General features: G+C 64.8%; 46 protein-coding genes and 1 tRNA gene. 15 read left to right on the top strand and 32 right to left on the bottom strand.

The features are described from left to right. Positions 1-505: 505 nt before the first annotated feature. The 3 genes from CKO31_RS08025 to CKO31_RS08015 form a co-directional block, all read right to left on the bottom strand. Positions 506-1,567 carry a recombinase zinc ribbon domain-containing protein gene (locus CKO31_RS08025; RefSeq protein ID WP_200235741.1) on the bottom strand — a complete coding sequence of 354 codons (1,062 nt, stop codon included), beginning with the start codon at positions 1,565-1,567 and terminating at the stop codon, positions 506-508. A gap of 26 nt (positions 1,568-1,593) precedes the next feature. Then, positions 1,594-2,265: a hypothetical protein gene (locus tag CKO31_RS08020; RefSeq protein ID WP_200235739.1), complete on the bottom strand. Its 672-nt coding sequence runs from the start codon at positions 2,263-2,265 to the stop codon at positions 1,594-1,596. 62 nt (positions 2,266-2,327) lie between these two features. Further along, a complete protein-coding gene (locus CKO31_RS08015; RefSeq protein ID WP_200235737.1) occupies positions 2,328-2,978 on the bottom strand; it encodes a hypothetical protein in 651 nt (216 codons plus the stop codon). A gap of 532 nt (positions 2,979-3,510) precedes the next feature. On the opposite strand from CKO31_RS08015, the gene CKO31_RS08010 reads away from it, so the two are divergent. From CKO31_RS08010 to radC, 8 genes are all read left to right on the top strand, one after another. Beyond that, positions 3,511-3,675 carry a hypothetical protein gene (locus tag CKO31_RS08010; RefSeq protein ID WP_200235735.1) on the top strand — a complete coding sequence of 55 codons (165 nt, stop codon included), beginning with the start codon at positions 3,511-3,513 and terminating at the stop codon, positions 3,673-3,675. 24 nt (positions 3,676-3,699) lie between these two features. Then, complete coding sequence (gene bet, locus CKO31_RS08005; protein ID WP_200235733.1) at positions 3,700-4,626, top strand: phage recombination protein Bet; 927 nt, start codon at positions 3,700-3,702, stop codon at positions 4,624-4,626. A gap of 77 nt (positions 4,627-4,703) precedes the next feature. Beyond that, the gene (locus CKO31_RS08000; RefSeq protein WP_200235731.1) at positions 4,704-5,339 is read left to right on the top strand and encodes a lambda-exonuclease family protein; all 636 of its coding nucleotides are present in this window, start codon (positions 4,704-4,706) and stop codon (positions 5,337-5,339) included. Positions 5,340-5,359: 20 nt separating this feature from the next. Continuing rightward, the gene (locus CKO31_RS07995) at positions 5,360-6,310 is read left to right on the top strand and encodes an AAA family ATPase (protein ID WP_200235729.1); all 951 of its coding nucleotides are present in this window, start codon (positions 5,360-5,362) and stop codon (positions 6,308-6,310) included. Further along, on the top strand, positions 6,307-6,636 hold the full coding sequence (locus tag CKO31_RS07990) for a hypothetical protein (protein ID WP_200235727.1): 330 nt from the start codon (positions 6,307-6,309) through the stop codon (positions 6,634-6,636). The genes CKO31_RS07995 and CKO31_RS07990 overlap by 4 nt, the downstream gene beginning before the upstream one ends. Positions 6,637-6,704: 68 nt before the next feature. Beyond that, a complete protein-coding gene (locus tag CKO31_RS07985) occupies positions 6,705-7,709 on the top strand; it encodes a DUF3150 domain-containing protein (protein WP_242475234.1) in 1,005 nt (334 codons plus the stop codon). A 274-nt stretch (positions 7,710-7,983) separates the two neighbouring features. Then, positions 7,984-9,684 carry a cobaltochelatase CobT-related protein gene (locus CKO31_RS07980; RefSeq protein ID WP_200235725.1) on the top strand — a complete coding sequence of 567 codons (1,701 nt, stop codon included), beginning with the start codon at positions 7,984-7,986 and terminating at the stop codon, positions 9,682-9,684. A gap of 104 nt (positions 9,685-9,788) precedes the next feature. Next, positions 9,789-10,310 (top strand): RadC family protein, encoded by a 522-nt coding sequence (radC, locus tag CKO31_RS07975; protein ID WP_200235723.1) that lies wholly within the window; start codon positions 9,789-9,791, stop codon positions 10,308-10,310. A gap of 294 nt (positions 10,311-10,604) precedes the next feature. Here the strand turns inward: radC and CKO31_RS07970 are convergent, their stop codons facing one another. The 10 genes from CKO31_RS07970 to CKO31_RS07925 form a co-directional block, all read right to left on the bottom strand. Then, a complete protein-coding gene (locus tag CKO31_RS07970; protein WP_200235721.1) occupies positions 10,605-13,742 on the bottom strand; it encodes a BPTD_3080 family restriction endonuclease in 3,138 nt (1,045 codons plus the stop codon). 174 nt (positions 13,743-13,916) lie between these two features. After that, positions 13,917-16,652 (bottom strand): site-specific DNA-methyltransferase, encoded by a 2,736-nt coding sequence (locus tag CKO31_RS07965; protein WP_200235719.1) that lies wholly within the window; start codon positions 16,650-16,652, stop codon positions 13,917-13,919. 681 nt (positions 16,653-17,333) lie between these two features. Further along, complete coding sequence (locus CKO31_RS07960; protein ID WP_200235717.1) at positions 17,334-18,338, bottom strand: site-specific integrase; 1,005 nt, start codon at positions 18,336-18,338, stop codon at positions 17,334-17,336. A 78-nt stretch (positions 18,339-18,416) separates the two neighbouring features. Continuing rightward, positions 18,417-18,491, bottom strand: a tRNA-Val gene (locus CKO31_RS07955). A gap of 35 nt (positions 18,492-18,526) precedes the next feature. Beyond that, positions 18,527-19,465, bottom strand: coding sequence for an alpha/beta fold hydrolase (locus tag CKO31_RS07950; RefSeq protein ID WP_200235715.1), 939 nt, complete (start codon positions 19,463-19,465; stop codon positions 18,527-18,529). A 166-nt stretch (positions 19,466-19,631) separates the two neighbouring features. Then, positions 19,632-21,080 carry a pyruvate kinase gene (gene pyk, locus CKO31_RS07945; RefSeq protein WP_200235713.1) on the bottom strand — a complete coding sequence of 483 codons (1,449 nt, stop codon included), beginning with the start codon at positions 21,078-21,080 and terminating at the stop codon, positions 19,632-19,634. Positions 21,081-21,370: 290 nt separating this feature from the next. After that, complete coding sequence (locus CKO31_RS07940) at positions 21,371-22,006, bottom strand: flavin reductase family protein (RefSeq protein WP_200235711.1); 636 nt, start codon at positions 22,004-22,006, stop codon at positions 21,371-21,373. 68 nt (positions 22,007-22,074) lie between these two features. After that, on the bottom strand, positions 22,075-22,500 hold the full coding sequence (locus tag CKO31_RS07935) for a universal stress protein (RefSeq protein WP_200235709.1): 426 nt from the start codon (positions 22,498-22,500) through the stop codon (positions 22,075-22,077). A 37-nt stretch (positions 22,501-22,537) separates the two neighbouring features. Next, the gene (locus tag CKO31_RS07930) at positions 22,538-23,278 is read right to left on the bottom strand and encodes a TerC family protein (RefSeq protein WP_200235708.1); all 741 of its coding nucleotides are present in this window, start codon (positions 23,276-23,278) and stop codon (positions 22,538-22,540) included. Positions 23,279-23,344: 66 nt separating this feature from the next. Next, complete coding sequence (locus tag CKO31_RS07925; protein WP_200235706.1) at positions 23,345-23,959, bottom strand: hypothetical protein; 615 nt, start codon at positions 23,957-23,959, stop codon at positions 23,345-23,347. Between the two features lie 227 nt (positions 23,960-24,186). On the opposite strand from CKO31_RS07925, the gene CKO31_RS07920 reads away from it, so the two are divergent. Beyond that, positions 24,187-25,086, top strand: a complete 900-nt coding sequence (locus tag CKO31_RS07920) for an EcsC family protein (RefSeq protein WP_200235704.1) — start codon at positions 24,187-24,189, stop codon at positions 25,084-25,086. Positions 25,087-25,228: 142 nt separating this feature from the next. Here CKO31_RS07920 and CKO31_RS07915 read toward each other — a convergent pair whose 3' ends face one another. Further along, positions 25,229-25,582, bottom strand: coding sequence for a pentapeptide repeat-containing protein (locus CKO31_RS07915; protein ID WP_200235702.1), 354 nt, complete (start codon positions 25,580-25,582; stop codon positions 25,229-25,231). Positions 25,583-25,875: 293 nt separating this feature from the next. Here CKO31_RS07915 and CKO31_RS07910 point away from each other — a divergent pair, with 293 nt between their 5' ends. The 3 genes from CKO31_RS07910 (at position 25,876) to metK (ending at position 31,925) form a co-directional block, all read left to right on the top strand. Next, positions 25,876-26,829: a zinc metallopeptidase gene (locus CKO31_RS07910; protein WP_200235700.1), complete on the top strand. Its 954-nt coding sequence runs from the start codon at positions 25,876-25,878 to the stop codon at positions 26,827-26,829. Between the two features lie 224 nt (positions 26,830-27,053). Next, entirely contained in the window at positions 27,054-30,203 is a 3,150-nt protein-coding gene (locus CKO31_RS07905) for a cation-translocating P-type ATPase (protein ID WP_200235698.1), read from the top strand. A gap of 534 nt (positions 30,204-30,737) precedes the next feature. After that, positions 30,738-31,925, top strand: coding sequence for a methionine adenosyltransferase (gene metK / locus CKO31_RS07900; RefSeq protein WP_200235696.1), 1,188 nt, complete (start codon positions 30,738-30,740; stop codon positions 31,923-31,925). A gap of 59 nt (positions 31,926-31,984) precedes the next feature. Here the strand turns inward: metK and CKO31_RS07895 are convergent, their stop codons facing one another. Further along, positions 31,985-32,557, bottom strand: coding sequence for a Uma2 family endonuclease (locus CKO31_RS07895; RefSeq protein WP_200235694.1), 573 nt, complete (start codon positions 32,555-32,557; stop codon positions 31,985-31,987). 110 nt (positions 32,558-32,667) lie between these two features. On the opposite strand from CKO31_RS07895, the gene CKO31_RS07890 reads away from it, so the two are divergent. Together CKO31_RS07890 and CKO31_RS07885 are read left to right on the top strand one after the other, a co-directional pair. After that, positions 32,668-32,895, top strand: a complete 228-nt coding sequence (locus tag CKO31_RS07890; RefSeq protein ID WP_200235692.1) for a hypothetical protein — start codon at positions 32,668-32,670, stop codon at positions 32,893-32,895. Then, a complete protein-coding gene (locus CKO31_RS07885) occupies positions 32,892-33,296 on the top strand; it encodes a bacteriohemerythrin (RefSeq protein ID WP_200235690.1) in 405 nt (134 codons plus the stop codon). The genes CKO31_RS07890 and CKO31_RS07885 overlap by 4 nt, the downstream gene beginning before the upstream one ends. 79 nt (positions 33,297-33,375) lie before the next feature. Here CKO31_RS07885 and CKO31_RS07880 read toward each other — a convergent pair whose 3' ends face one another. The 17 genes from CKO31_RS07880 to CKO31_RS07800 form a co-directional block, all read right to left on the bottom strand. Next, on the bottom strand, positions 33,376-36,084 hold the full coding sequence (locus CKO31_RS07880) for a DEAD/DEAH box helicase family protein (protein WP_200235688.1): 2,709 nt from the start codon (positions 36,082-36,084) through the stop codon (positions 33,376-33,378). 132 nt (positions 36,085-36,216) lie between these two features. Then, positions 36,217-36,462 (bottom strand): hypothetical protein, encoded by a 246-nt coding sequence (locus CKO31_RS07875; RefSeq protein ID WP_200235686.1) that lies wholly within the window; start codon positions 36,460-36,462, stop codon positions 36,217-36,219. Continuing rightward, the gene (locus CKO31_RS07870) at positions 36,459-36,980 is read right to left on the bottom strand and encodes an ATPase (protein ID WP_200235684.1); all 522 of its coding nucleotides are present in this window, start codon (positions 36,978-36,980) and stop codon (positions 36,459-36,461) included. The genes CKO31_RS07875 and CKO31_RS07870 overlap by 4 nt, the downstream gene beginning before the upstream one ends. After that, on the bottom strand, positions 36,977-38,629 hold the full coding sequence (locus CKO31_RS07865; RefSeq protein ID WP_200235682.1) for a site-specific DNA-methyltransferase: 1,653 nt from the start codon (positions 38,627-38,629) through the stop codon (positions 36,977-36,979). The genes CKO31_RS07870 and CKO31_RS07865 overlap by 4 nt, the downstream gene beginning before the upstream one ends. A gap of 189 nt (positions 38,630-38,818) precedes the next feature. Then, positions 38,819-39,313: a GNAT family N-acetyltransferase gene (locus CKO31_RS07860; protein ID WP_322789109.1), complete on the bottom strand. Its 495-nt coding sequence runs from the start codon at positions 39,311-39,313 to the stop codon at positions 38,819-38,821. A gap of 14 nt (positions 39,314-39,327) precedes the next feature. Continuing rightward, positions 39,328-39,621, bottom strand: coding sequence for a type II toxin-antitoxin system TacA family antitoxin (locus CKO31_RS07855; RefSeq protein WP_200235678.1), 294 nt, complete (start codon positions 39,619-39,621; stop codon positions 39,328-39,330). An 84-nt stretch (positions 39,622-39,705) separates the two neighbouring features. Continuing rightward, positions 39,706-41,514 carry an AIPR family protein gene (locus tag CKO31_RS07850; RefSeq protein ID WP_200235676.1) on the bottom strand — a complete coding sequence of 603 codons (1,809 nt, stop codon included), beginning with the start codon at positions 41,512-41,514 and terminating at the stop codon, positions 39,706-39,708. Positions 41,515-41,646: 132 nt separating this feature from the next. Next, complete coding sequence (locus tag CKO31_RS07845; protein WP_200235674.1) at positions 41,647-44,523, bottom strand: SNF2-related protein; 2,877 nt, start codon at positions 44,521-44,523, stop codon at positions 41,647-41,649. 899 nt (positions 44,524-45,422) lie between these two features. Next, positions 45,423-45,797 carry an HVO_A0114 family putative DNA-binding protein gene (locus CKO31_RS07840; protein WP_200235672.1) on the bottom strand — a complete coding sequence of 125 codons (375 nt, stop codon included), beginning with the start codon at positions 45,795-45,797 and terminating at the stop codon, positions 45,423-45,425. A gap of 223 nt (positions 45,798-46,020) precedes the next feature. After that, positions 46,021-46,371, bottom strand: coding sequence for a DUF5615 family PIN-like protein (locus tag CKO31_RS07835; protein ID WP_200235670.1), 351 nt, complete (start codon positions 46,369-46,371; stop codon positions 46,021-46,023). Then, complete coding sequence (locus CKO31_RS07830; protein WP_200235668.1) at positions 46,352-46,702, bottom strand: DUF433 domain-containing protein; 351 nt, start codon at positions 46,700-46,702, stop codon at positions 46,352-46,354. The genes CKO31_RS07835 and CKO31_RS07830 overlap by 20 nt, the downstream gene beginning before the upstream one ends. A 149-nt stretch (positions 46,703-46,851) precedes the next feature. Next, entirely contained in the window at positions 46,852-50,010 is a 3,159-nt protein-coding gene (locus tag CKO31_RS07825) for an efflux RND transporter permease subunit (protein WP_200235666.1), read from the bottom strand. Next, positions 50,007-51,098: an efflux RND transporter periplasmic adaptor subunit gene (locus CKO31_RS07820; RefSeq protein ID WP_200235664.1), complete on the bottom strand. Its 1,092-nt coding sequence runs from the start codon at positions 51,096-51,098 to the stop codon at positions 50,007-50,009. Before CKO31_RS07820 ends, CKO31_RS07825 begins: the two co-directional genes overlap by 4 nt. Positions 51,099-51,397: 299 nt before the next feature. After that, positions 51,398-52,363, bottom strand: coding sequence for a serine hydrolase (locus tag CKO31_RS07815; protein ID WP_200235662.1), 966 nt, complete (start codon positions 52,361-52,363; stop codon positions 51,398-51,400). A 455-nt stretch (positions 52,364-52,818) separates the two neighbouring features. Further along, a complete protein-coding gene (locus CKO31_RS07810; protein WP_200235660.1) occupies positions 52,819-54,663 on the bottom strand; it encodes a cyclic-di-GMP receptor FimW-related protein in 1,845 nt (614 codons plus the stop codon). Between the two features lie 352 nt (positions 54,664-55,015). Next, the gene (locus CKO31_RS07805) at positions 55,016-55,327 is read right to left on the bottom strand and encodes a polyhydroxyalkanoic acid system family protein (RefSeq protein WP_200235658.1); all 312 of its coding nucleotides are present in this window, start codon (positions 55,325-55,327) and stop codon (positions 55,016-55,018) included. Between the two features lie 266 nt (positions 55,328-55,593). Beyond that, positions 55,594-56,334: a transposase gene (locus CKO31_RS07800; protein ID WP_200235656.1), complete on the bottom strand. Its 741-nt coding sequence runs from the start codon at positions 56,332-56,334 to the stop codon at positions 55,594-55,596. A gap of 150 nt (positions 56,335-56,484) precedes the next feature. On the opposite strand from CKO31_RS07800, the gene prfB reads away from it, so the two are divergent. After that, a protein-coding gene (prfB, locus tag CKO31_RS07795) for a peptide chain release factor 2 (protein ID WP_200235654.1) occupies positions 56,485-57,583 on the top strand; the annotation gives its coding sequence in 2 pieces (ribosomal slippage) (positions 56,485-56,559 and positions 56,561-57,583; 1,098 coding nt in all). Positions 57,584-57,671: the final 88 nt, after the last annotated feature.

Raw genomic sequence — 57,671 nt, 5'->3', positions numbered from 1 at the left:
GGATCTTGGTGGTGCTGGGCGATTCATTGGCGTGGCGAGTTAATGATGGTCTGTCCCTGATTCCCGATGGACCGCCGAACAATACGATCTGATCTCCGCAGAACCGGCTCCAGAGGGGCGATTCGTGGGGGTACCTCAGAGCCTGGCCCCTTTTCCCTGCGCGCCGCTAGCCTCGGTAACGAGAGCGCAATACTCCAAGGAAAACACTATCTGGACATCATCCTTAGAGAACGAAAAGTCCGCGACATTCATGGCGACACCTGAGTTGTTTTAGCATTTTCAAATCGCCGTCTTGACCTAAAGAGGGACTACATTCCTCGAAATCCGTAGCGCTCACGACGCAGCCCCTACCGGCACGTCGAAGACTCAGGCCATCCTGCGGCTTCTGTTCGGCGGCATACTTCCGATACCAGATCTTCAGCCGCCCGGACCGGATCTCGCGCCGAGTGCCGAATACAACAAGGCACGCCTCTATCCAAACGGACTGGTCGCCGCGGCAAATACTCTAGTAGAAGGCTTCGCCATCAATGATGCCGCGGTTAGTCTTCCTGCGAAGGATCGAAGCAATCTGTGCAAAAGATGTGATGGGAACAACGAATGCGCATGGGCTTCCATTTGCTTCGATCGCCGTGCAAGCATGCTCGTAGCTATCCAGCAAAGTTCCTCCCGCGTTGAGCTTCCTTTGGATCAGTAGCGGAGCCACGTGTATCGGGCACATCAAGTCATCATCGACTTCCCCCACGAAAGTCTCGAACCGCCGTTGTGTTCGCCTAAGCACATCTTGCTGTTTCCAAATACCGCGACGCTCGGTTGGGCTACCATCTAGGTCCGGATTGGCGGCGCGAACGACATCCAAACTCTCCTCCTCAAGCCTAATGCTCAGTGTCCGGCAGTGATAGCCGCGCAGGTTTGAAATGCACTGCCAGTAAAAGCTGTGCTGCTTTCTATTCACGTTGAACTTTCCTTGCCGAATGGTCATCAGCCCGCCACACTCGGGGCATGTCTTCGTAGCAAGCAACCCGGTGTTCGCGGACAGTTCATCAGCTGAAAGCTCGGCTGTAAGAATCTCTCCTTGACGAAGAGCATCGGCTGCAAGACCACTCTTGATATCCCCAATGTCTCTCTGGATTTCTCGCAGTCGTTTGGCCAGTTCCTCGTTACGCTCCGCATCCTCCTCGTTCAAGCCGCCGTCACGCTCCCGCTTCGCCTCGTACTCGCGCTTTTCCTCCCAAGCTTCTTTTGCACCGCGGTAGGCTCCAGCAACCACCCTGCGCGCGTCGTCCCAGCTCTGCCTTGCCGTTGCCTGCACGCGTTCTCCCGCTTCCGTGACTTTATGCGCCATTTCATCTAACGCTGATTCGACCCCGAGTCCAAATTCAGACCGACGGACGGCACCCCAGGCTTGTCGAGCTACTTCGCCAATACGATCGGCGGTCTCTTCGACTACTTGATCAAAACCCTGACCGGCTGGCGACTTGCGTACTTCACCTACTCCTCGCAACACAGTCGTCCGCACAGTTGTGACGAACGCTGACGCGCTTGCGAACAAAGACTTTATCGTTGCCACTGCCCTCGCCTCAAATCACGCGAACATCATGAAAACAGAAACGCGACGAATGCCGTTGTACCAGCCGCGATCGCGGTATCTGCTGTGAACTTCTTGATCGCCTCTCCTGGCGTATCTCTGCCATTGGCCCAGTCCTTTGCGCGGAGGAATCCGCTGACAATCCCGCCTGTTTCCATACCGATTCCCACCTGCCCAATTGCGGAAACCTGTTCGAGCTGATCGCATTGTTGCGTGACGTCGTCTTCGAGTTCTGAGTTCCAGTATCCTGAGGGGGCGACATTTGCAGTTGGGTTAGCAGCCTCATTCGTGACAACACGCTCGATGAGCGGATCACGGTCAGCCCCATGCGCCGCGTAGTAGTCATTGTCTGTGGCTTTTAGCTGTAGACGACGGACGATTTCACTCGTTTCCGAGTCCCGTATAATGATATCCGATCCAGGGTGGCTTGTGCTTTCGTGTAGTTCGGCCTGGGTGTCAATATGTGACGAATTGTACTCGCGAAGAAAAAGGAGCTCGTGGTAGATGCCCTTGATATTGTTCGCCAGGCCGCGCAACTGCTCGTCGCTTAGCCCTCGGACGTAGTTGCCGAGTTCCGTTATGCTTGCGTCACGCAGTTCAGTGTTGGATCGCCGAATTGCTTCAAGGACAAGCTGCTCTTCTACAGTGTTAGCAACCACGTTCTGGTTGCGGAGGTTCATTAGGACCGCAGCGATAGTGGGTAGCGTAGAGCGATACTTCATTACAATGACGTCCTATTTCGTTAAGCGATTTGTGCGAACGGTTCAACGACTTTGCGCTTAAAGCGGGGGTCTGCTTGAACTAGCAAAGCGAATGCGTTCTTGGTGTCAAGGCGCGAGGCAATATCCTCGATATTCCGTTGAAGCTCCTGATAAAAGGGCGTGATTACCAAACTTGACAACTGGGACATCTCGGTGTCGCTTGGTTCTGCGTCCTGAGCCAGTGCGACATCAATTTGCCCGACGTAGGCGACTGCGTTATTGATTATCACTGAATCAATGTCGGTTAGGGTTGCCTCGTCTCGTGGTCTTGATTTCAACAACGGGTACGCGACGACTGCTACGGCGATTCCGATGCCGCTTACGATGGTAGCGCCCCAGGCGACACCTCCGCCGACCCAGGAACCGAACCAGTATAGAGTGGCGGTGGTTTCGGCTGCACCAGATAGCCCAACGATTGCAGTTCCAGTGCTAGCTGTGGCGAAGGTCGACACTAGACCGTATAAACCTGCCGACACGCCAGCGCCGGCCATCTTTGCTACAACTGCGGTACCCGCGCGCGACGTATACTTGGACGCTGTATTGATGTCGACTTGAAGGATGCACGAGACGAGGTAATTGAGTTCTTTCTTTGTCGTCTCTAGGAGCGTTCGGTTAGTTGTTGGCCGAGTCATGCGGTAGCTCTCGGTGTGATATTGATCGGAGGGACTTAGTTGCGATAGCTAGCTCGAACAGTAGAACGAGGTCTGAGACGCCGACTGACCTTTGACTCGCTTGCTGCCGGTAACCCAATTATGTTCACTCTCTCCCCCTCCCCCCTGTGTCGCGACCTACCCCCACTTCGGATTCCATGGGTCCCATCAAACGAAAAGGGACCCACACGCGGTGCGTAAGAGCGTAGCTCACCGCTTGTCCTCTCCGTTGTGACCTGCGTCGCGATCGATCGCATCCCATCTCTCCAACCTATCCAGGGTGGGTTCTAAAACCCACCCAGTAACGCAGGTTTCAACGAATCTGATTTTTCCCCCAAACGGAAGAAACTTGCGCAACCGAGAAGGCGTATAGCCAGGTGGGTTCTGAAACCCACCTAAACCCACCCGCTACCAACGGCTTGGCATCACGCTCCAAGTCCGTGCCGCCTAAGTTCTAGGCGCTTCGCGCCGTGTGAGCTGATTTTGGCTCATCACCAACGCGAGGCACCCCCCGATGAAACCGCTCATCAGCGCCGTTGCTGACCCCAAGGACGAACAGCGCAACCGCGTTCACGCCAACGCTCTGGCGACCATCTCGGCCTTCATGGGCAACCACCCCTGGTCCTACGCCGAGTTCCTATACGGCGAGCTTGTGTCCGGCTGGATGATGCCGTTCTGATCAAGCGTAGCAGGGGAATCCACCATGGCAACACGCAAAGACAACGAAACCCTGCCCAGCGTCAACACGCAGGCACGCTTCCCGATCAGCCAGACCGCCCTCAACGAGCTGGGCCTGGATGCCAACACCTGGCGCGTACTCACCGACAGCATCTTCCCGAGCGCCAAGACCGCTGACGGCATCGCGCTGGCTGTCCGCTACTGCCAAGCACGAGGTCTCGATGTCCTCAAGCGGCCCGTGCACGTTGTGCCGATGTGGAGTAAGGCGCAAGGCCGCGAGATCGAAACCGTTTGGCCTGGGATCAACGAGGTGACCATCACCGCAGCGCGCACCGGGCAGTACGCAGGCATCGATGCGCCTCGGCTCGGTCCGAACATCACCCGCACCTTCAGCGGTCGGGCGAAGACGGACAGCGGCTGGCGCGAACTCAGCGTCCAGTTGACCTATCCCGAGTGGTGCGAGGTCACGGTCTACCGACTAGTCAACGGCCAACGCTGCCCATTCACGGAGATCGTGTTTTGGGAGGAGACCTACAGCCGTGCAGGAGGACAGAACTCGGAAGTGCCGACGGCCATGTGGATCAAGCGGCCACGGGGTCAGCTGATCAAGTGCGCCAAGGCCGCGGCGCTTCGTGCTGCGTTCCCGGAGGAAGGCACCTACGTCGCCGAGGAGATGGAGGGCAAGAGCATCGAGCCCGAGGAGATACCCGCCAAGCAGGAGCAGCCGCAACCGCAGGTGACCACGCCCCAACAGCCTGAGCCCGAACAGGCTGATGCCGTGGACGCTGAGTTCAAAGCCAAGGTCGCCAAGCTCATCAGCCGCGCACAGGAGGCATCCGCTTGGGGGCAAGCGCAGGAGTATCTGCGCGCACGGTGCAAGGACGAGCAACTGAAGTATGCCCTGAACGAGCTGCACAAGGCTGCCGAGGCTGCAACGGCGAAAGCCGCCTAGTCCTCTCACCCACCACCAACCCCTTGGGGCATGGCAGCCCCCAGGGGTTGCTGTGCTCCGCCGTTATGGAGCACAGCATGAAGATCCTCGACATCAGCCAGCGGACATCGCTCTGGCACGCATGGCGGGCGAAGGGGATCACGGCCTCTGAATCGGCTGTGATCCTTGGACGGTCGCCTTACAAGACCCCGCTCCAGCTCTTCAACGAGCGTATCGGCTTCATCAAGCCCGAAGACCCAGCCACCAAGCCCTGCGTGCGGCGTGGCATCGCCTTCGAAGACCACGTCCGCCAAGGGTTCGAAGAACGCCACCACACCATCCTGCTCCCGCTCTGCGTGGAGTCGACTGAGCATCAAGTGCTCCGTTGCTCCCTTGATGGGCTGAGCGACGCCGGCGAACCAGTGGAGCTGAAAGTCCCGACCCAGTCCACCTACAAGCAGCTCATCGCACAGGGTGAGCAGGCCACTGCGTATCAGCTCGCCTGGATGCAGCTCCAGCATCAGCTCTACGTCACCGAAGCCCGCCAAGGCTGGCTGGTCTTCGATCCGTGGCTCAGCGGGCTGGAGCCGTTGGAGTTCTGCGTCCAGCGCTACGACGCCTTCCTTTGTAATGAGCTGATCCCCGCCTGCTTGGCCTTCTGGGAGCAGCTTCAGGCTGGGCAGATGCCTGAGCCCGCATCCGAACCCACCACGGCGACCTCGTTCTACTTCTGACCATTTACCTGGAGACCACCATGACTATGCAACGCTTCGATGTCGCAGCCACCTTCGGTGTGAAGGCACGTCCTGGGTTCGAAGTCCAAGGCTTCGCCGACGACACGCATCCGCAGATTCCGGTGAAGCAGCCCTACGTGTTCCGCAACGAGCTGCTGCGCGACGTGCTGGCGTATCTGCACGATGCCAACGGGGACGGCATGTTCCTGACAGGGCCGACTGGCGGGGGCAAGACCAGCCTGATTAGCCAGATCGCGGCGCGGCTCAACTGGCCCGTCCAGTCCGTGACCTGCCACGGGCGCATGGAGCTGACCTCGTTAGTCGGGCAGTTCGTGCTGGTCAACGGCTCGACGCAGTTCGTGCATGGCCCGTTGTCGGTCGCGGCTCGGGATGGCCACCTGCTGATCCTGAACGAGTCGGATCTCATGGACCCGAGCGAGCTTGCCGGACTCAACGATATTTTGGAAGGCCAGCCCTTGGTGATTGCTGAGAATGGAGGCGAGGTGATCAAGCCGCATCCTCGGTTCAGAGTTTTCGCTACGGGCAACAGTGCTGGTGCTGGCGATGCGTCCGGCGTCTACCAAGGCGTCCTTCGTCAGAACCTCGCGTTCATGGACAGGTTCCGCGTCGTGCACGTTGGCTACCCCGACGCTGAGATCGAGCGTCAGGTGATCCTATCCTCTGTACCCAAGATCCCTGGTGAGATCGCTGACCGAATGATCCGCGTGGCGGACGAAGTGCGGCGGCTGTTCATGGGCAGTGACATCGAGGCGGGAGAACTCACGGTGACGATGAGCACTCGGACGCTGGTGCGTTGGGCAAGCCTCAGCCTCACGTTCAAGGGCGCTCCGAACGTGTTCCACTACGCCCTTCAGCAAGCGCTCACGGCTCGCGCTGAGCCCGAGCAGCGCGAGGCGATTCACAGGATCGCTGCCGACGTGTTCGGTGACTACTGGGAGGCAGCGGCATGAAGACCTTCCAGCTGTACCGCTTCATCCATTCCGATGGCACCGCCAAAGACTGGGCCTATGCCGACCTCGGCAACGGACACGCCGAGATCCGCTGGGGCTCAGCAAACCACCTGAACCGCTCGCAGCTGAAGCCGCTGCAAGAGGCCGAGCAGCGTGCGCAGGCCAAGCTCCGTAAGGGTTACACGTACGTCTGCGACATCACGCTCGATGCCAAAGGCAACACGCCTCGCGGCACATCTGCTGGTGCAACGCCGGCAACCAAGCCTGCCCCGAAGCCCATCGATCTGAAGGCCCTGCTCGGGTCTGGCGACGGCTTCTACTTCTAACCCCCAACCAAGACCGATCGTGCGTTCGTGCTTGCCGCGAGGCTTGCGCGTGCACGCTCGGTGAGAAGATGACCATGCACCACACCATCGAAACCATCACCGACCGCATCGTGCTCGTGATGCTGGGCATCAGCATTTGGAGCGGTCGCAAGAAGCTCAAGCCCGAGGATCTGAACCTGGTGGGCGGAGAGATTCCGCCAGAGGAACTGGTATCGCTGGGCTCCAAGCGCGTCTGCGATCCAGAGCCGCTCAAGCCGTTCCACCGGATCAAGCAGTCCGCGGAGCGCGCCTGTCTGCGGGTTGGGACACGGTTTCTCGGTGGCTATGCAGTGCCGCAGGACTACGCGGAAGAGCTGGCGACCAAGCTCGACGCACTCAGGGCCGAGTTCACCGCTGAGCGCACCACCTTCATCGACGGCTACGACCGTGCATTGGAGGATTGGATCGCCAAGCTGCCGGAGTTCGAGGCGCCCATCAGGCGAGCCGTGGAGCCTGCCAATGTCGTTGGTGGCCGCCTGCGTTTCGGCTACCAGCTGGTGGAGATCAAACCAACAGAGCAGCCTGGCACTCTGATGGAGGAGGTGCAGGAGTTGGGCAACGGCATCTTCGCTGAAGTCGAGCAGATGGCCCGCGACCTAGAAGGCAGCTTCGAGGGCAAGGACAAGCTCCACCGCCGTGCGCTCGGTACCTTCCACCGCATTCGCGAGAAGCTCGCCTGCCTCAGCTTCATCGACCCGCGCATCCAGCCAGTGGTGGACAGCATCGACGATTGGTTCGGCCGCTTGCCTGCTACGGCTCCCATCGAGGGTGCGCTCTTCAACGAGGGGATGGGCCTAGCGCTGCTGCTCTCGGATGCTGAGCGTATGGCTCGGCATGGCGCCGGGCAGATCGCGCGGGCGGAGCAGCCCGACGACACGGACGAGGCTCAGCACGATGAGCTGGATTCGGAGGCTGTCCAGATGCCGATGGTGGACTTCGACTCATTGTTTGAAGGCGAGGACGACGAAGTGGTTGCGCCTTCGGCGACCGAGAGCGAGGCCACCGAGAAGCAGGCCGAGAGCTTCTTCTTCTGAGCGACCCCGTCCAAGGTGACCTTGGACCAAGCGAGCGAGCTTGGACCGGCTGAGCCCAGCAACCATGCGGGTTCGTCCAGGGAGTCCAAGGAGTCCAAGGAAATTTCAGAGAAGTATCTGACAACAGCCTTGTAGCAGAGGCCGCCAGAAAACTTTTTCAAAACGACCCTGGACCTTGGACTCCTTGGACCGCTCTCTCCCTGGCTGTCCGCACTACCCACCAAGGCGCATGACTCCCCGGTCATGCGCCTTTTTTTTTGCCTGGAGGAAAGACATGTCCCTGACCACCATCACCAACGCCCTTCCCATCGTCGCCGCAGCCTACGGCCGCAAGTTCAACGTTCCCGTTCAGGTGGGTGGCAATGACGCCTACACCAACGGCAAGACGATCCAGATCCCCCAGATCGACGACACCCCGACGTCGCGGATCATGGCGTATGGCTATCTGGCACACGAGGCGGCGCACGTCCGCTTCACGGACTTCGACCTGGCCCGCAGCCACACCCCACTGGGGCGCTTTGTCGAAGGCGTGCTGGAGGATGTGCGCATCGAGACCGCCATCATCCGGACTTACCCCGGCACCCGCCGGACATTGGACGCGGTGATCGACCATCTGGTGGATACCGGCAGCATGAACCCCGTCAGCACCACCAACAGCCCGAGCGACATCTTCGGCAACGGGCTCTTGGCAATCAGCCGCCACCGCTACCGGCAACAGCCAGCGCTTCGGAACCACGCCGACCAAGCTGATGGAGCCCTGCGCCAAGTCTTCGGGGATAGCTTCGTCCGTCGGCTGCATGGCCTGCTGGCCGATGTCCCACGCCTCACCAGCACTGCCGACAGCATGGCGCTGGCCCAACGGATTCTTGAGCTGATGGAGGACGAGGCTCAGCAGCCGCAGGATCAACAGGAGAACAGCAGCAAGGAACAGCGCACTCAGCCCAACGACCAAGGCTCAGGGTCAGAAGGCACAGGGCATCAAAGCTCTGAGTCCCAAGCACAAGGCTCTGAGTCCAATGCACCAGGTGCACAGGACGAAGACTCCGGAACTGATGCCGAAGAGCAGAGCGCTGCGAGCCAAGCACCTAGCACCGATGCGGAAGCGCACAGCGCCCTGAACCAAGCTCTCAGTGCAACGGACGAGGACCTACCGACTGATCTCTTTGAGCAGGTCGCAGAGACCCTGCAAGCCAACGCTCAGCCCTCACCGACGTTGTTGCCCACGGTCGAGCACTTCGCTGGCGATCCGGTGCAAGGACAGCAAACGCTGAAGCGGGTGAAGGTCCACTCAGCGAAGCTGACGTCCAGGCTGCAAGGACTCGTGCAGGCTCACACGATGGCTCGGAGCCGCACAGTTCGGCATGGACGCCAGCTGAGTCCGTCACATCTGCACCGCGCCGCTGTCGGTGACCCAAGGATCTTCAGGACGAAGGAGCAGCGGGAGGCCCCCAACACAGCGCTGCACCTGCTGGTGGACCTGTCGGGGTCGATGGCTGGTGGCAAGGACCGTCTGGCACTGGATGCTGCGATGGCGTTAGCGCTTGCACTGGAGCCCATGGGCGGTGTGTCACGAGCAGTGACGGCGTTCCCAGGGATCTACGGACAGGAGGATCAGGTCGCCGCCGTCGTCGGCCACGGACAGCCGGTGTCCCGGCATGCAGGCGCCTTCACTCAAGGCGCCCGCGGAGGAACGCCGATGACCGGCGCGCTCTGGTTCGCTGCTGCTGACCTACTTGCGCGTAGCGAGGAGCGGAGGGTGCTGATCACCCTAACCGACGGTGTTCCCAACCACTTCGTTAGCGCTGTCGATCTGGTGCAACGCGCGGGTTCGTCGGGCATCGAGCTGATCGGCATCGGCATCCAGACCGAGATCAGCGCGCTGTTCCCGACCGCGATCCGCATCGACGACATCGCAGACCTGAAGCGCGAGCTGTTCCGCATCGCTGAGCGCCTCCTGCTCAGCACCCACCGCTAGTTCCCCTCTGCCGGCGCAACGCCGGCCACTCACCCACCCACGCGGAGACGACCGATCCCGCATGGGGTTGGTGCGTCTGCGCGCCTGTTCAACGGAGACGCACCATGACCAACAAGTCCAAGTCCAAACCCCAACAGTTCGCACTTGCGCTGGAGCCCGACGAGACTCGTCGCCCCGAACTCGACACTGACGAGCGCGCGCTGATCCAGCGGGCAATCGCCTGCCTGGAGGCTCACTACCACGTTCGCAAGGAGGCGCTCACCAGTCCCGACGAGACGCGCGACTACCTCAAGCTGCGCCTGGCCGGCGTGCCCTACGAAGTGTTCGCCATCCTGCTGCTCGATAATCGCCACCGTGTGCTCCAGTACCGCGAGCTGTTCCGCGGTACCATCGATGGTGCCAGCGTGCATCCGAGGGAAGTGGTCCGCGAGGCCATGCGCTGGAACGCCGCTGCCGTGATCCTCGCCCACAACCATCCCTCGGGTGTCGCCGAGCCGAGCCAGGCGGACCTGCGCATCACGCAGCAGTTGAAGGATGCCCTGTCCCTGATCGAGGTGCGTGTGCTAGACCACATCGTGATCGGTGAGGGTGCGGGGACCTCGCTTGCGGAACGTGGACTGTTGTAGGATTGCAGCGGCGGCAAGTGCTCGCATTCGGCCAGTGGTACTGGCCACGGAGGGCCACAAGTGGCAGCGGCGGCCACATAGCCTACGCTCGAACGAGCGATCGGGGGCTGTCGCGTGATAGCGAGCGCTGCGGGGAGTCCGCTCTCCTGATTCGGAGCGGCACTTCCGCAACCTCGGCTGTTGAAGGGATGTGAAGCTCCCCGCATTGGCCGACGACAGACATTTCAGCCGATGCTACCCAGCCAGTAGCATCGTAAATCCACCGATCAGTCCCGCCCATTAACACACCACGTCCTAAGCCAACTCCCAAGCTGGCATATTCACCCCACACAGCTCATCCAACGTCTTCCCCAGCGACGGCGGATCGGTGACCACAAGGTACTCCCAGGCCCCATAACTGCCATCGGCGTTGACCGCACGGACCCAACGCTCCGCAGCCTTTGCCTTCAGGTCTGCATCATCGGTGTACTGGCCCTTGATCTCGATGATGAGGTTCAGGCCCGTATCGAGCACCACGATGAAGTCCGGCACATACCGTCGGGCTATGCCTTGCTTACGGTACGGGATCTCGAAGCCGAGATGGTCGTTCTTGACCCATCGCACCACACCAGGGTGGGCATCCAAGGCTGAACCAGCCGACTGCTCCCAGGTCTTCGTGTCGGCCACCATGGCGTTCAGATGGCACTTGTGGGCTACTTGAGTCGGCTTACGGGTGTAGTAGTCCACAAAGGCCGTTGAGCCAGCCCCAGCGGCTCCCTTGGGGGTGCGTGGCAACTCTGTGACCTTGGTCCCGATGCCACTGGAGATCGCAGCGTACAGCGTGTCGACCGCAGCTTGGTAGTACTTGCCAGCGATCAGCACATCCACTGGTTGGCTCGATCCCTTGCACTTGACCTTCTCATCAAGGAACCGCCGGGCCACAGCGGCTACCTTGGGGAACAGGGCATGCACTGGGACTGCTTCACCGTCTCCCTCTGTGTCGCTGTGCCTTTCGTTCCACCGTCTGACGACCTCCCTGGCTAGCCTGAACGCTACCTGTTGCACCCGAAACAACTTGCGCCACTCGTCCAGGTTGAGCACGGGCTTCTCGCCTGGTCCGTACGCAGCAAGGGAGCCATCCGGTGCCGTCATGGCGTTCATCTGTACCTGGTCCGGAATCTCCATCGGATCGATGGTCAGTGTTGAGATCCGATTCCAGTCAACCACCAGATCGACCGCATGGGGCGTGTAGTAGCCCTCGACGACTGGGAATGTGATCTCGTAGTCCTTCTTCTCCGGCACACTGAAGATGTGGTTGGGCTCCGGCGGGGGCGTGCCTCCACCAGTTGTCTCGGAGACCTTGAAGGGAACCAGCTCAAAAGGCACACCGAAGACCTTGGCGGTCTCCTCTTCAAACTGGTCTGTCTCCTCGTTCACCGTGTAGTACTTGCGGCGCAAAGCTCTGCCGACGACCTGCTCGCAGAGCAACTGGGAGCCAAAGGGACGCAGACCGACGATGTGCGTCACCGTGTTTGCATCCCACCCCTCGGAGAGCATGGCGACGGAGACGATGCAGCGGATGTCACGCCCTGGTGGAATCTTCTCGTCAACCCAGCGGTAGGAGCCGTCGTTGTCGTCGCTGGCTGCCTTCTCGTTGTTCTTGCGTACTAGCTCGCTCCAGTCCTCCGGAACATGCCCACCGGGCCAGGTCTTCTTGCCGATGGTGTCCAGGATGAACCGGAGCCGACGTGTCTCGTCCTTGGTGCCACCTTCCTCCAGGTCCTCAACGACCTTCGAGTCGACCCGTACGCTGACCTCTTCGCCTGGCTTGTTCCGAAACCAGTCCGGTGCGGCCCCATAGGCCCCCGTGTCATCCGCCAGCCAGTTGTAGACCTCAGCGGCTACTTTGGTGTCTCGGCACACGACGACGAACACCGGTGGCACCGGGTGCAGCTCACCGACGGCGTCCTTCTGCCACTGCTGGAACCTCACGAACCAGTCCTGTGCCAGGGTCGTGATCGGTGCAGCCGCGTAGGTCATGACGATCTCTGGGGTCAGCTTGTCGCCATACCCATCCTCGGCTGCCAGTGCCTGCACCCAGCGCCAGATGTTGAAGTAGGAAGCCTGTGAGGCACCCGTTGCATCCGTGGTTGGAAGCTGGGGAATCTTGACCAGTCCGGACTCGATGGCGTCGAGCAAGCCAAAGTCGGAGACGATCCAAGGGAAGGGTCTTCCTACCTCGTTCCCTGATCCCTGGATGTAGAAGGGGGTTGCAGACAGGTCTACACAGCGCAGGATGCCCTTCTTCTTGCCGCCGCCGAGCTTGTTGATCCTGTCGAGCCCTTCGATCCAGATGGTTGCCTCCTTGGCGTTCTTCTTGGCCAACGTTGACCGGTCCTCGGTCTCGGCTTCATCCAGGGAGATGGTGCTGTCCCGGTCGCCCCTTCGGTACGCATGGTGGGCCTCGTCGTTGAACACCAACCACTGCGGGCTGCGTCCCTTGCCGGTGCCCAGCTCTTGGCGGATGCGTTTGAACCAGGCCCGGTCAGATTCGTAGTACTTGGTCTCGACGGTCTCGTTCTGCTTGCCGGCATTCTTCACCACGTCCACCGGCTCACCACGCTTGACGACCCTGGCGGACTCCCCGTTGACACTGTTCAGCTCCTTCTTGGCCAGCCGGTGCCAGTTGGCGATCATCACCTCACCCCGGCGCAGCTCCTCCATCCGGTGGGTGGGCACAAGCTGACGGGTCCGGTACAGGCTCAGGTCGCCCAGTGCCGGGTCAAGCTCCTGCAAGCGCTCCCGGATTGTGACGTTAGGGCACACCACCATGATGGTGTCCGTGAAGCGATCATCCGTTGGTGCTGCCACACGGTTCAAGATGGACCAGGCGGACAGCATGCCCATAACGGTCGTCTTGCCGCTGCCTGTAGCCATCTTGCAGGCGTACCGGGTGAAGGCACGAAAGCCGTCCTCCTTGGCACTCTCGCTGGGCTCATCGACGGGCACCGGTGGCATCGACTTCTTCAGGTGCTCTGGTGCCTCCACAATGAAGATGATGGTCTCTGCTGCTTCGACCTGGGCAAAGAACAACCGCTGGGCACGGCGCTCGCTGTCGGCACGCCACAGCTCAAGTAGCTCTTTGGTGACGCGAGAGACACCGGGGTAGCCTTCCTCCCGCCATGCCTTCACACGCTGCCGGAGCCAGTTGACGAGCGGCAGGTCCTCCTCCTGGCCAACCGCTGTGTGGTCGTCCAGGGAAAGCTGTTGCTGCTGTTTTCGACCCCGTGATGCGCTCTCAGGAACCCTGAAGTAGTAGCTGGCTGGCCGACGACCTTCGACCTTCTGCGGGTGCTCCCCCTTCTCGATCTGCCAGTGGAACGCCGGCTCACGGAAAGGCGAGTTGATGATCGGGTTCTCGACCTCGTTCGAGGCAACTGGCAGCTTATCCATAGCTGTTCCGCCACTTGAACACCGGTGGGGCTACTGGGGTGCGACGTGAGCCGGTCCCGTACCAGCAGACGGTAGCTTGGGCACGATTGCGCGGATACTGAAGCCAAAAGGACGGAGCCATTGGCTGCCAGATGTCGCGATAGTCTTCAGGCTTCATGGGGGTACGCTCAGGCATCAGTCGGTCTCCCTCAGTCCTCGGGTCACCATCAACTCGTTGCCACGCTCGTCCATCACCTTCACCGCAATGCGCTGGTGTCCACCCAGGACGAAGGGCTCGCTCACGGTGCCTGCCAAGTGGTCCCACACCGAATCGTCGAAGCGGCCCTTCAGTGCCTTTTGGAGGTTGTCCCAGGCGGATGTCTTGGGGAAGAACACCTGACGGGCGATGAAGACCATGCCGTCGTAGTCGGTGTCGAGCATCCAACAGGGCAGGTTCTCCGCTGCGATGGACTCGGTCTCCAGGTCGCGGGGTCGGAAGATGTCCAGGCCCAGCAGTTCAACGGCGTACAGTGGGTCCCCGTTGGCTGTCTTGGAGCCCGTAGGCTCGAAGCGCACATCAGGCAGCCCTGTCACCGAGAAGACCTCTGAGGACTTGCTAGTCTTCAGCAGGTCCGACATCACCACGTCCGGTGTCACAGTGACGTAGAAGCAGGGGATGCGGAGCTTCTTGCGGTCGTCGATCAGGCTTCGTGCCTTGGCTTGGATGGCAAAGCCGAAAAAGTACAGGGCATCGAAACGCAGGAAGTGGGCCTCTCTGGCTGCGTTGTAGACGACATCCGACGAGATCGCTCCGTCCTCGGGGCCAAACACGATGGCAACACGCTGCTCCTCGCCGTTGTTCTCAATGGCCTCGGCATGGAGGTACTCATGTGTCTCGGCGTCGAGTGGTCGCACCTGGTCAAAGGACAGGGATCGATTGCCGGGAAGCTGTAGCGTGTGGCTCTGGCGTAGCACCTCGATCATGCGATCCAGGTAGACGCTGGGGTTCTCGAAGGCTGAAGACTCGGCGGGGGTGTCCTCTCCGGCCTCTGTGGGCTCCTCGATGCTCTGCGCCGCCTGGATGGTTGCTTCCACAGTGAAGGGGCCAGTCACCCGCGTGACCGTCTTGTTCTCCTCGGGCCGGTCCACCAGCGTCACCATCTCTGGCTCTTCGTTGTTGGCGATGGACTTCAGCGTGATCCGAGGAACCAGTCCGCCGACCTCTTCGCCCTTGCGGTTCTGTTTGCGTTCGTAGCGGAATCCGCCTGCTGGTCCACGGTCGGGCTCTTTCAGGTCGTACCAAGGGAAGGTTGCAGTCAGCAGGCGTTGCCGGGCGAGTGCCAATGGGACGCGGGAGGTGTCGCAGGTGATCCAGCGGCGACCCCATTGCTCAGCGACGTAGGCGGTTGTTCCAGAGCCGCAGGTTGGGTCGAAGACCAGGTCGCCGGGGTCGGTGGTCATGAGCATGCAGCGCTGAATCACTGTAGGTGTTGTTTGCACAACGTACGAACGACCGCCAAACTCGATCGTATCTGTCCACTGATTGATGAGCGACCCATATCCGAAATCCCGCAGATACATCTTGTAGTAGAGCTTCTGGCCAAGAACAAACAGTCTGTTCGCCGCTATCAATCGACTCACTCCGGAAGGAGTTGTGCGCCAGCTTTTTCCCCGCTTCGTGGTGAATACGCGACCGTCGAATTCGATAGGAAAGGTGCAAGACGGCGTATAGCCAGACGAAGCCAGATCTGACCTCTTAAAAACCCTCTTTTCGGCTGCTGTGACAGTGAAGGCATCTAGTTCAGATGTGGTCAGTCTTCGATAGGAGCCATCTGCGCTGTCGGCAAAAACGAACTCTGAACCAGCGCCCACATGTTTGGGCTTCCACAGGTTCTTGTACTTCATGACGACCTTGTCTTTTGCGTACCAACATAAATAGTCCACCACTGCTTCAATTTTCCCAGATTCCAGTGGCATCATGGTCTTGAAGTTTATCAGCGTGACGAAGTTGTCAGTGCCAAATACTTCATCCATTAATTCACGGACGAAATGTAGATTCGTATCAGATATCTGAACGAAGATGCTTCCGCTTTCGTGCAAGAGTTCCCGCGCTAACATAAGTCGGTCGCGAAGGTAAGTGAGGTAGGAGTGAATTCCTAACTCCCAAGTGTCCCGATAAGCCTTCACCATCTCAGGCTCACGAATCATTTCGCCATCCTTTCCATGTTGAACTTTCCGTTGTCGAACGAATGGCTGAAAGTTCGATCCAAACTTCACCCCATACGGGGGGTCCATGTAGATCATCTGCACCTGCCCACCCAGTCCCTCGTATTCGAGCAGGGAGTTCATGACCTGAAGGGAATCGCCAAGGACCAGCCGGTTCGTCCACGGTCCCTTGTGCTCATAAGCGTCGAGCTTGTCCGCGATGTCGAGCTGGGGGTCCCCGAAGAGTTCGAGGTTGGTCCCGGTCCGCCGGTAGGACTCCAGTCCCTTGATGATGGCGTTCGTCGAGTGTCGTTCGTGGACGAAGAGTGGGATGGTCGGCACACTGATCTGCTGGCGTTCGGCCTTGCCAGACCAGTTCAGGAAGGGCTTCGTCAGGCTACGGAGCCGGGCTGCACACTCACGGGTCGAGCGAAACGCCTCACCGGTTCCTTCCCACACCTGTGGGGACTGGAAGACCGAAGCCTCGCCATCCTCTGCCGCCTGGGTGATCAGCTCGATCAACCACTCCGCCAGCGCCCGACTGGCGTTCTCGTCCCATGCCAGCTCTGGGGACAGCGAGGAGTCGTAGCGGTACGTTCGTGGCTTTCGGCGGTCCTGGAAGCTCTCCTGGACGCCAACCTCGGGGCGCTGAACGGCTTGTTCGTCGTGGCTGTAGGAGCCAGAGTCTTGGCCCGTCTGGTTGTTGTTTCGCGCACGCGTCGCCATAGCGATCTCTGTCTCCTGGTTCTGAGCCCCGGACCAAAAGGTACCACTGTGACAAGAGACGCCGCTAGCACGGTGACTTGGTCAGCATGACCAATCAATCTGTGCTCGGCCGAGGGGGTGTCGCAACCAATCACACGGCAGACGGCGGCAAGCCCCGTCCACGCATCTGCAAGATCAAACGTTCCCGACCCGCTCTCCCACTATGAGGCGAGAATTCTGTTCGAGAGGACTGCGAGGGGTGGACGCGCCGCCTGGGGTTCCACAGGCGCGCCGAAAACGGGGGCGGAAGTGTAATTCCGTCATCTGTGCCACGCGGGCAGAGGGGGGCGTGTTTGGTGGTGACGCTGCGCCGACGATCCGATACGCATCCCCTACCCAGGGACAACGCGCGCGAAGATGCTGCCGAGAGATGGTTAGACGCTGAGGACGTTGTGGTGGGACTGGGGGTCCAATGGTTGACGCAAGTCCCACCCTTAGACCTACTGTGATGGAAACGCAGACGAGTCTTCCGCTCTAAGTACCTGATATTATAGAGCTGGCCATTTATTGCATACCTCGAAGGGTAATGTGCTTGAGTTCCATGTTCGTTTGGCTAAGAGGGGACCGAGGCGACTGTCTCAGGACGTCGCTGCGGGCCCCCCCAGCCTTGGTGGACGATACAAGGGTTTTTTGCAGTGTGCGCTAGGGGGACAGGCGACCGACTAGTGCCTCAGCTCGGATGTGGGTGTACCGCTTGAGCATCCGCAGGTCCTTGTGTCCGGTGATCGCACTGACCTCCATGGTGTTCAACCCCTTCTCGAAGAAGCGGGAGGTTGCCTCATGCCGCAGATCGTGGAAGTGCAGGTTGTCGATCCCCGCTCGCTTACAGGCCCGTCTGAACGCCTGGGACACGCTGTGAGGCTCAAGGCCCCACACGAATGTGTTGGGGAAATCCTCATGGTTACCGATGGAGCCCTGCTGACTACGCAAGACCTCTAGCGCTTTGTCAGACAGAGGCACTGTCCTTGGATTGCCGTTCTTCGTCTTCGGGATGCAGAGCGTCTGGAACTTCCATTGGATATGCCCCCAGCGCATGTTGCAGATCTCACTGCGCCGCATCCCGGTCTCCATCGCGAAGACCACCAGGGACTGCATGGTTGGGGTGTGCTTCAGGGCATCCAGCAAGCGCCCTTGCTCATCGTCTGACATCCTCCGCTCTCTGCCTGGAGGACTCAGGGGCATGTTGATCCTGCTGACTGGGTTGCCGTGTGGAAGGTTGATCCCCCAGGTCTTGAAGGCCGCGTTCAGCACTCGACTCAGCAGCCCAAGCTCTTTGGCGACCGATCCCGGACCCACCAGCTTCAATCTGTCGTCACGGTAGCGAGAGACTTGGGCAGGGGACAGGCTGGCCAGGGACAAACGCCCCAGGTGCTCCTTGAGCGTCGTCAGCCGGAAGGGGTCAGAGGTCAGCGCAGTGGCTGCCAGGGTCGGCAGGATCTCTTCCCGGTAGCGTTCCAGGACCTCAGCGACGGTTTGCTGCTGCGCCTGGGTGGTGTCCAGGAACACCCCACGCTCCATCTCGGACTCGACGGTCTTCGCCCAGGTCAGGGCGTCTGCCTTCTTGCTGAAGGACTTCGTGAGGGGGCTCTGGCCTTTCTTGCGGACTTGGACGTGATAGCGGTTTCCGCGCTTGCGGATTGTGGGCATCGGAATCTCCACTGTGCCAACAGTGTGCCAATGGAGATTGCTCGGAGGGAACAAGGAGCCGTAACCCCTTGACTAACCTGGTGGGCGCGGCTGGTTTCGAACCAGCGACCCCTGCCGTGTGAAGACAGTGCTCTCCCACTGAGCTACGCGCCCGAAGCCAGGAAATATAGCCCGGTCGGGCTTATTGGTCAAATCGCGGCGCCGGTCGCGGTGGTGTGGCGCTGCAGCAGGTCGGTGAGAATTTGGCGGGCGTAGCGGATGGGCACGGAGTAGTGGCCTTCGCCGGGGAGCTCGGTGAGCCGGGCCTTGGGAAGTCGGTCGGCGAGCCAGCGGGCGTGGCCGATGGGGACGGTGCCGTCGGCGGTGCCGTGCCAGATGCGGATGGGCTGCTGGATGCTTTGCAGGTCCAGGCCCCAGTCGTGGGTGTAGAGGGTGAGGTCGCGGCGGGCGCCGCGGGCGGCGTTGCGCATGGCATCGGCGATGGTGCGGTTCAGGATGGCGGCGGTATCGCCCTCGCGCAGCACCGCGTAGTCCGCGGGCGGGGCGGCGATGTGGCGGAACTGCTCCACCAGACCCGGCAAGCGGGCCAGCAGGGCCGTGGTGGGGGCGCCGTAGATCAGGTCGGCGAGCCATGCGGGCTGGCGCCCCGGCAGCAGGCTGATGCGCGCGGCGGGGCTCATCTGGGCGAGCAGGTCGTCGCGATGGATGGCGCCGAGGGGACAGACGAGGGTGCAGGCGGTGAGCTGGACGGGCAGGCGCTGCGGCAGGTGTTGTGCGCAGGCCAGCGCATAGGGGCCGCCGCCGGAGACGCCGAGGACCGCGAACTGCTCCAGCGTCAGCGCGTCGGCCAGGGCCGCGCAATCGTTGGCCCAGTCGGCGAGGGTCCTGCCGGGAGCGTCGTCGGAGTCGCCGTAGCCCGGACGGTCCGGGCTGATGATGCGCGCGCCGGCGGCGAGGGCATCGGCATGTATGAGGCGCGCCTCGCGCCGGGAGCTCGGGAAGCCGTGGAAGTAGAGCACCGGGGTGCCGGCGGCGGCGCCGTACTCGGCATAGGCGAGGCGGCGGCCATCGGGCAGTTGGACGAAGGCGGCGCCGTCATCGGGCGTGTCGGCAGTGGCGTCGGCCATCGCAGGGGTCCGGTTGGGCTGGGGCCGGCGCCGCCGGCTGCGGCCCGAGCGCAGGCATCGGGGACAGGCGACGGCAGGGCCGGATGCGGATGCAGAGCCCCCGCATGGTACCCCTTCGCCAGCGTTGCCGGCGTGTTGCGGGCCGTCGCTTGCGGTGCGCTCGGCGTCAGCGGCAGGCCTCGGCGCGCTCGCCGTCCAGCTCGATGATCTCTAGGCGGTGGTTGCCGCAGGGGTGCTCGTCGGAGGGGCCCTGTGTGAGCAGTACCGAGCCGTCGTCGATGGCCTGCTCGGCGAGCCAGCTGCGCACGTATTGGGTCCAGTCCGCGAGGTCCGTGCCAGTCTCCTGCGGGTAGACGCCGTAGCTGAAGCACAGGCGCTGGGCCGTATCCGTGCTCGGCGTGAAGGCCACCACCGGGCAGGGGAGGCGGAAGCGGGCGATGCGCCGGGCGGTGTTGCCGCTGCGGGTGGGCACGGCCACCAGGCGCGGGTGGCTGCGCTCGGCGGTGTGGTAGACGCTGCGGGCGATGAGGTCCAGCGCGCGGCGGCTGCCGTCGCTGTCGTAGGCGCCGACGCGCTCGGCCTGGAGCCTGAGATTGCGCTCCGGCTCGATGGCGGCGGCGATGCCGGCGAGCATCTGCACGGACTCCACCGGGAAGCGGCCCATGGCGGACTCCGCCGAGAGCATGACGCAGTCCGTGCCGCCGAGGATGGCATTGGCGACGTCGGTGGCCTCGGCCCGGGTGGGGCGGCGCATGGTCACCATGGACTCCAGCATTTGCGTGGCGGTGATGACGGGCTTGCCGACGCGGTTGGCGAGCTCGGTGATGCGACGCTGGGCGACGGCGATGGTCTCGATGGGGATCTCCACGCCTAGGTCGCCACGGGCCACCATGAGGCCATCGGCGGTGGCGAGGATGCCCTCCAGGTTCTCGAGCGCGGTGGCGCGCTCGATTTTGGCAATGACGAAGGGGTCGTAGTCGAGCGCGCGAGCGGTGTCGCGCACGGCACCGATGTCCTCGGCGCTGGCGACGAAGGATTGGCTCACGGCGTCGATGCGGTGCTCGGCGGCGAAGGCCAGCCAGGCGCGGTCGTCGTCGGTGAAGGCGCTGATGCCGAGGTCGATGCCCGGCAGGTTGAGGCCTTTGCGCGAGCGCAGCTCGCCGCCGGCGCGCACGCTGCAGACCACCTCGCTGCCGCGCACCTCCACCACTTTCAGCAGGATGAAGCCGTCGTTCAGAAACAGCCGGTCGCCCGGGCGCACCGCCGCCGGCAGGTCCGGAAAGCTGACGCTGACCCGCTCGGCGCTGCCGATGCAGTCCTCGGTGGTGAGCGTGATGGTCTCATCGCGCACCAGCTCGACGGGCTCGTCGGCGATCTCGCCGACGCGCATCTTGGGCCCCGGAAGATCGCCCATGATGGCCACCCGGCGGCCCGTGTCGGCGGCCGCCTGCCGCAGCCGGGCGATGACGCCGGCGTGGTAGTCCGGGTCGCCGTGGGAGAAGTTGAGCCGCGCCACGTCCAGCCCCGCGTCGATGAGGGCGCGCAGGCGCTCGGGCTGGTCGGAGGCCGGCCCGATGGTGGCGACGATCTTGGTCTTGTAGGGGCGGTACTGCATGCGCGTGCTCCCAGGTCCGGTTGGCGGCTTCAGGACTGTCGGTGCGCCCGCGGGCGCGTGTCGGCCTGGGATGTTAGCGGAGGTTGGCCGAGCGGGTGCGTTGCAGTCTCGTGACGGTCGGTGCAGTCGGCTGGCTGGCGAGCTGCGGGCTCTCGTTGCGGCGGGTGACGGCAAGCGCTTTGGCCGCGCTCGGCTGGGCGTTGTGGCGGGGTTGACGATCACATCGGGTGTTGCGGCAAGGATGCCGCTCTCACTGGGTGATCGCGGCAGGGATGCCGCTCCCACGGGGCTCAGCCGAGGTGGGTGGCGCGCCAGGCGTCGATGGCGGCGGCGTCGATGCCGCCGTCGCGGGCGTAGAGGCGGTCCAGCTCGGCACGCTTGTCGGCGGGGGCGAGGGCCATCAGCCGGCCGGCGGTGAGGGGCTGGGCGAACTCGGCCAGCACGCCGCCGCCGGTGACGGCGGCGACATAGAGGCTGCGGTCGCCGGTGTTGATGGCTTGCTCGACCTGGCAGTCGAGCCAGGCGATAGGCCCGTCGACGCTAGGGTTGCCGAGCGGGGTGCGCGTGTCGGGCAGATCGGCGTACTTGTCCACGTGCTTGCCGCTGGCGAGCCCGAAGCGCCAGACCAGACCGAGCGCCTGCTCGGGCAGGAGGTAGACGGCGAAGCGGCCGCTGGCCTCGATCATGCGCCAGGTGTGGTGCTGGCGGGCGATGCCGGCGAGCATGCGCGGGCGGTCGCGCACGATTGAGGCGCGGGCGACGAAGGTGGCGATGCAGCCGCCGCGGGTGCTGCCCGGCTGGGGCGACTCGGCGGCGGTCACCAGCCACAGCGGCGGGTCGTAGAGGTGGTGGACGGCGTTGACCGCGTCGGCGACGGCCTTGTCCAGGGGCTGCGGGTGGCTCGGCTCAGGGGGGATCGCGGTCATTGCTGGGGGGGGCTCCTTGCTGGCCTTCTTGCGCCGCCGCCGACATATTCGGCAGCTGACGCCAGCCCCTACTTGACCAGCGCCACCGGGATTTTCAAGCGCCGGATGACGTTCTGCGCCACCGAGCCCATGAGCAGCTGAGTGAGACCGGATCGCCCGTGGGTGCCCATGACCACCTTGTCAAACTTCTGCTCCTTCGCGAAGCGCGCGATGCTCTGGGCGACATGGCCCACCAGCACGTGCCAGTTGTATGACACGCCGGCGGCATCGAGGCGCTCCATGTAGGGCTTGAGCACGGCCATGCCCTCGTCGCGATGATAGGCGGCGATGTCGTCGTCGGAGACGAACATGCGCGCGTGGCCGGAGTCGATGGGCAACTGCACCGTGAGCAGGTGCACCTGGATCGGCTCCTCTCCCTTGGCCATCTCCAAAACGTAATCGAGGGCGCGCTCGGAGAACGTCGAGCCGTCCACGGGCAGCAATACTTTCGTCATCCGCCCGGCCCTCCGTTTGTCGGCCTTCTTGCGCGATTTAGCCATGTCCGTCGGTGTCCTCGTCATGGTGGCCGCTGGCGACTTCTTCCAGCGGCCGCGGGCGGGCGCGCCGGGCCAGCTTGGTGCCGTAGCCGATGACGAACGCTGCGCCGGCACCGGCCACCAAATAGTGCACCCAATGCGGTAGGAAGTGCAAAGCGTCGGCCCAGACGATGTCCGTGATCAGCATTTCCCCGGCGATCCAGCCCAAGAGCCCGCCGCCCAGGGTGATGATGAACGGGAATCGGTCCATCAGCATCAGCACCAGCTTACTGCCCCAGACGATGATTGGAATACTGACGACGATGCCGAAGGCGACCAGCATGATGTCGCCGTCCGCGGCGCCGGCGACCGCGATGACATTGTCCAGGCTCATGACCGCATCGGCGATGACGATGGTCTTGATGGCGCCGAACAGGTGGCTGGGGGCGTCCACCGCGTCGGCGTGCACTTCGGGCTCGGGCTGTAGCAGCTTGATGCCGATCCACAGCAGCAAAAGCGCGCCGACGATCTTCAGGAAGGGCATCGCCAGCAGCTGCAGCGCAAAGAAGATGAGCACGAGTCGCAGTGCGATGGCCCCGAATACCCCCCAAAGGATGCCCTGGTTGCGCTGCTTCTCCGGCAGCCGCCGGCAGGCGAGTGCGATGACCACGGCGTTATCGCCACCGAGCAGGATGTCGATGGCGATGATCTGGAGCACCGAGATCCAAAAGCCGTCGGCGAGTGCTGCCTCATGCATGGCGCGTCCTCCCGCGGCTGGGACCGAGCACCGCGGCGGCGGCGCTGCTTGCCCGCTGCACAGACATCAGGCGGACTCCGCCGTTTCGCCCGCCGGCGATGCATCGTCGTCCTGCGCCCGTCGCTTCGCATAGAAGCGGGTGGCCGCGAGGCCGATGAGCCGTGTCACCGTCGCCATGGACAGCGCACCCGCACTCACCGAGACCCAGGGTGCCGCTTGGTAGCCGGCGAGCAGCTGTGGTGCCGCGCCGCCCATACCCGTGGCCGCGACGACGGCGATCAGTTCCGGAACCCGAGCGAGGTCGTCGATGTCTTCTCCGTAGACGGTGGCGATCTCGAGGATCAGGTATAAGTGCATGCGCGTCAGCATGGAGGCGGCGCCGACGACACCGGCGAGCTTTAAAGCTTGGCCCGCCGCCGGAAACAGGCCTGGCACGTAGAGCAGCCCGCCACCTAGGGCGGCGAGCCCGGTCTTGGCGTCCACCAGCCGCCGGGCACGCCTGCGCAAGTCTTCGTCGGGGAATTGCTGCTCCAGCTGGCGTACGGTGCGGCGAATCTCGTTCTTGCGCAGCCGCAGAAAGAAATAGAAGAATTCCTCGGCGGCCAGCGATTGGCGCCGGCCGACGGAGCGCGCCGCGCCGTAGGCGTCGTCTTGGGGGGCATCGGCATCGGCGGCATTCATATGGCGGTCGGGACTCTCTGCGTCAGCGCTCTGTTGAGGATAGCGGAACTGTGCTGGAGTGCCGGCAACAGGTAGCCGGCAGAGACCATCTGCTGATTATGGCAGTTTTGTTACAACCTGTCAGCGTGCCCGTTCCGCGCAGAGGAGGCGGCGATCGCGCTGCCCGTAGCGCGCGGCGAATGCCGTTCCAATGAGCGCGCGGGCGCCGTTTCGCCTAAGCTTGCGTTATGAGTAGCGACGACCAGTCCACCACCGCCGCCGTCGACCGCCGCGATCCGGGCGCAGGCCAGCTCGTTGCCGCCGGACTGCCGGCCCTGGCGGCGCGTGAGCTCGCTTGGGCCTACGAGCGCCTGGAGCATCCGTCTTTGGCGGCCCGCCTGAGCGACGTGCTCGCCTCGCCCTTCGAAGAGGCCATGAAGCTCATGCCCAGGCGCTGGAAGAAGCGCATGGACCATGCGGTGGAGACCAACATGTACCGCACGCTCAAGATGGCCATGGGCTCCATGGACCATCGCGAGCCCATGCCCTCCAGCGACCTCCTGCACCGGGCGCTGGTGACGGGCACCGGCGCCGTCGGCGGCTTCTTCGGGCCGGTGACGGTGCTGGCCGAGCTGCCGGTGGCCACGGCGCTGATGCTGCGCTCCATCGCCGATATCGCCCGCAGCGAGGGCGAGGACGTCATGGGCAGTCGGGAGTCACGACTTGCCTGTGTGCAGGTGTTCGCCCTCGGCGGGCGCACCAAGGACGACGACGAGGCCGAGATCGGCTACTACGGCATGCGGATCACCCTGGGCCTGCATTTCGAGAACCTGCTCGAGATCGCCGGCAAAGTGGACGGTCCGCACATCCCGGCCGCCATTCAGCTCGCCCGCGCCGTCGCCGCCCGCTTCGGCGTGGTGATCTCGGACAAGCTCGCCGCGCAGCTGGTGCCGGTGGCCGGGGCGCTCAGTGCCGCGACGCTGAACCTGATCTTCATGCAGCACTACCAGGATGTCGCCCGCGGGCACTTCATCGTCCGGCGGCTGGAGCGGGATTACGGGCCGCAAGTGATCCGCGACGCCTATGCGCACCTGCGTGAGCAGGACCGGCTGGGCACCCGCGAGTTCAGCCCCATCGAGGGTTGGTGAGCCGCGCCAGGCGGCATTGCGTGCCCATTGGCCCGCCCCCTTTGACCCGCCTGGCTCGCTTGTGTGCGAGCGCTGCCGGGTCTGCCGAGGCGCCGTCGGTCGGCCAACAGCAGCGGTAGCGCGGCAATGCTGTGGGATCGGGCTACTTGAGCCCGCGAGCGCCCTCGACCTTGGCGTGCTTGAGGGTTGCCTTCTTGAGCTTGGCCTTACGGAGATCGGCGTCGCCGAGATCGGCGTCGCTCAGGTCGCAGCCGCGGAGGTCTGCCTGGCGCAGACGGGCCGCATGGAGGTTGGCACCCTTGAGGTCGCACTTGCGCAGGTTGGCGCCGTTCAGGTGGGCGTCGCGCAAGTCGACCTTGCGGAGCTTCAAGCCGCTGAGATCTTTGTCGTCCAGGTCCACGGCGCTCTTGCCCTTCTTGCGGCGCTCTTTGACCCACTTGTTGAAACCGTCGATGTCGCCGGCTTTGAGCAGCTCGACGGCCTTTTTTGTCGCCATGTTTAGGTCTCCTCGGGGTGATAGCACTGACAACGCATGGGTGTAATGCGCCGGCGCGGGTATTGCCGCGCCCACGTCGCCGCGATGAACCGATACTTCGCTAGCGCCGAGCCGGTCCGGCGCACGGCGGCAGCGTTGCTCAGCCCCGCCGACGCTTGTTGCCGTTGGTGCCAACGGCTGCGGTGGCTTTAACGCGCAAGCCTAGCAGACCCAGTGCGCCGAGGGGTGTCGGTGGCCAAGGCCAGCGGTGGCCACTATGCTTGGTCTATGTCCAGCAGCTGCCGAGAACGCCCATGCATCCGTTTCTGATCGTGGTGCCGGTGCTGGGTGTCGCCTTCGGTCCCAGGCTTTGGGCGCGCGCGCAGATGCATCGGTTCGATGTGCAAGACGGCGCCTTCTTGCCCGCCGACGAGCTCGCCCGGCGCCTGCTGGACCGCCAGGGATTGGCGCTGGTGCGGGTGGAAGTGACGGATCTTGGCGATCATTACGACCCCCGCGCCAAGGCCGTGCGTATCGATCGGGCGCATTTCCAGCGCTCCAGCCTCACCGCCGCCACCGCCGCCGCCCACGAGGTGGGGCATGCCATGCAGGACGCGTCCGGCTATTGGGCCTTTCGTCTGCACCATATCCTGGCGCGGGTTGCGCATGTGACCACCACTGTCGGCACGGTGCTCTTGCTGGCGGTGCCGGCGGCTGCGGTCGCCGCGAAAACGCCGGCGCCCTCGCGGCTACTGGGGCTGGCGGCGGCGGGCATGCTCACCAGCGGACTCGCGGCGCAGCTGGCGGCACTGCCCTCGGAGCTGGATGCGAGCATGAGCCGGGCGCTGCCGCTGCTGCGGGACTGCTGCCTGTCGGAGGCGCAGGAGCGCGATGCGCGCCGCATCCTGTTGGCTTGCTCCTTCACCTATCTCGCCTCCGCCGCCGTGCCGGCGCTGGCTCTTTGGCCGTTCGTGGGCCCGAGGCTCGCCTGGGTCGGGCTGCGCTCCCCGGCGGCCGGCGGGCGGCTGCCAAGCGCTGGCCGCGGGCGGCAGGCGCCCACGGCTTCGCGCACACCTGAGTCTGGCGGCAGGCCGGGACACAGTGGCCAGCATGCGGCGGGTCGCGGGCGTCCTTCATCGCCGGCGCGCTCGCACTCCCGCCAGGGCGCGACGGCCGGCGGCAATCCCGGGCCGCAGCGCCGGGCGCTGTTGCGAGCCGTCGCCCGGCCACTGGTCCGGCGTTGGCTCTTGCTTACCGGCGACTATTGACTCAGTCGGCGGGCTCGGTTCTCATGGCCCCCCAGTAGCGTTGTCAATTTTTCGTAATAAGCTCGGTCGCTCGCCCCGCCGGAAGTGGCATTATCAGTCGCCACCGGCTGTTCCGGCGATCATCGCGACGACCGATCATAGGCGGCGCAGACCGCCATCCGCCGAGCCGGCGGCACCGGAGCTCCGGGGCCGCCGAGCGGGCGCCGAACCACCGAGAGGAGCCCATGAGCGACCCCGTGTCCGCCGTCCCCGCCACCGCTCGTGTCGTGCCGGTACACGCCCGCTGCCGCGACCGGGTGCGCCTGGAAGTGCACGGCCTCTACCGGATGCCTATCTTGCAGCGGCGCCTGGAGCGGGCGTTGTCCGCGGTGGGCGGCATCCAGCGGGTCTCGGCCAGTACATCGACGGGCCGGGTTTTGGTGTGCTTCGCCGCGCCCATGACCCTGCCCCAGCTGGTGGCCCTGGTGGACGAGCAGCTCGGCGAGCAGCCGCCGCTGCGCCGACGCGCGGGGCTGCGCGCATATCCGCAAAGTCGTTCGCTGGCGGCCTTCACCGCGGTGCTGCGCGGCCTCGGCCGGCTCGTGGCCCGGCCGCTGGTGCAGCCTCTGGGCCAGCCGGCAGCCGGCGCACTGGCGGGGTCGGCAGCGCTGAGTCAGCCGCGCGAGCTGGAGGCGCAGCCCATCCGCACCTGGTTCGCCATGACTTTGGCGGACGTGGAGCAGGCGTTGGCGACGACGGACACGGGCCTCAGCCGAGAGGCCGTTGACGAGCGGCTGCGCCGCTTCGGCCATAACGCGCTCACGGCCGCCGAGACGCGCTCGGGCATCGCCATCTTCGTGAGCCAGTTCAATAGCCTGCCGGTGGGGCTGCTGGCGGTGTCCGCGGGCGTGGCGGTGGCCACCGGCGGCATGCTGGATGCCGCGGTGATCCTGGGCGTGGTCATGATCAACGGCGTCATCGGCTTCGTCACCGAGCGCCAGGCCGAGCGCACCATCGAATCCCTGACCCAAACCGGCGCGCGCAGCGTCAAGGCGCTGCGCGGCGGCGAGACGGTGACGGTGCCGGTGGAGGACATCGTACCCGGCGACGTGCTGCTGCTGGCGCCCGGGGATTACATCGCCGCCGATATTCGTCTGCTGCGGGCGCATCGGCTCAGTGTGGACGAGTCGGCCCTCACCGGCGAGAGCATGCCGGTGAGCAAGGACCAGGAGTTCATCGCCAAAGACGACACGCCGCTGGGGGATCGCCGCAACATGGGGTACATGGGCACCCATGTCACCGGCGGCAACGGTCGCGGGCTGGTGGTGGCCACCGCGGCGGCGACCGAGCTCGGGCAGATCCAGACCATGGTGGGCGAGGCGGAGTCCCCGGAGACGCCCATGCAGAAGCAGCTCGGGCGCATGGGCACCCAGCTGGCGCTGCTCTCCGGCGGTGTCTGCGCCGGCGTCTTCGGCGTCGGTGTGCTGCGGGGCTATGCCTGGCTGGAGATGCTCAAGGCCTCCGTGTCGCTGGCCGTGGCCGCGGTGCCCGAGGGCCTGCCGGCAGTGGCCACCACCACGCTCGCGATGGGCATCAACGACATGCGCAGGCGCAATGTCGCCGTCCGCCACCTGGATGCCGTGGAGACGCTGGGCTCCGTGCAGGTCTTCTGCATGGACAAGACCGGCACGCTCACCATGAACCGTATGGCCGTGGTGGCCGTCCACGGCGGCGGCCAGCGCTTCAAGGTGGCCTCGCACAAGCTCACCGACGAGGACGGCCACGCCGTGGACCCGTTGGAGCGCGAGGAGCTGGTGCGGCTGATGCAGGTGGTGTCGCTCTGCAGCGAGGCCGAGCTGAAAGGCGTGCCCGGCAAATGGCAGTACGAGGGCTCCCCCACCGAGAACGCGCTGGTGGAGCTGGCGGTGGAGGCGGGCATCGACGTGCCGGCGCTGCGCGACGAGCGCCCGCGGCTCAAGACCCGCTATCGGGCCGAGGGTCGGCCCTACATGTCGAGCCTGCACCCCTACAAGGACGACAAGCATCTGCTGGCGGTGAAGGGCAGCCCGGACGAGGTGCTGGCGCTCTGCACCACCATGCTGCGCGACGGCAAGAAGGTGCGGCTCACCAAGGCCATGCGCGCGGAGATCACCAACGAGAACCAGCGCATGGCGGGCCAGGCCCTGCGCGTGCTCGGCGCCGCCTACCGGGAGCTGGACGAAGGCGCCATGCCCGAGAAGACCGGCCAGCTGTGCTGGCTCGGCCTCGCCGGCATGGCGGACCCGATGCGCCCGGGCATGGACAGCCTCATTGCCCAGTATCACCAGGCCGGCATCGAGACCATCATGATCACCGGCGATCAGAGCGCCACGGCCTATGCCATCGGCAAGGAGCTGGGGCTCTCGGGCGAGAAGCCGCTGCAGGTGCTGGAGTCCAACAAGCTCGACGAGATGGACCCGGAGCTGCTCGCCGGCCTGGTGCGCAATGTGCACGTGTTCGCCCGCGTGAGCCCGGCGCACAAGCTGAAGATCGTCCGCGCCTTGCAGGAGGCGGGCATGGTGGTGGCCATGACGGGTGACGGCATCAACGACGGCCCGGCGCTCAAGGCCGCCGACATCGGCGTGGCCATGGGCGAGAGCGGGACCAATGTCGCCCGCGAGGTCTCGGACGTCGTGCTGGAGGACGACAACCTGCACACCATGACCATCGCGGTGGCGCAGGGGCGGACCATCTACAACAACATCCGCAAGATGATCCACTTCATGGTCTCCACCAACCTCACCGAGATCGAGGTGATGCTGGCGGGGGTCATGCTCGGCTGGGGCGAGGCCATGAACCCCATGCAGCTGTTGTGGATCAACCTGGTGACGGACATCTTCCCCGGGCTTGCGCTGTCCATGGAGCCCGCCGAGCCGGACATCATGGACCGCCCGCCGCGGGACCCGGAGGAGGCCATCATCACCCGCAAGGACTTAAAGCGCATGACCTTCGAGTCCGGCATCATCGGGCTCGGTACGGCTGGTGCCTTCGTGTACGGCATGCGCAAGTACGGCCTCGGGCCGGCGCCGAGCACGCTCGCCTTCAACACTCTGGTGATGAACGAGCTGACCCATGCGCTGAGCTCCCGCAGCCGCTATCGCAACGTCTTCGGCGGCGAGAAGCTGGCGCCCAACAAGCATCTCACCCGCGCCGTGCTGGGCATGGCGGCGCTGCAGGTGGTGGTGAGCGTGGTCCCCGGCGCCCGCCGGCTGCTCGGCACCGTGCCGCTCGGCTGGATGGATCTCGCGGCCATCGGTGCCGGCGTGATCCTGCCGCTGATCGTCAACGAAGCGACCAAGCCCGCGTATCGGGGGCCGGAGCATGCGGTGGCGCTCGAGGCGCAGCCGGAGGGGTGATCGACGTGAACGGTACAGGCGTGAGAAGTGCCGACGTGCAGAGTGCGAAGCCGGGAGCGATGTAGGGTGGATGAGCGAAGCGAAATCCACCGAGCGGCGTCGGTCGGACCGACGCCGGGAGGCCCGACAATCAGGCGGTTGCCGACGGCCCGGCGTCGGGCTTCGTGTCCCAGCCCGACCTGGACCCCGGCATGGTGGACTGCGCTGCGCTTGTCCACCCTACGCCGCTGGAGACGAGTGACGAGTGACGAGTGACGAGTGAGGAGTGACGAGTATCGAGGTGCGAGGTGCGAGGTGCGAGGTGCGAGGTGCGAGGTGCGAGGTGCGAGGTGCGAGGTGCGAGGTGCGAGGTGCCTGATGTGCGCAGTGATGGTGACTTACTCGATACTCGCCCCTCGCCACTCGATACTGATCCGATGTGCGCTGGGATGGTGACTTCCTCGACACTCGCTCCTCGTCACTCGCCCCTTATCACTCGCCCCTCATCACTCGATACTCATCGAATACTGATTCCCCATCCTCCGGAGCCCGCCCATGAGCGACGACTTCATTTTCACCTCCGAATCCGTCACCACCGGCCATCCGGACAAGCTCTGCGACCAGGTGAGCGACGCCATCGTCGATCATTTTCTGGGGCAGGACCCCAACGCCGGCATCATCGCCGAGTGCGCCATGGCCAGCGGGGTGCTCTTCATCTCCGCGCACTATGCCTCCAAGGGCGGGCTCGCCATCCCGGACGTGGCCCGGGCGGTGATCCGCAGCGTCGGCTATCCCAGGGAGGTCTTCGACGCCGACGCCTGCACCATCATGACCAGCTTCATGGACCACACCGAGCGGGACTATCAGCCGCTGGACCTGGACGCGATGGACGACGAGGCCCTGGGCCGCGTCACCGCCAAGGACCAGGTCACGGTCTTCGGCTATGCCTGCGACCAGACCGACAGCCTGATGCCGCTGCCCATCACCATTGCCCATGCCTTGGTGCGGCGCCTGGATGATCCGGACCTGGAGGCGGAGCTGCCCTATCTATTGCCGGATGCCAAGGTGCAAGTGGGTGTGGAGTACCGGGCCGGGCAGCCGCTGCGTATCCACAGCGTCGCGCTGGAGACCAGTCAGCGGGAGGACGCGAGCGCAGGCTTGGACCGCCTGCAGTCGGACCTGATCCACGGCGTCATCACGCCGGTGCTTGCCGACCAGCCGGTGGCGCCGGACGGCGACACCCACTACTTCATCAACCCCGAGGGGCCCGTCATCGGCGGCGGCCCGGCGGTACACTCCGGGCTCACCGGCCGCAAGACCGGCATCGACACCTACGGCGAGTACGCTCGTCACAGCGGCGCCGCGCTGAGCGGCAAGGACCCGATGCGCATCGACCGCGTCGGCGCCTATGCCGCCCGCTACGCCGCCAAGAATGCTGTCGCCGCGGGCTTGGCCGGGGAATGCGAGGTGCAGCTCAGCTACAGCATCGGCTCCGCGGGCCCGGTGAGCCTGCGGGTGCGGACCTTCGGCACCGGCCGCATCGACGACGCCGAAATCGCGCAGCGCCTACAGCAGCACTTCGACTTCCGCATCGGCGCCATCGTCCGCAACCTGCGCCTGCGCCACCTGCCCGCCGAGCACCCGGAAGGGTTCTATCGCAAGCTCGCCGTCTATGGCCACATGGGACGCGTGGATCTGGACATGCCGTGGGAGCGCACGGATCGGGCGGCGGAGCTGGGCTGATCGTCGAGCACCGCCGTCCGCCGCCTCGGCGACAGGCCCTGCGGGGTCAGTGAGCGGGGTCAGCCGCCGAGGATGTAGCCCAGGTCCAGCTCGGTGTCATCGAAGGGCGGCACCCGTACCCGCCTGCCCGCGGCGGGCGCGTCTTCATCGGCGGCCAGCGTGAGCGTCATCGCCACCCGGTAGGTGTCACCGTCGAGCTGATGCACGATCAGCGTGCGGTCCTCGGGCCAGATGAGCCAATAGAAGGGCACTCGGTGGCGTTGCAGCAGCAGGAACAGCGTCAGCGTGCCCTTGCGCTCGTGCCCGGGAGAGACGATCTCGCAGACCCAGTCCGGCGTCAGCTCCACGACGCCGCGCGGGCGCTGCGGCATGCGCTCCTTGCGCCAGCCGACTAGATCATGGCTCGGGCACTGGTGCCGCTCGTAGGCGACGCTCACCTCGGTGATGATCCACCAGCCGCCGGGACCCGAGCGACGCGGCAGATCGCCGAGCTCGGTTGCTGTGGTGACCTGCACCATGCCATGGTCCGCCCGCGCCATCGGCCGGCGCACGATCTCGCCGTCGATGAGCTCCACCCGCTCCTCCGAGCTCGCCAAGAGATCGTCGATGGTCTTCAGCTTATGGGCTTCCATGGACGCTATCGGTTCGGAGGCTGCGGAGTGCATACCAGTCTAGCGCGGCTCCCGGCCGGTCGTCGTGAGCGTCTTTCCAGCACGATCCCATCATTGCGAGGAATCACTCCATGGCCCGCTTCGAGCCCTGCCACGGTAAGGACGCCTGCCGAGACGACGGCGAGCGCTGCCTCACCTGCGGCCGCCAGCTGACCGAGATCGCCCGCCTGCGCGAGGCCATCGACGCGCTGGCCGGCCTCGCCGTCGACTACCGCTACGACAACACCGAGGAATTCGCCAACTACGTCGCCCGCAAGCTCTTCAAGACCATCAACCACCGGCGGGAGCAGGCCGGATGAGCGCACCGTTGATCGATCCCGACGAGCCCCGCTTTCGCCTCGGCCTGGATGAGATGGACGGGACGCACCTGGAATTCATCGACCTGGTGAACCGGCTCGCCGCGGCCGACGACGCCGGATTCCCGGCGCTGTTCGAGGCGCTGGTGGCGCACACCGAGGCTCACTTCGAGCGCGAAGATCAATGGATGACCGCAAGCGGCTTCCCGGCCCTCCACGAGCACCGCGGCGAGCACCGGCGCGTGCTGGCGGAGCTGCGCAACCTGGGTCAGCGCGCAGCGAACGGCCGGCCGGTCCTCGCCCGTGCCTATATCCGCGAGCAGCTCCCGTCCTGGTTCGCGCTGCACGCGGCCACCATGGACAGCGCGCTGGCGGCGCATTTGAAGGCGAAGCCCACGGGATGAGCGCGCGCCGGTGGCGTGGTCCCGTGAGCGTTGCCGTCGGGCACGCGGCCAGCCCAAACCGCCTCGTGCCGATACACAGCTAAAGGCTGCCGCCGACCGCGAACCGCTCGAAGTCAGCAAGCGTACGCGCCTCGTTGATCTCGTCATGGGGGATCAGTAGGTAGCGCCAGGGTTTGCCTCCGTGCTGCCCTGCGTAGTCGGTGGCATGGCCGCACCACTTGCGGGCGGCATCCGTCTTGGCCTGGACATCGGCGTCCTTGAGCGCCTCTCGCGCTTTCGTCTCTATCTGATAGATCACTTCCGACGCCTCGGCGACGAAGTCCGGCACATACTCGGGCTGCTCGGCGCCGAGCTTGTACCAGATCTGGAACTGGCCCTTCGCCGGGCGAAACCACTTCTCGGCGTCCCGCTCCAGGATCACGGCAAAGCGCCGTTCGCTATCGGAGTCGAACTTCTGGTATGCATAGAGACACTTGCTGAAGCCGTTGAACAACAGCTTCTTGATGCCCGACTTATCCGCCAGCGTTTCTCGGTAATGGCGCACCGGTTGGTTGCCGGTCGCGGTGTAGTTGCAGGGCTTAAGCTGGGTGAAGCCGCGGCTGACCTGGACCTCATAGCCGGCCGCCTTCTCCCAGAAGTGCTCCATCATTTGCACGTGGATCGCCTCCGCGATGAGCCGGCGGTCACGGTCGAGCACGGCGCGGGCCTCGTCCTCCGACAGATACCCCAGGAGATGTCGCACCATCTGGCCCGCTAGATCGTAGAGCAGCTCGGCGTGGGCCTCGTAGTCGATGTCGTCGTAGTCGAGCAGGCCGAAGACCACGTAGTCCTCCAGCCGCCGCTCCGTGATGCCCGCCTCCGAGGCAAGCGTATGCCGGTCGTTGCTTTGCAGGTGATGAATCATCAGCTCGCGGTCCGCGGGCTGTGGGCTGAGCCCACTCAGATCCAGCTTGAACGGGCGGAACCCCACGGTGACCTCGCCCGTCGGTACGACCGCGATGCGCGGGATGTCGATCATACCGCGTGCAACGGTCTCCGTCGTCTTCACGACCACCGCGTCCAGATCCAGCCCTTCATCCGGCAACAGCTCACCCTGCTGCGGTGTGAGCCGCGCGCGCACCTGCTCGGTGATCGTCTGCTGCACATCTGGCTTAGTCAGGGCCGCGCTGTTGGGCACTGCGTCACTGCGGCGCTCCAGCTCGCCGATCACCTCCATCACCGCACGCGCCGCCTGCCTTTCGCGGTCAGTGCTGAACGCCGGTGTCTTCAGCGACTCCGTCTCCATGGCATATTGCTGCCCATCGCCGCCCGTGACCTTCGCCTCGCTCAAACCGAGCGCCGCCTCGGCGTTGGAACCGACCTGCACGCTGATGGTCGGCTCGGACTCCGAAGGCGCGTCCAGCACCACCTGCTTCAGTCGGATCGGTGAGTCGCCCCGGTTGGCCTCGTCGATGATCTCCTGGAAGCGGTCATGGGCGACGATGTTGAGCCGGTCTACCGCCGGCACGCCGGTGCGCCGCCCGAACGGCAGGCGCAGCCCGCGGCCAATCGACTGCTCGATCAGCGTGCGCGCATTGGCCGCCCGCAGCGGCACGATGGTGTACAGATTAGTCACGTCCCAGCCCTCCTTGAGCATGTTGACGTGGATGACGATCTCGGTCGGCTCTTCCGCGCTCTCCACCGCCAGCAGCCGCTCCACCATCTGTTCTTCTTCCTTGCCGGTCTTGCTGCTGTCCACCTGAATCACCTTGTCCTTATAGCGGCCCTCGAAGAAGGCGTCGGACTCGATCAGCGAACGCAGCTGGGCGGCATGGGTGGTGTCGCGGGCGATCGCCAGCACGAAGGGCTTAACCTGCCGCGCACCGACGCGGCGGGCGTGGGTCAACAACTCCAGCTTGGTGGCCTCGTGCAGCCGGATGCCGTCCTCCAGCTTAATCTTCTCGATCTCCTCCGGCGTGTGCCGCTTCGGGTCGAAGTCCCGCTGCGTGACCACCGCCGGCTCCTTGACGAAGCCGTCCTCGATAGCGCGCGCCAGCGGATAGTCCATGATCACGTTCTTGAACGGCACCGGCCCGCGGCTGGACTCCGTGAACGGCGTTGCGGTCAGCTCCAGCCCGAACAGGGGCTTCAGCTCGTTGATGGCGCGCACGCCGGCGCTGGCGCGGTAGCGGTGCGACTCGTCCATCAGTAGCACCAGGTCCGGCAGCTCGGCCAGGTAATTGAAATAGCTGTCGCCCAGATACTCGGACAGGCGCTTGATACGCGGACTCTTGCCGCCGCGCACCTCCGAGTTGATCTTGGAGATGTTGAAGATATTCACCGTCACTGGCGACAGCATGCTCAGGTTGCCGGCGCGCTGCTCGTAGTTGTCGCCGGTGATGATCTCGGGCGGATAGGCGGCAAACTCGGCGATGCCGGTGAACACGTACTTCCGCGTGTTCGGCGTGAAATCGTCGATGAGCTTGTTGTAGATGGTCAGGTTCGGCGCCAGCACGAAGAAGTGCTTGAAGCCGTGCGCCAAATGCAGATAGCCGATGAAGGCGCCCATGAGCCGGGTCTTGCCGACGCCGGTGGCCAGCGCGAAGCACAGCGACGGGAAGCCCCGCTCGAACGCCTCCAGGGTCGGAAACTCCGCCTTCAGCGCCGCGAGCACCGCATCCAGATCCCGCGTGTGCTCCTGCATCGCCGGTGCCGAGTCGAGCGCCTGCGCGAGCCGCCGCAGCGATTCCCGCTGCGGCTGGCGCAGCGACAGGCGGCCGTTGATGGCGTTGAAGATGCGCATGTTCATGCGTCGGCGCCCTTGTGGTTCCCCAACCTCTCCGCGCGCTGTGGCGGTCGCGCGGCGTCGATAGTCAGCCGCAGTGCCATGCTGCCGAGGGTTCCCTGCACCGCCTTCGGCATCGGCGTACCGGCAGAAAGGTCATGTCGACTGATGCTCGGTTGGCTGATACATCCTCGTCGAGGCATCAGTCGTGCCCATCGCACCCGTGGAGTCGCGCTCAGAAACGGATGGATCGATATAGCGTATTTGCCCGTCCCGCCAGACCACCAGCCGCGTTCTTGTCGTCACCGCGCGTTGGCGCGCTTGTTCGCCGGCGCGCTTCATGGCAGCCACGGACGCGGACAGGAGCGGATCCCGTGCTTCGGAAATGTCTTTGATGTTCATTGGCTTTCACCCCAATCGATGACGCTTGGCGGGGTGTCGCTGCTGTCCAGCAACACCCACTCATCGGCCATCGGCCGATAGACTTGCACAAAATTCTGCCAGCCCGACGCGAACCGCCGGCGCACAACCGCGTCCGGCACGGTATGCCCGCCCTGGTGGACACGCTCCGCGACCCGGGCGATGGCCATGTCCGCGTTGGGCAGGCTCAAGAAATAGATCGACAATCGATACCCCGCCGCCTTCAGGGCCTGAAAGCGGCGCAAATACCCGCGGCCGGACAAGGTGCTCTCCAGCGTGAAGCTCTCCCGTCTCGCCGCGTATTCATCCATCGCATCGAGCATCAGGCGCGCCGCCTTGATGGCGGCCCGCTCCGGTGAGAACGGAGACAGCCCGGCGGCAATCAGGTCCGCGTTGATGTAGGCCAGACATTGTGCCTCGTTGGGCAACAGCTCGCGCGCGAAGGTGGTCTTGCCGGCGCCGTTGGGTCCGGCGATGACCAGGACGCGCGGCGCCGTCACGGCTCTTGCTCATCGAACAGCGAGCCTTGCCTGGGCTGATCCGAGGCCGGTTCTTGGTCCTGCTCCGCCATCGGCAGGTTCTGCACGTTCAGGCTGTAGTCGTCCCGGCCCCACTCGCAACGTGCCAGCACCACGCGCGGGATCTTCTTCAGCGTCAGGTTCGGCCAGCGCTCGGCGGCGGCATCGGCGCTGACGCCGCGGAAGGCGCTGCACAGCACCAGCAGCGAGCGGGCCTCGCCGACCTCGTCGGACAGGGCCTGCAACTGCTCGGCGGAGAGGTTCTGTGTCGTCACCCAGATGAAGTCCCGCTCCGTGGAGTGGCCGTGCAGCCACCACAGCGTCTCCGACGGGGCGTAGGTGAAGCCCTCCAGCTTGCACAGGGCCTCGGCCAGCATCGCCGCGTTGTACTCGCGGTTGATGACCCAGTTGCCCCAGCGGTCCTGCTCCAGCAGCGACGGTGCCAGCCGGTAGTAGCGGAAGCCGCCGCCGCCCTTCCAGCCCGCCGCCTCGGTGATGCCGCCGGGGTCTTCGCCGTCAATAACCTTTTGCAGGCGCGGGATGATATGCGTGTGGCAGTGCTCGCCCAGCTCGATCATGATCCAGCGCCGGCCCATCTTGTGCGCGACGGCGCCGGTGGTGCCGGAGCCGGCGAAGGAGTCGAGGACTAGGTCGCCAGGCTGGGTTGCTACCAGAAGCACCCGTTGCAACAGTCGCTCTGGCTTTGGGGTGTCGAACGAGGCATCGCCTGGGAAAAGCGCCCGCATTTCGTTCTTCGAAGTACGGTTGCTCCCCGCGTCCTGCTTCGACCAAATCGTCCTCGGCACCAGCTTTCCAACTTCGGAAAGATACCGCTTGATGCTCGGTCTAGCATTGCCCTTAGGCCCCCACCAAATGCGGCCTTCATTGTCTAGACGCCAAAAGTTCTCTTCCGAGACACGCCAGAACCTGCCTGCCGGTGGCGAAAAGGTTCGACCTGTAGGACCTACAACTTCGTACCGGCCCTTGGAGTAAGGCTTATTCGCATACGGGTCGCCGGGTAACCACGGTCCTTTCGGATCGTTATCGGGATTTTTGTAGATCGCATTCGCTTCTTCAGTTCGAGCAAGTCGAAAGGGTTGCCAATCCGGCATCTTGGAAAAGACTAAGACGTAGTCGTGGTCCGTAGAAAACTGCCGTGCTGAGTTTCTTGGAGAGTCTGCCTTTTCCCAAACTAAGGTCGAGACATAGCAATCTCGACCGAAAATCTCATCGCCCAGAACTTTCAGGTAGTGTGCTTCGTTATCGTCAATCGTAATCCAAAGCGATCCATCCGCCGCCAACAACCGCCGAATAATCTCCAGCCGATCCCGCATCAGCGACAGCCAGATGGAATGCTCCAGCCCGTCGTCGTAATGCGCGAAGGCGCTGCCGGTGTTGTACGGCGGATCGATGAAGCAGCACTTGACCTTGCCGGTGTACTCCTGCTCCAGCGCCTTCAGGGCCAGCAGGTTGTCGCCGAAGATCAGCCGGTTGTCGAAGAGGTCGCCCTCGGTCACCCGCCGCTCGGCGTGGTAGGACTGCGTTGGGTCCTCGAGCAGGATGCGCGGCTCCAGCTTCGGCCGCTTTTCCTTGCCGATCCAAGTCAGCTCCAGCTTCTGCTTTTTGCTCATCGGCGCGCGTCACCCTCTGGCCCCTCTCGCTCCCACGCTCCAGCGTGGGAGCCAGCGCCGACGCTCCAGCGTCGCGTGTCACGCTGCGACCTTAGCGCACGGGCCGCCGGAGCGGCCGGGACCGCGTTCCCACGCCGGAGCGTGGGAACGAGTGCAACGTTCTTGCTCGGTCTTGTTGTCATGTCGCGTTTACTCATCCAGCGCCGCACGCAGGTCCGACAGTGTGATCATCAAGGTCATGGGGTCCAGCGGGGAAGGGTCGAAGCCCAGGTGCTGGTACAGGCCGCGTGCGGCATCGTCGAGCGCATGCACCAAGAGGCCGCGGATGCCGATGGTGTCGGCCGCCGATACGACACGGCGACCGGCATCGCGCAGCAGGGCGCGGCCGAGGCCGCGGCCTTGGTAGCGCCGATCCGCCGCCAGGCGCGCGAGCAGCACGACGGGGACTGGGTCGGGCATGTTGCGCCGAAACCGGCCTGTCGCGGCCTTGGCCGCGACCGCTCCGGCCGCCAGCGCGTAGTAGCCGACGACCCGGACCGGACCTTGGGCCTCAGAGTCACAAGCCACATAGGTACGCGAAGCACCGGCGATCTGGTTGCGCAACGCGCGCGCGGCCAGCCATTGATTCAACGACGGGCGCCCGCAATCGAACGCCGCACAGTCGTGCGCCTCGGTCAGCGCCACCGGGGCGCGCAGCGTCACTCGTGCTCCCAGGGAACTGCCGCCTGCATGGTCTTGCGCAGGCGCTCGTTCGGCGCCGGCGGCCGGTCCAGCCGCGCCTGAAACTCGGCGAACGCGGCCTCGTCCACCCGGAGCAGCGCCCGATCCAACAGCGCCTCCTCCGCCGCTCGGCAGCTCGCCTCCAGGATGAACTCGGTGCGGTTCTTACCCAGCGCCCGCGCCGCCTGGTCGATCAGGTCGCGCACCTCAGGCGGCACTCTCAGGTTCAGGCTCTCGCGCTTGGGTTGGGGTTCGACGGCGTTGTGATTCATGGTGAACTCCTCATAGATCAGCTCCAGAATAGCACGCGCGTAGCTACATTGTCGTTACGGTACGGGCCTGTCAGTTCGCCCAACTCACGACAGACCACCGATCTGGGGCGCTCTCGAAATCACATAGTCGAACAGGCGCTTTGGATAGCCCACTTGGGGATCGACCTGCGGGCGTAGGTGGCTGATCGCCGCGTCGCTCGCAAGGCCAAACTCCTCGACCGCAAGCGCTTCGAGCGCAGGCAGAACAAAGGAACTATTTCTGAAGAACGCCAAAGGACCACAAGTCAAAGACCCGGAAGTTAGGTGCGTCACCAACCGTTGCCGCAGGCTGTCGAACGGTTGGCTTAGCTGCGTCTCAAGTTTGCCCGCGTCGAAAACGCCTATCTTTTTCCGTTCGTCCTTCACCCGCTTCGCCAACATCCAAGCAAGAGCGTACAGGCCGTGCCGGTAGATTTTCCGCTCTCTGTCACCGCTAGACTGTTGCTCTTCTTGCAGCATCCGACATTCCACGTACCTAAAGTAATGAACCGCATTGACAAGTTCATGTGCAGAGAGCGTGCTCGGGAAGAGCCTGCGATACAGGTCCGATGACGAATCTACCAGCGCAGCGGGCTCCTGCTTCGCCCAGACGGCGACTCTCGGATCGGGGGAAAACATCGCAAGCGCCTTGGCGGCCTCGCCCACATGGATGCTGGCTGTCGAAGCCAGAGCCTGCGTCCCGGCCTTGTAGATGTAGCGTATACCGAGGTAGGCGATCTCTTGCCGTAAACGTTCCTGCTCGCCGTCAAGCGAGACAAAATCGGCGATTCGGACTGGATTCTGGTGGTTTCGTGCGCGGGTCACGGATTTCGAGAAGTCGCCCTCTGTGTCGGCCTGTATCAAGGTGACTGCGATCCTGGCATCGCTAAGGTCGGCTGTCGGGTTGTCGCGTATGAACCCGGCTGCTGACGAAATTGTCTGCGCGCCGTTGATCACCGACAGCCCGCGGAGCTTGAACTTGCGGCCTTGACCGCTATTTCGCGCTTTTCCCTTTGGATCGATCAACTCGCAGAGGACGGTAACGCCGTTGTTCAAAAAGAAAAAATCTGCCGGCCAGCTTCTGAGAGATGTGGCGATGGATTTGTTGACTGCCGATTTCCTGCCCAAGAACGTCCGGATGTTCTTGTCGTAGAGCGCGTCGCCATACTGCTGATGGAATCTAGCGAGATCTGTGAGCGCGGCGACGCCAATGTAAGCCTTTCGTCCGCTGCCGATTTGTGCAGAATTGCTGATGTAAAGCTCCACATTGACCGTTTGCCATGCCTTGGCTTGCCGCAGACGATTCGCGAGCGCTGCACTATTCAGAACTTGCAGGGTTGTGTCGACACGTTCATCATTCGCTGCCTCTCGGCCTAGAGTCGCGTTCAATGCTTCGCGCGCTTGAGTGCTGATCTGGCCCCCGACAAAGACCACGAGAGCAGAGACCTTAGCGGCGTCTTCTATCGCTGTTTCGATATCTGTTCTCCGGTTCTGGACATGTAGATTGAGGGAGGAAAGCTCCTGGGCAAGAAGCTTCGAAATGCCCTGTCCAAACTTCAACGCCTCGTCCAGCTTGAAATCCGCTCCCTTTTTCAGCTTGCCTTGCACCAGATAAAGCGTGTCGGTTGCTTGGTGCCAATAGATGGCATCTACACCGCCATCGTCGAAGTCATCGACTACGCTTGCGGCGGCTTGCTGGGCCGTAATCTCGCATACTTGCGCCAGCGCATAGGCGCTCAAGGCGCGCGAAAGATTCTTCTTTTTGATATCGTTGGGAGCCGTGGTCGATGACTGTATCGGCGGCAAGTGGGGCACATACTCCGTCTCTAGCTCACGCTTGAGCAGGTCCAGCTGCGAATCGTCAAGCGGAGTCATCAGTGGGCCCCCGGAATTGATGGTGCCGCATCTTTTCCGACTCAGAGCGCTGATTGTCGCCCCTTTCAGCAAACAGTTTACCGGCGCCCTTCTACACTGGTACTTGAGCGCCGTCCCCGGATCCGTTCTCACTCACCCGGTCAACTCCCATTCGACGATGAACAACCTGTGTGTCTCGGCTTGTTGCCCCAGTTGCATCTCCAGATCGGCGATCAGATCGTTACGCTTGCCTTCAATCTCGTCTTGACGATCAAACAACTCCCGCCGCATCCGCCCCCGGCGCTGCTCCAGCTCGCGCTGCTGCTTCTGCCAGTGCAGCTTCTCGTCCAAGGTCGCGGCGACGGTGGCGGTGCGGTGGACCTCTTTGATCTGCCGGTCCAGCTCCTTGATCTCCTGCTCCAGGCCGACCTTGAGGTCGTCGGCCCACGCGTCGAGCTTTTCGACCTCTTGCTGGAAGTAGCCGAGGTTGCGCTCGTTGATGCGCTGCGCCAGCTGGTTGCGGCGCTGCTCCAGGTCCGATGCCAACGCCGGAGGCGGTTCGGGCGCGACATCGAGGGCGGTCTGGCTGGACACTGGCAGGCGCAGCAGCTTTTCCGGATCGTTGTCGGTGAGAAGTCGGCCGTCTTCGGTGATCGCGGCGGCCATTAGGCGTTGCTCCCGGCCGGCGAGGGAGCTCACGGTCAGCAGTTCGGCGACGAGCGTGCCGCGGCTCCCGCGCCAGGGCTCCAGTGTGCTGATGCGCTTTGGATAGGCGTCGTAGTCGAAGACGAGGTGCGCCGCCGTCAGCACGCGGGACTTGGCCTGCGCCAGCAGATACTCACCGAGGGGGTGAGCGAGCCGGTACAAGTGCGTATCTTCGGAGCGACGCGGGAGTTTGTACCGGCCGAGGGGCACCTGCCCCGCAAGAGTAGGGCTCGGGAGACTGTGCAGCGTGAAGCCGTTGTCGGTATCGAACGTGGCGTGGCCGTTAAGCTCGGCGCGGGTCAGATCCAGGAACAGGTGCTCGAAGCGGTCGCGGGTCTCGATGCTGTCGTCGCGGACGCGCTCCAGCACTTGCTCATCGAAGTGCTCCAGCAGGATGTCGCGGGTGCGGACCATGGCCTCGTTGATCTCGGCGGCCAGGTCGAGCTGAAGCTGCTCGAAGCCGTCGCGGATGGTCGCGGGGTCGCGACAGCGCTGGTAGATCTCGGCGATGCGGCGCTCGAAGTCGACACCGGAGCCGATGGCGCCGAGGACCTCGTCGCTGGCGCCGAAGACGCCGCTGAAGAGCTGGAACTTCTGCTCCAACAACTGGTAGACGCGGCGGTCGGCGTCGTTGCTGCGGTCGATGAAGTTGACCACCACCACGTCGAAGCGCTGCCCGTAGCGGTGGCAGCGGCCGATGCGCTGCTCGACGCGCTGGGGGTTCCAGGGCAGGTCGTAGTTGATGACCAGCGAGCAGAACTGGAGGTTGATGCCCTCGGCGCCGGCCTCGGTGGCAATCATCACGGTGCCGTTGTCGCGGAAATGCTCCACCAGCGCGGCGCGGGTGTCGGCGGTCTTGGAGCCCGTGATGCGGTCGCTGCCGGCATGGCGTTTCAGCCAGTCCCGATAGATGCGCTGGGCATCAGGCCCGTTGTTGCTGCCGTTGAATAGGACGATCCTGTGGCCGTAATCGGTCTCGGCGAGCAGCGACAGCAGATAGTCCTGGGTGCGGCGGGACTCGGTGAAGATCAGCGCCTTGCGTGGTGCGCCGAGGCGCTCCAGTTCCTGAAAGGCACGATCCAGCGCCGTCAGCAAGGCCTCGCCCTTGGCGTTGTCGCGGATGCGCTTGGCCAGCCGTTCGTAGCCGCGCAGCTCGGCGATCTCGTTGGCGATGGCCTCGCGCTCGTTGGCGTTCAGGGGTGCTTCTGCGTCTGGCTGCCCATCCCCGTCATCTTCGGTCGCCTCGTCCAGGGCCTCGAAGTCCTGCCCCATGGCGTCGCTCAGGTCCGCGGGCTCGGGCGTGTCCGCGAGCAGCCGCTCCAGCCGTGCCGCCATGGTGCCCAGCGCGCCGCCGATGGCATGGGTGCTTGAGGCCAACAGCTTCCACAACACCAGTGAGATCAGCTGTCGCTGGCTGTTGGGCAGGGCCTTGAGGTCCGGACGGCGCAGGTAGTCGGCGACCAGTGCGCGCAGGCGCTGCTCGTCGTCGCCCGGCGTGAACTCCTGGACGATGGGGATGCGGTTGGTGTAGCTGATGCTGTGCGCGACCTGCTTGCGCAGGGTGCGCTTGCACAGTGGGGCGATGCGACGGCGCAGGGCCTGCAAGGTCTCGGGCTGGTGGATCCGCGCGAATTGGCGGCGGAAGCTGTCGAGATCCCCGAAGACGCGCTCGTCGATGACGCTGACCAGGCCGAACAGTTCCAGCAGCGAGTTCTGCAGCGGGGTCGCGGTGAGCAGCACTTTCGCCGGCACCGGTTGCAGGCCGTCCTTCAGGGTGTTGGCGATGACGTTGCCGGGCTTGTAGACGTTGCGCAGGCGATGGGCCTCGTCGAAGACGACGATGTCCCAGGGCACCTGGCGCAGGTCGTCGATCCTGGCCTTTGCGAACTGGTAGGAGCAGATGACGGGGCCGGCGCTGTCGAAGGGGTTGGCGACGCCGTCGCGCTTCTGCTGGTTGTAGCCTTTGGATTCCAGGATCTGGCCGTCCAGGGCGAATTTGTCCTTCAATTCCTGATGCCACTGCTTGCGCAGGTTGGCCGGGACGATGATCAGCACACGGCGCTTGCGCTCGGCCCAGAGTTGGGCCAGCACCAGGCCCGCCTCGATGGTCTTCCCGAGGCCCACCTCGTCGGCCAGGATCACGCCGCGCGAGAACGGGTTGCGGCAGGCGAACAGAGCGGCCTCGACCTGATGCGGATTCAGATCGACCTGGGCGTCCACCAGCGTCGATCCCAGGGACTCGACCGTGTCAGCGTTGGCGCGCCGGGTCAGCTCCCACGCGAAAAACTGGGTCTGGTGGCGAGAGAAGGTGCCTGCCGTGGACATGTACGCTTGAGGTGGCGCGGCCGAGGTGTGCGTGTAGATTGTAGCGGCGCCGCAGCCTACAGGCAGTGTACCGGAACGTCAGGCCTTCGATAAACGGCTGCACCGGGCATCCTGCATCCTACGGGTGGGAGCGCTAGGTGACAGCCGGCGCACACTGTTCCCTCGTCGTCGCGCTCGGCGTCGTTGCGGCTGAAGTCGTACACCTAAAGCGGGCTCTCTGTGCCAATGTAGGTGAGGCATGGGCGGGCCGGCAGAGTGCCCTTGCGAGTGGGCGCTGGAGCAGCGCGACGATGAAATGTCTGCGTATCCGTCGGTGGCGGCCGGTGACGAGCAAGCGTCCTTCCGCGCCTACCGCCGCAACACGTCGCGGGGCGAGCCGGTGCGCTTTGCAGCGGATCGGAGGCGGCAGGCATGGCGAAGACGATGCCGCGGAGAGGCAGTCGCGACCGGCGAGAAATCCTAAGCAGCCGGACGCGACCGCTCTACGCCGGATGGACTCTGCGCTGTCGGTAATCACATCGAGCTGCGCTTGGTTCCGCGTGTGGCAAGTCGTCGAGATTGACGGTGACCGGTTGAAATTGGTCGTCCGCGCAGGGCTGAAACTGTGTCGGCCAGGGCGCCGAGAGGCGGCAGAGCAAGCGATACTGGATCGGCGCGTCGGGATCGGGCCGCGCTTGTAGTCGAACAGGTAATGCTCGTTTTCCCTACGCAGCCGCGCAACTGGTGCCCAGCGGCGGGAATCCGGGTCCTGCATGGCGACGTAAAGAGCTTTCATGGTCTTACCGGAGCGCGAGAAGTCGTTGGCGGTCGATGAGCATGAGTCTCAGCGCAAAGTCGCGGGCCGGTGCTGAATGTGAGCCCGCGGCGCAGGCGCTCGCATCTCGTGTGCAAGTTGACGCCTAGATCGCCTCGCGCAGATGCATATCGACATGGATGTCGGCGAACGGACAGTTCAGGCGCCCATCGGCCGCCTGCTCGACGAGCCCAAGCTCCAGCAGCACTGAGACGTCCCCGCCGATGGTCTCGGCCGGCAGCCCGGCACGCAACGCCAGCGCATCAATGGTCAACGCGCCCTCCCGTTGCAGCACCTGAAGCAGCCTCCAACGCTGTCCGATCAGCCGGCCGAAGAACGTCGCCGACGTCTCGAAGTTGAGGGTTTCGCCCATGTACGAGTCAGCAGAAAACGCGGCTGACGCCGCCTCACGCAGGGCGCCGCGCCAGTAGGCATCGACGGTGATCGTCAGTCGTCGTCTTGTCGCTTCTGTTGATCCCATCGCTCCACCTCGCGAAAGAAATCGTCGATGGCGATGGCGCCTCGGCTCAGACGCAACGTGCTCACGGAGCGGCAGGCTCGACGGGGCCATCGCCGATCTCGTCACTCAATCGGTCCAGCAGGCCGGGCTCGTAGTCCACCACGTGCCCGCCTGCGATGTCGCGCTCGGCTTGATCGAGTCGGGCACGACGAAGAGCGTGAACAGGGTCGCTCGCGATAGATGGCTACAAGGGCACATAGACGACTTGGCCTTCCCATTCAGCCACTTCGCTCGCTTCGACGAGGATGGCGAGCTCATCGATGACGACCCCGAGTGCCGCGCCAGCGACAATCTCGATGACCCCGGGCATACTCAACCCGGCATCGACGCGCTCGAAGGCGAAGCGCGTCATGGTTTGAACATCCTGGGTCACAAGCACCCGGCCTTGTTCGGCGGCCACCTGCAGCACGGCAGGGTCATCCGCGCCCGCGAGCCCCAAGGATTGCACGGTTGCAAGGTCCAAGCCGTCGAGCCGCCGACGCAGGCCCCTGACGATGTGGGCGTTGAGATTCTCGTCAGCCAGCAGCCGGAGCATCGCGTCGACCGCGTATGCGCACAGCTAGGCGGCTGCGCCATGCGGCGGGAGGACAGCGCCGCTGGGCCTCCTCCCGCGCCGCGCCGCGCGCGTCGGCCTGGGCGCGGAGGTAGCTGTCGAGCGCGGCGCGATTGGCCAGGTACCAGCCCAAGGCGGCATACACCTGGTGCAGTTCCAGGGACTCGAAGGCCAGCGCGATGTCCTCGGCGCCGGCGCCTTGGTCGAACAGCTCAACGAGCGCGTCGAGCGTGACGCGGGAGCCGGCGACACGCAGTACGCCGTGCGCGTCTTCGCGGACCGGGGGTGGAAAACGCTTCAGTGCCGCTTGCATATCAGCTCCGCCTTATGGGTTGGCGACAGTTCGGTTGCCTTGGAGTTTGCACAGCCGCCGACATCCGAGTGGAGCAGGCCCGGCTCGCAGGTCACCACGCGCCAGACCGCGATGTCTCGCTGAGCTTCATCGAGTCTGGCACACCAGTGTCAGCCTGCCAATTCAGAGGATTCCCGACCCACCACCGCAGCCGGTGCTGTCAGCGTCTCCTCCCGCACCAACCGCCGCGCCACGTCCCCCGGCGAGCCGGTGCGCCTGGCCAGCAGGTCGTAGGCCACGGGCACGACGAAGAGCGTGAACAGGGTGGCGGCGAGCACGCCGGAGAGGATCACGGTGCCGATGACCACCCGGGTCTCGGCGCCGGCGCCGGTGCTGATGAGGAGCGGAATGGAGCCGGCGGCGGTGGTGATGCCGGTCATGACGATGGGGCGCAGGCGCACGTCGGCGGCCTCCAGCAGGGCGTCGCGGAAGGCGTGGCCCTGGTCGCGAAGCTGGTTGGCGAATTCGACGATGAGGATGCCGTTCTTGGCCGACAGGCCCACCAGCATGATCAGCCCGATCTCGCTGTAGATATTGAGCGTCTGCCCGGTCACCCAGAGCCCGAGCAGCGCGCCGGCCATGGCCAGCGGCACCGTCAGCATGATCACGAACGGATGTACCCAGCTCTCGAACTGGGCGGCGAGCACCAGGTAGACCACGGCGACGCCGAGCAGGAAGACGAACAGGATGCCGCCGCCGGAGCTTCTGAAGTCCTGCGATTGGCCCTTGTAGTCGACCACGGCCTGCTCCGGCAGGTGCTCGGCGACCAGATCCTCCAGGTAGGCTAGCGCGTCGCCGAGCGCCAGGTCGTCGGCGAGGTTGGCCTCGATGGTGATGGCGCGGATGCGGTTGTAGCGATTCAGCGCATTGGAGTCCGCCATCTCGGTGACGCGCACCAGGTTCGAGAGCGGGATCAGCTCGCCACTGCGCTCGGAGCGGACGTAGATGTTCTGCAGGCTCGCCGGGGTGCGCTGGGCGTCGCGCTCGCCCTCCAGGATCAGGTCGTATTCCTCGCCGGCGTCGATGTAGGTGGTCACCTTGCGCGAGCCGAGCATGGTCTCCAGCGTCCGGCCGATGGTGCTGACGGTGACCCCTAAGTCCGCGGCGCGGTCGTAGTCGATCTCGACCCGCAGCTGCGGCTTGGTCTCTTTGTAGTCCCAGTCGATGCCGATGAGACCGGGGTTGGAGGCGTCGATCTCGGCGAGCAGGCGGTCGCGCCAGGCGGCGAGCTCCTCATAGGTGCCGCCGCCGATGACGAACTGGAGCGGCTTGGCGATGCGGGCGCCAAAGCCCTGGCGCATGACGGGGAAGGCGCGCACGCCGGGCAGGTCGCCGAGCTTGGCGCGGATCTCGTTCATGATGGCGAAGGTGGAGCGCCGCTCGCCGAAGGGCGCCATGACCATGATGACGATGCCGGTGTTGAAGCTGTCGCCGCCGCCGAAGCCGCGGGGTGTGCGCATCAGGACGCGAATGGCCTCGCCGGACTCGGCATAGGGCAGCAGGCGCCGCTCGATCTCGTCCATGTATTCTTCCATGTAGCCGAAGGCGGCGCCCTTGGGGCCGTTCACCAGCACGAAGAAGGCGCCGCGATCTTCTTGCGGGGCGTACTCCTGCGGGATCTGCTCGAAGAGCCACCAGGCCCCGGCGACGGTGGCCGCGAACAGCAGCCCGACGAGCCACTTTTGGCGCAGGAAGAACCGCAGCAGCACGCCATAGCCCCGCCGTACCCGCTCGAACACCCAGTCCACGCCGGTGCTCAGGCTCGCCCGTCGTGTGGACCTCTGGGTCGACTTGGGGAGAATCTTCGACGCCAGCATCGGCGACAGGGACAGGGCGACGAAGGTGGAGAAGGTCACCGCCGCCGCCATGGTCAGCGCGAACTCCGAGAACAGCCGCCCCACGTCGCCCTGCAGGAAGGCAATGGGCACGAACACGGCCACCAGCACCACGGTGGTCGCGACGACCGCGAAGCCCACCTGCCGGGTGCCGCGGTAGGCGGCCACGAGCCGGGTCTCGCCGTACTGCTCCATGCGCCGGTGGATGTTCTCCAGCACCACGATGGCGTCGTCCACCACCAGGCCGATGGCCAGCACCAGCGCCAGCAGGGTGAGAATGTTCACCGAGAACCCGAGCATCAGCAGCACCGTGAAGGTCGCCACCAGCGACACCGGCACCGTTACCGCCGGCACCAGCATGGCGCGCAAGGACCCTAAGAACAGGAAGATCACCAGCACCACCAGCGCGATGGCGATGCCGAGCGTCTTGTAGACCTCCTTGATGGCGTCCTTGACGAACACCGAGGTGTCGTAGGACTGCTTGATTTCCATGCCCTCGGGCAGGGTCGGGTTGAGGCGCGCCATCTCGGCCTTGGCCGCATCGGCGACGGCGATGGTGTTGGCGGTGGACTGCTTGATGATGCCGAGCCCGATCATGGGCACGCCGTTGCCGCGGAAGACCGTACGGTCTTCTTCGGTGCCGCGCTCCACCCGCGCGACATCGCCCAAGCGCACCAGATAGCCGTCCTCGCCGCGGGCCACCACCAGGCGCGCGAACTGCTCCGGGGTCTGGAAGTTGCGCTCGGTGCGGACGCTGAACTGGCGCTCCAGGGATTCGACGCTGCCCGCCGGCAGCTCGACGTTCTCGGCCCTGAGCGCGCTTTCGATGTCCGCCACGGTGAGCCCGCGTGCGGCCAGCGCATTGCGGTCCAGCCAGACCCGCATCGCATAGGTCTGGTCGCCGCCGACGCGCACCCGCGCGACGCCGTCCAGCACCGAGAAGCGGTCCACCAGGTAGCGTCGGGCATAGTCGGTGAGCTCCGGGACGGTCATGCCCTCGCTCACCAGGTTGAGCCACATGATGACATCGTCGCTGCTGTCCACCTTCTGGATGTCCGGCGGCTCCGCCTCCACCGGCAGCTGGTCCAGGATGCCGGAGACCCGGTCGCGGATGTCGTTGGCGGCGCCGTCGATGTCGCGGCCGATGCCGAATTCGATGGTGATGGTGGAGCGCCCGTCCTCGGACACGGACTCGATGGTCTCGATGCCCTCCACGCCGGCGATGCGGTCCTCAATCAGCTGGGTGATGCGGGTCTCCACCACGTTGGCGGCGGCGCCCGGGTAGACGGTGTCCACGGACACCACCGGCGGGTCGATGTCCGGGTACTCGCGCAGCGGCAGCCGGTCGAAGGCTACCAGCCCGAAGGCCACCAGCAGCAGCGACAGCACCGTCGCCAGCACCGGGCGACGGACCGAGACGTCGGAGAGGATCATTCTGAGGTCTCTGCCGCTGGGCGATCCTCGGCGTCGGCCGCAGGCCTCTGCGCCAGCAGCTCGGCGAGTGGGCGGGTGCCGTCGTCCACGGCCATGACGGTCACCGGCTCGCCGGGCTTGGCCTTGTCGTTGCCGTGGGTGATGACGCGCTCGCCGGCCGCCAGTCCGCCTGTGATCTCGACGAAGCCGGGCCGGCGGGCGCCGATCTGCACCTGGCGGCGCTCGGGTATGGCCGCACCGTCCTCGCCTTCCGCCAGCGCCAGCACGAAGTGATCGTCGCCCCGGTGCAGCAGGGCCTCCTCCGGAACGGTGAGGGACTGCCGCGGATTGCGCAGCAGCTCCACGCGCATCAGGAGCCCCGGGCGCAGCACCCGCTCCGGGTTCGGCAGCAGGGCGCGAACCTGCACCGAGCGGGTCACGGGGTCCACGCGGGTGTCCACGGCGCTGATCTCGCCAACGAACGCCTGCTCCCCCAACGCCGGGGCGCGGGCCTCGATCGCAAGCCCCGGCCGCAGCGATGGCAGAAAGACGCTCGGCACCGTGAAGTCGAGCTTCATGATGCGGTCGTCGTCCAGCGTTGTGATGACGTCACCCGGCTCCACCAGCGCGCCTAAGCTGATGTTGCGCAGGCCGACCACCCCGGCGAAGGGGGCCTTCACCACACGGTCCTTGAGCCGGGACTCCACCGCGACCAACGACGCCCGGGCCGTGTCCAGATCCCGCCGGCGCTCATCCAGCAGGGAGGCCGAGGCCGAGCCGCGCTCGGCCAGGGACTGCACGCGCTGGTATTGGCGCTCCGCCTCGGCCACGCGCGCCCGGACCTCCTCCAGGAGAGCATCCTCTTCGGCGCTGGTCATCTCCACCAAAACGTCGCCCGTCGCCACTCGCTGGCCGTCGTCGAAATGGACGTCCGAGATGGTCTCGGTCACAGTGGCGGTAATCACCACGGACTCGTTGGCGCGCAGGGTGCCGAGCGCTTCGGTGCGATCGGCCCAGGGCTCGGACCGAGCCTCGGCGACGATGACATCCGGGCCCGCGGCGAGTGCGGCTGCGGGCGAGAGGAGGAGCAACGCGAGCAAGATGGGCATGAGGGCAAAGGTGATGGTGACGCGGCGGAGGTTACCGCGAAGCCTTGCCAATTGGGGGCGCGCGGCGCCGGTGAAAGAGGCCCCCGCGGAGATGCACGCCGCAGCAGCGGCGCTGAGGACGTTGGCTGCTGGTGTCCCGGTGCGGACTTCCGCCCCTCGGGTCCGGTAGGAGCTTGCACCGGCGTTGGCTATGGCAGGCGCGCACAAAAAGGCCCCGCGCCAGCGGGGCCCAAGCTTGCTCAACTAAGGAAGCGCCGCCCGCAGCGCTGCCGTGGGCACGGGCGCGGCGGCGCTGTGTCTCAGACCAGGCGGTGCTGGCCCCGCATGTAGTTGTAGACGAGGTTCGAGACCTCCCGCATGGCGTTGCTGCGGTTGGTGATCCAGCGCCCGTAGTAGTTGGTGCGGCTGGCTTTCTCGATGATGCCGATAAAGGTGTACGGCCGCGGGCGCCCGCGACGGTCCTGGCACTCGATGATGCCCATGTTGCCGCAGAGCATCGCCGTGGAGCCCGTCTTGTCGTAGACGCGCACGTCCGATGGCATGTTGCTGACGCCGCGGGTGATGCGGTCGTGGTTAGGCAGAGACATGATGTCCAACACCTCGGCAGAGTAGGGCATTTGCCGATGCCATTGGGCATACAGGAAGCGGCTGTAGTCCCGGGCCGACGCCTTGTTGCGATAGGTGCGGCCGTTCGCTGGGATGTATTCGACAATGCTGGTCTGGCGGAAGACCTGCGGGGCGTGGCGCTTCAGCACGTGCTCCGTAGCCCGCGGCCCCATGTTGCCGTTGTGGCGGCTTACCAGCTGCATGATCTCTGTCGTCGCCGTGTTGCTGCTCTTGCGGATCATGTGCTCCATGGTGTCACGGATGCCGGCGCTGTACTGAAGGCGCCCGCCGCTGTCGCCCAGGGTGTAGAAAAAGGCCTGGGCGACGAAGGGCTTCAGCATGCTCGCGGCTTGCCGAGGCTCCTCTTCGTTGACGGAGACGAGCTTCTTGCGGCCGGTGAAGTCGTAGACGGACCAGGACGTTTTTTCGTCCCAGCGGATCTTGCCTTCGGCGCGCAAGCGCTTGACCAAACCGACCAGCTCCGCCTGAAGCGTTGGCCCCCGGGCAGCGGTGGCGATGCTTGGCAGCCCGCAGACGAGGCCCCCACCGGCCAAAGCGGAGAGCGCGAGGAAGCTGCGGCGGTCTAGGTGCGACGGCGCGGCGCCGTCGGCCAAGGTGTCTTTCGAGTGGACCCAAAGGTCCTGCGGGATTCCTTGCATGCTGGTTACCCCCGTTACCGGCTTGCTCCGACTGCAGGACACCCGTCCACGCCGGCCCGGCGCGGGCAGCGTTTCCCCCGGTGATGGACGGGGCCCCAGTTGCTTGTTGTCACCGCTACAGCATAGGCGGCGGCGGTGCAAAAAACAAGAGCATTGGATCTCAAAAAATCGCAGCAGCTCAGACTACTTTGGGATGTTCTTAAACTGGCTGCTCAAGCATTGCACCGGGCCCGGCGGCGCCGCGCGTACCCGCGCTGTAACGGATACAACGGGACAAGAGGCTCTGCGAAACGGGACAGGAGGTTTTGCCAACGGTGTGACCTTTGGCAGCGTTGGCGACGTCACCTGGTCTGCACACGCGGGCGGAGTCAAGACCGGCGGTCGTGGCCGTGCCGGCACTCGGGCCTGAGGCCAGACAGCGCGGGCTCGGGCAGGCGTCGACGTTGCAGGGCCCTTCAGCTGGCGTTGCGGCGCGTGCGGCGGACCTCGTCGACGGGCTCGGCGACGCCAGCTCTATGGCTGGAGGCTCCCATGCGGCCTTGGCGGTAGCGGCGGCGCGCGCTTGGATAGCTGGGAGTCGCCAGACACGGCTTCATCGCGTCCAGCTCGAACAACATGAAGTGCGGCGTGATGGCATGCAGGCGCCGCAGACGGCTGGCGACGTGCTGCTGTTTGGTCCGAATCTGTATCGGGCAAGCCAGCGGCAGCGAGCTCCGCGGCGAGGAGATCAGGCACCAGCCGAGCTCGTCGTCATAGGCCAACAAACAGGCCACCTGGGCCGCGGTGTTTTCACTGGTGTCTTGTCCCACGGTCGCGAAGACGTTGACCGGCGTCGCGAAGCGTGCGCGCCGCACGATGCCCAGCAAGATCCGGCCTTCGTCTTCCAGGCGCACGATGCGGGCCACCTCGCCAATGGCCGGGCGCATGAAGCCCTCGTCGCCGATCCCGTAGACCGCGAGCGCACCCAGCGCCAGCGGCTTGGTGTAGCGGGTCTCCTGGGTGCTGACCACGGTATGCCGGTCGCTTTGCTGGAGGACCAGCCACTGCGTATCCGCGCCGCTATCGGCGTCGTCGCTCTGGGCCGCCGAGCGCGCTGCGAAGAGCGTGCTGCTGGCGAGATCCGCCCGCTTGGCAGGGTCGCTCGTGAACACGGTGTGCAGGTGTTGACGCGTGCGCTCAAAGCCCGTCTCCAGCCGGAAGTCGCAGCGAAGCAGCTCTTGCTCCCGAGGTTGGTGCGGCGGAACGCCGTGCTCCAGGCTGCGCAGCATGGTACGCAGAATGGGTCGCCGGGCCAGGGGCGGTAGCCCGGCCAGGCAGTCGGCGCTTGCCCCACTCATCCACGCCTGATGCTGGCGGCCGGCGTCTTGGTGCTGGCGCAGCGCCGCGGCGAGGCCGTTACAGTCGATCAGCACCCGATGGACACTGTTCTCGGCGGCGGAGCGCCTTGGTGGGCTGTCCTGATGGGCGTGGGTGAAGCGCACGATGCCACCCATGGCGGCCTTCGGCTGATAGCTGATCACCAGGGCCTTGGGAAGCGAGGCGCAGTAAATGTCCAGAAAGCGTTGGTGGCGCTTGCTCCAAGTGAAGCAATCGAAGAGGCCGAACGCTTGGATTAGGGTGTAGATCCGCAATGCTCGGGTACTGCCGTCGGCATCGAGGAGCAGGCGGTCGTCGCACAGCGCTGGCACCGGCGCTTCCTGGGCGCTCGCGCGGCAGAGCACGCAGAACAGCGTGTTGGCTGCCTGCCACGCAGGCGCCGGCAGCGGTTGGAAGCGCAACGCCCGTAGGCGCTGGTGAAGATGCGTGAGCTCCAGCACACGTACAGCGGCCTCGAGAATGCGCGCTTGCTCCGCCCGACCGTGGCGCTCGTCCTGGCGGTAGTCGGCCTCCACCACCAGCTGGTAGCCGGCGCTGAGGGCATGGATGACTTGTTGGGCCGCATCCAGCAGCTCGCGCTGTGGCTCTGGCTCCGGCACTCCGTACTCATTATTGCGCAGCGCGTCCCGCGCCGCGGCCAGTGTTGGCCAAAGCCTTTGTTGCAGGCGCGCGCTGAGCTTCAGGCGCTTGCCTGCGGATAGGGAGCTGCGATTCAGAGACCGGGCCTGGAACAGGGCCTCTCGCAGTAGCTGCTGCGGCGACTCGAGCTCATCGTCGAGGTTGCGCAGCAGCTTCGCCGGTGACACGACACTGCCGCTGCCCCACTGTGTCGGGGAGGCGATACCGAGCTTCAGCTCCAGCTGATTGGGTTGCGGCGGTTGACTGCGGAAGAACATCCCAAAGCCCGAGGTGCTTGGGCTCACCCGGCGCAAGCCGTTGCGTATCTGAAGAGGCGCTGCGCTGCCTGCTGGTTGCCTGGCACCGGCCGATCCGGGCGCCCGCTTGCAGGGCGTGCTCGGCGGCACCAGCCGCGCCCCGTTGTTGCTGTACGTCGGCCCCGCTGACAGCATCGCGCACTTGCGTACGGCGTGTCTCGGCTTATTGGTCTTTGGTGCTACCGGGCGCGATTGGCGCAGCTCGCGCCCCATGTCCGAAGGTTAGGTGACACGGGTCGGGCGGCGCGTGCTGGCGATCACAGTTTCAGGGGGCTGCTCGCAGTGCCAGTGCGAGCTGCGGGGTCGGGCGCGGCGCAGCGGGATGGGCCGTCGGCGGCGCTCAGTCTGTGTCTTCCGGCGGGGGCACCGCACCCCGAGCGGCCAGGGTTTCGTCCACCTTGGATGCGATTTGCTCTTCGATTTGGCCCTTGAGGGCGGATAGGAGCAAACCGAGGCGGATGGTGAGATCGAGCGCGTCTTCGGTGACGGTGATGTGTCCAGAGATGCCGGAGCGGGCGAAGCTCAGGGTGTCGCCGTCCCAGGCATAGTCGGCGCCGAGCTCGCTCTCCACGCGTTGTGCGATGCGCTCCACCTCCGCCCGAGCATCCTCCAGCGAAAGCGTGTGTTGGCGAACGATATGGATTTTGGACATGCTGTTCGGCCTCCTCGGTGGTGCGCGTCGATCTGGCGCCAGCCGCCTCGCCGGGGCCGACCCCGCAGCGGTGCCGCGTCCCCAATGCCGGCCAGGGCTCTCCCGCGCGTCGGCGCGTGCCGACTCCATGCCAGGGATTATCTGGCGGGGGCAGCGGCACTGGTTCATGGCCGCGGGTGCTTGCGCGCAGCCCGACGGTGTCCGCTCGGCAGACCGCTCAAGGGTATTACAGATCGTCGCGGCTGTGGTGGTGTCGAGGGTTGGGCTCAACTGGCGCCGCGGGAGGCAGGGCGGCGCTCGGCCAGCGCGCGGCGGAAGGCCGCGGAACGGCGGTCACCACCGCGTGGCTGCGGACGGGTGCGGCGATTCAGCTTCCCCTCCACATCGCAGCAGAAAGCGTCGCTGCCGAGCACCCAGGCCTTGTTGGTGGCGTCCCGCACGCGTTGGACGAAAGCTGGCGACAGCGGCGTCGCAAAGGTGTCGGCATAGGCGGCATGCCGCGCGGCCTCATCGTCGCCGAGGGCCTGGTAGGCCGGGTGGGGCGCGACGAGGTCATCGTCCGCGCCGAGTGCATTGGCCACATAGCTGGACCACTCATAGGCGGAGGGCGCGTCCACCAGTCCGGCGCGCACCGGGTTCAGCTCGATGTAACGGGTCACCGCCAGTAAGAGGGCGTCGGGCTCCACCAGCGTGGCGCGGTAGCGCCCGTCCCAGAGGGTGCCGGTGCGCCCATAGCGCTGGTTGGCATGCTGGACGTAGTAGCGGCCAGTGTACTGCATCAGCTTGCCGATACCGTTACCGTGCATCGGCGTCAGGAGCAGGTGGAAGTGGCTCGGCATGAGCACATATCCGTGCACAGCACAGCCGAATTTCTCCGCTGCGTCCCGCAACGTCGACCACAGCACCCAGTAGTCCTCTTCGTCGTGGAGGATGGTCATCCGGTTGTTGCCGCGCTGGATGACGTGCTGCGGATAACCCGGGAGGATGAATCGCGGTAGCCTGGCCATGGCGCGCCTCCTGCGGTTTGCTGCCTACGCTTTCAGTATAGACAAGCAGACGGTTACGTCCCTGTTGGCCGCTGCCGCTGAGCACTCGCCCTGTCCGCTGAAACCCTAGATGCGTTATGATTGACGGTTTTCTCGGTTGAGAGATCAATCATGCAAGACATCAACCCGATCCGTGCGCAGATCGCCGACCTCCAGGGGCGCCTTGAGTCCCTGAGGGGGTATCTTTGACTACGCGGGTAAGCAGGAGCGTCTGACCGAGGTCCTGCGCGAGCTCGAAGAGCCGGAGGTCTGGAGCGACCCGGAGCGGGCCCAGAGCCTCGGGCGCGAGCGCGTCGCGCTTGAGGACATCGTGGTAGCCATGGATGCGCTGAGTGCCGGCCTCGGCGACGCCGCGGACCTGCTGGAAATGGCCGCGGAAGAGGAAGACACGGACACCATTGACTCCGTGGCCGCGGACCTGGCGGGCTTCGAGCAGCGTATCGGCGAGCTGGAGTTCCGCCGTATGTTCTCGGGCGAGATGGACGCGGCCAACGCCTTTGTGGACATCCAGGCCGGCTCCGGCGGCACCGAGGCGCAGGACTGGGCCGAAATGCTGCTGCGCATGTACCTGCGCTGGGCGGAAAACCACGGCTTCAAGACCGAGCTCATGGAAGTCTCGCCGGGGGATGTCGCCGGCATCAAATCCGCCACCGTCGCCGTGCAGGGGGACCACGCCTTCGGCTGGCTGCGCACCGAAACCGGCGTGCACCGGCTGGTGCGCAAGTCGCCCTTCGACTCCGGCAACCGCCGCCATACGTCCTTTGCGGCGGTGTTTGTGTCGCCGGAGATCGACGACTCGGTGGAGGTGGACATCAACCCGGCGGACCTGCGGGTGGATGTCTACCGCGCCTCCGGTGCCGGCGGTCAGCACGTGAACCGGACCGAGTCCGCCGTGCGTATCACGCACAACCCGACGGGCATCGTGGTGCAGTGCCAGAACGACCGCTCCCAGCACAAGAACAAGGACCAGGCCATGAAGCAGCTCAAGGCCAAGCTCTACGAGCTGGAGATGCAAAAGCGCCGCGATACCGCCCAGGCCGTGGAAGACAGTAAGGCGGACATCGGCTGGGGCAGCCAGATCCGCTCGTACGTGCTGGACCAGTCCCGCATCAAGGACCTGCGCACCAATGTCGAGACGGGCAACACCCAGGCCGTGCTCGACGGCGGGCTGGACCCGTTCATCGAGGCAAGTCTGAAGAGCGGAATTTGAAAGACAAGGTGCGAGGTGCGAGGCGCTGGGACCTTTGGTGCTGAGCACCAGGAACCAGCAGCTCGCCCCCAGCCCCCAGCCCCCAGCA

The sequence above is a fragment of the Thiohalocapsa halophila genome (assembly GCF_016583825.1).
GTDB classification, from domain to species: Bacteria; Pseudomonadota; Gammaproteobacteria; order Chromatiales; family Chromatiaceae; genus Thiohalocapsa; species Thiohalocapsa halophila.
The sequence above is the reverse complement of the archived record's forward strand: the minus strand, read 5'-3'. Positions and strand labels throughout refer to the sequence as shown.

What these genes read in the sequence shown, in the direction of transcription:
- CKO31_RS08020 (WP_200235739.1), bottom strand. Translation starts at nt 2,265, where the DNA reads ATGAACCTCCGCAACCAGAACGTGGTTGCTAACACTGTAGAAGAGCAG.
- CKO31_RS08015 (WP_200235737.1), bottom strand. Translation starts at nt 2,978, where the DNA reads ATGACTCGGCCAACAACTAACCGAACGCTCCTAGAGACGACAAAGAAA.
- CKO31_RS08010 (WP_200235735.1), top strand. Translation starts at nt 3,511, where the DNA reads ATGAAACCGCTCATCAGCGCCGTTGCTGACCCCAAGGACGAACAGCGC.
- bet (WP_200235733.1), top strand. Translation starts at nt 3,700, where the DNA reads ATGGCAACACGCAAAGACAACGAAACCCTGCCCAGCGTCAACACGCAG.
- CKO31_RS08000 (WP_200235731.1), top strand. Translation starts at nt 4,704, where the DNA reads ATGAAGATCCTCGACATCAGCCAGCGGACATCGCTCTGGCACGCATGG.
- CKO31_RS07995 (WP_200235729.1), top strand. Translation starts at nt 5,360, where the DNA reads ATGACTATGCAACGCTTCGATGTCGCAGCCACCTTCGGTGTGAAGGCA.
- CKO31_RS07990 (WP_200235727.1), top strand. Translation starts at nt 6,307, where the DNA reads ATGAAGACCTTCCAGCTGTACCGCTTCATCCATTCCGATGGCACCGCC.
- CKO31_RS07985 (WP_242475234.1), top strand. Translation starts at nt 6,705, where the DNA reads ATGACCATGCACCACACCATCGAAACCATCACCGACCGCATCGTGCTC.
- CKO31_RS07980 (WP_200235725.1), top strand. Translation starts at nt 7,984, where the DNA reads ATGTCCCTGACCACCATCACCAACGCCCTTCCCATCGTCGCCGCAGCC.
- radC (WP_200235723.1), top strand. Translation starts at nt 9,789, where the DNA reads ATGACCAACAAGTCCAAGTCCAAACCCCAACAGTTCGCACTTGCGCTG.
- CKO31_RS07970 (WP_200235721.1), bottom strand. Translation starts at nt 13,742, where the DNA reads ATGGATAAGCTGCCAGTTGCCTCGAACGAGGTCGAGAACCCGATCATC.
- CKO31_RS07965 (WP_200235719.1), bottom strand. Translation starts at nt 16,652, where the DNA reads ATGGCGACGCGTGCGCGAAACAACAACCAGACGGGCCAAGACTCTGGC.
- CKO31_RS07960 (WP_200235717.1), bottom strand. Translation starts at nt 18,338, where the DNA reads ATGCCCACAATCCGCAAGCGCGGAAACCGCTATCACGTCCAAGTCCGC.
- CKO31_RS07950 (WP_200235715.1), bottom strand. Translation starts at nt 19,465, where the DNA reads ATGGCCGACGCCACTGCCGACACGCCCGATGACGGCGCCGCCTTCGTC.
- pyk (WP_200235713.1), bottom strand. Translation starts at nt 21,080, where the DNA reads ATGCAGTACCGCCCCTACAAGACCAAGATCGTCGCCACCATCGGGCCG.
- CKO31_RS07940 (WP_200235711.1), bottom strand. Translation starts at nt 22,006, where the DNA reads ATGACCGCGATCCCCCCTGAGCCGAGCCACCCGCAGCCCCTGGACAAG.
- CKO31_RS07935 (WP_200235709.1), bottom strand. Translation starts at nt 22,500, where the DNA reads ATGACGAAAGTATTGCTGCCCGTGGACGGCTCGACGTTCTCCGAGCGC.
- CKO31_RS07930 (WP_200235708.1), bottom strand. Translation starts at nt 23,278, where the DNA reads ATGCATGAGGCAGCACTCGCCGACGGCTTTTGGATCTCGGTGCTCCAG.
- CKO31_RS07925 (WP_200235706.1), bottom strand. Translation starts at nt 23,959, where the DNA reads ATGAATGCCGCCGATGCCGATGCCCCCCAAGACGACGCCTACGGCGCG.
- CKO31_RS07920 (WP_200235704.1), top strand. Translation starts at nt 24,187, where the DNA reads ATGAGTAGCGACGACCAGTCCACCACCGCCGCCGTCGACCGCCGCGAT.
- CKO31_RS07915 (WP_200235702.1), bottom strand. Translation starts at nt 25,582, where the DNA reads ATGGCGACAAAAAAGGCCGTCGAGCTGCTCAAAGCCGGCGACATCGAC.
- CKO31_RS07910 (WP_200235700.1), top strand. Translation starts at nt 25,876, where the DNA reads ATGCATCCGTTTCTGATCGTGGTGCCGGTGCTGGGTGTCGCCTTCGGT.
- CKO31_RS07905 (WP_200235698.1), top strand. Translation starts at nt 27,054, where the DNA reads ATGAGCGACCCCGTGTCCGCCGTCCCCGCCACCGCTCGTGTCGTGCCG.
- metK (WP_200235696.1), top strand. Translation starts at nt 30,738, where the DNA reads ATGAGCGACGACTTCATTTTCACCTCCGAATCCGTCACCACCGGCCAT.
- CKO31_RS07895 (WP_200235694.1), bottom strand. Translation starts at nt 32,557, where the DNA reads ATGGAAGCCCATAAGCTGAAGACCATCGACGATCTCTTGGCGAGCTCG.
- CKO31_RS07890 (WP_200235692.1), top strand. Translation starts at nt 32,668, where the DNA reads ATGGCCCGCTTCGAGCCCTGCCACGGTAAGGACGCCTGCCGAGACGAC.
- CKO31_RS07885 (WP_200235690.1), top strand. Translation starts at nt 32,892, where the DNA reads ATGAGCGCACCGTTGATCGATCCCGACGAGCCCCGCTTTCGCCTCGGC.
- CKO31_RS07880 (WP_200235688.1), bottom strand. Translation starts at nt 36,084, where the DNA reads ATGAACATGCGCATCTTCAACGCCATCAACGGCCGCCTGTCGCTGCGC.
- CKO31_RS07875 (WP_200235686.1), bottom strand. Translation starts at nt 36,462, where the DNA reads ATGAACATCAAAGACATTTCCGAAGCACGGGATCCGCTCCTGTCCGCG.
- CKO31_RS07865 (WP_200235682.1), bottom strand. Translation starts at nt 38,629, where the DNA reads ATGAGCAAAAAGCAGAAGCTGGAGCTGACTTGGATCGGCAAGGAAAAG.
- CKO31_RS07855 (WP_200235678.1), bottom strand. Translation starts at nt 39,621, where the DNA reads ATGAATCACAACGCCGTCGAACCCCAACCCAAGCGCGAGAGCCTGAAC.
- CKO31_RS07850 (WP_200235676.1), bottom strand. Translation starts at nt 41,514, where the DNA reads ATGACTCCGCTTGACGATTCGCAGCTGGACCTGCTCAAGCGTGAGCTA.
- CKO31_RS07845 (WP_200235674.1), bottom strand. Translation starts at nt 44,523, where the DNA reads ATGTCCACGGCAGGCACCTTCTCTCGCCACCAGACCCAGTTTTTCGCG.
- CKO31_RS07840 (WP_200235672.1), bottom strand. Translation starts at nt 45,797, where the DNA reads ATGGGATCAACAGAAGCGACAAGACGACGACTGACGATCACCGTCGAT.
- CKO31_RS07835 (WP_200235670.1), bottom strand. Translation starts at nt 46,371, where the DNA reads ATGCTCCGGCTGCTGGCTGACGAGAATCTCAACGCCCACATCGTCAGG.
- CKO31_RS07830 (WP_200235668.1), bottom strand. Translation starts at nt 46,702, where the DNA reads ATGCAAGCGGCACTGAAGCGTTTTCCACCCCCGGTCCGCGAAGACGCG.
- CKO31_RS07825 (WP_200235666.1), bottom strand. Translation starts at nt 50,010, where the DNA reads ATGATCCTCTCCGACGTCTCGGTCCGTCGCCCGGTGCTGGCGACGGTG.
- CKO31_RS07820 (WP_200235664.1), bottom strand. Translation starts at nt 51,098, where the DNA reads ATGCCCATCTTGCTCGCGTTGCTCCTCCTCTCGCCCGCAGCCGCACTC.
- CKO31_RS07815 (WP_200235662.1), bottom strand. Translation starts at nt 52,363, where the DNA reads ATGCAAGGAATCCCGCAGGACCTTTGGGTCCACTCGAAAGACACCTTG.
- CKO31_RS07805 (WP_200235658.1), bottom strand. Translation starts at nt 55,327, where the DNA reads ATGTCCAAAATCCATATCGTTCGCCAACACACGCTTTCGCTGGAGGAT.
- CKO31_RS07800 (WP_200235656.1), bottom strand. Translation starts at nt 56,334, where the DNA reads ATGGCCAGGCTACCGCGATTCATCCTCCCGGGTTATCCGCAGCACGTC.